The 57,671-nt window shown below is 40.3% G+C and carries 42 protein-coding genes, 1 tRNA gene, 2 rRNA genes and 1 other RNA gene; 35 read left to right on the plus strand and 11 right to left on the minus strand.

Features of this window, described 5'->3' with window-relative positions:
- Both VER_RS01355 and rrf read left to right on the plus strand, forming a co-directional pair.
- A 23S ribosomal RNA gene (locus VER_RS01355) occupies positions 1-170 on the plus strand; the annotation flags it as partial.
- A 129-nt stretch (positions 171-299) separates the two neighbouring features.
- A 5S ribosomal RNA gene (gene rrf / locus VER_RS01360) occupies positions 300-416 on the plus strand.
- A gap of 780 nt (positions 417-1,196) precedes the next feature.
- On the opposite strand, the gene VER_RS01365 is transcribed toward rrf, so the two are convergent.
- Positions 1,197-1,535 (minus strand): MazG-like protein, encoded by a 339-nt coding sequence (locus VER_RS01365; RefSeq protein ID WP_202922103.1) that lies wholly within the window; start codon positions 1,533-1,535, stop codon positions 1,197-1,199.
- 750 nt (positions 1,536-2,285) lie between these two features.
- Here VER_RS01365 and VER_RS01370 point away from each other — a divergent pair.
- The 15 genes from VER_RS01370 to VER_RS01440 all read left to right on the plus strand — a co-directional run bounded on the left by VER_RS01370 (position 2,286) and on the right by VER_RS01440 (position 17,412).
- Complete coding sequence (locus VER_RS01370; protein WP_162099101.1) at positions 2,286-3,308, plus strand: sulfate ABC transporter substrate-binding protein; 1,023 nt, start codon at positions 2,286-2,288, stop codon at positions 3,306-3,308.
- Positions 3,309-3,317: 9 nt separating this feature from the next.
- On the plus strand, positions 3,318-4,169 hold the full coding sequence (cysT, locus tag VER_RS01375; RefSeq protein WP_162099102.1) for a sulfate ABC transporter permease subunit CysT: 852 nt from the start codon (positions 3,318-3,320) through the stop codon (positions 4,167-4,169).
- Between the two features lies 1 nt (position 4,170).
- Positions 4,171-5,007, plus strand: a complete 837-nt coding sequence (locus VER_RS01380) for a sulfate ABC transporter permease (protein ID WP_162099103.1) — start codon at positions 4,171-4,173, stop codon at positions 5,005-5,007.
- 31 nt (positions 5,008-5,038) lie between these two features.
- Positions 5,039-6,118, plus strand: coding sequence for an ABC transporter ATP-binding protein (locus VER_RS01385; RefSeq protein ID WP_162099104.1), 1,080 nt, complete (start codon positions 5,039-5,041; stop codon positions 6,116-6,118).
- Between the two features lie 55 nt (positions 6,119-6,173).
- Positions 6,174-7,871: an adenylyl-sulfate reductase subunit alpha gene (locus VER_RS01390; RefSeq protein ID WP_162099105.1), complete on the plus strand. Its 1,698-nt coding sequence runs from the start codon at positions 6,174-6,176 to the stop codon at positions 7,869-7,871.
- Positions 7,855-8,169 carry a ferredoxin family protein gene (locus VER_RS01395; RefSeq protein ID WP_162099106.1) on the plus strand — a complete coding sequence of 105 codons (315 nt, stop codon included), beginning with the start codon at positions 7,855-7,857 and terminating at the stop codon, positions 8,167-8,169. The genes VER_RS01390 and VER_RS01395 overlap by 17 nt, the downstream gene beginning before the upstream one ends.
- Positions 8,170-8,331: 162 nt before the next feature.
- The gene (gene cysD, locus VER_RS01400) at positions 8,332-9,231 is read left to right on the plus strand and encodes a sulfate adenylyltransferase subunit CysD (RefSeq protein WP_162099107.1); all 900 of its coding nucleotides are present in this window, start codon (positions 8,332-8,334) and stop codon (positions 9,229-9,231) included.
- 31 nt (positions 9,232-9,262) lie between these two features.
- Positions 9,263-10,951 carry a sulfate adenylyltransferase subunit 1 gene (locus VER_RS01405; protein ID WP_162099108.1) on the plus strand — a complete coding sequence of 563 codons (1,689 nt, stop codon included), beginning with the start codon at positions 9,263-9,265 and terminating at the stop codon, positions 10,949-10,951.
- A 550-nt stretch (positions 10,952-11,501) separates the two neighbouring features.
- Positions 11,502-12,116, plus strand: coding sequence for a hypothetical protein (locus VER_RS01410; protein WP_162099109.1), 615 nt, complete (start codon positions 11,502-11,504; stop codon positions 12,114-12,116).
- Positions 12,117-12,171: 55 nt separating this feature from the next.
- Positions 12,172-12,741: a hypothetical protein gene (locus tag VER_RS01415; protein ID WP_162099110.1), complete on the plus strand. Its 570-nt coding sequence runs from the start codon at positions 12,172-12,174 to the stop codon at positions 12,739-12,741.
- A 362-nt stretch (positions 12,742-13,103) separates the two neighbouring features.
- Positions 13,104-14,384, plus strand: coding sequence for an FAD-dependent oxidoreductase (locus VER_RS01420; protein WP_162099111.1), 1,281 nt, complete (start codon positions 13,104-13,106; stop codon positions 14,382-14,384).
- A complete protein-coding gene (locus VER_RS01425; protein WP_162099112.1) occupies positions 14,381-14,662 on the plus strand; it encodes a ferredoxin family protein in 282 nt (93 codons plus the stop codon). Before VER_RS01420 ends, VER_RS01425 begins: the two co-directional genes overlap by 4 nt.
- 14 nt (positions 14,663-14,676) lie before the next feature.
- A complete protein-coding gene (locus VER_RS01430) occupies positions 14,677-15,477 on the plus strand; it encodes an electron transfer flavoprotein subunit beta/FixA family protein (protein WP_162099113.1) in 801 nt (266 codons plus the stop codon).
- A gap of 14 nt (positions 15,478-15,491) precedes the next feature.
- Complete coding sequence (locus tag VER_RS01435; protein ID WP_162099154.1) at positions 15,492-16,499, plus strand: electron transfer flavoprotein subunit alpha/FixB family protein; 1,008 nt, start codon at positions 15,492-15,494, stop codon at positions 16,497-16,499.
- A 310-nt stretch (positions 16,500-16,809) separates the two neighbouring features.
- Positions 16,810-17,412, plus strand: coding sequence for a helix-turn-helix transcriptional regulator (locus VER_RS01440; protein WP_162099114.1), 603 nt, complete (start codon positions 16,810-16,812; stop codon positions 17,410-17,412).
- A gap of 213 nt (positions 17,413-17,625) precedes the next feature.
- On the opposite strand, the gene VER_RS01445 is transcribed toward VER_RS01440, so the two are convergent.
- Positions 17,626-17,716: transfer RNA gene (locus VER_RS01445), tRNA-Ser, on the minus strand.
- Positions 17,717-17,950: 234 nt separating this feature from the next.
- Between VER_RS01445 and VER_RS01450 the strand changes: the two genes are divergently transcribed.
- Positions 17,951-18,661, plus strand: coding sequence for a DUF554 domain-containing protein (locus VER_RS01450; protein WP_162099115.1), 711 nt, complete (start codon positions 17,951-17,953; stop codon positions 18,659-18,661).
- Here the strand turns inward: VER_RS01450 and VER_RS01455 are convergent.
- The 4 genes from VER_RS01455 to VER_RS01470 form a co-directional block, all read right to left on the minus strand.
- Positions 18,644-19,162 (minus strand): folate family ECF transporter S component, encoded by a 519-nt coding sequence (locus VER_RS01455; RefSeq protein WP_162099116.1) that lies wholly within the window; start codon positions 19,160-19,162, stop codon positions 18,644-18,646. The genes VER_RS01450 and VER_RS01455 overlap by 18 nt on opposite strands.
- 393 nt (positions 19,163-19,555) lie before the next feature.
- A complete protein-coding gene (locus tag VER_RS01460) occupies positions 19,556-20,740 on the minus strand; it encodes a cyclopropane-fatty-acyl-phospholipid synthase family protein (RefSeq protein WP_162099117.1) in 1,185 nt (394 codons plus the stop codon).
- 454 nt (positions 20,741-21,194) lie between these two features.
- Positions 21,195-22,391: a methionine gamma-lyase gene (gene megL, locus VER_RS01465; protein ID WP_162099118.1), complete on the minus strand. Its 1,197-nt coding sequence runs from the start codon at positions 22,389-22,391 to the stop codon at positions 21,195-21,197.
- Between the two features lie 190 nt (positions 22,392-22,581).
- Positions 22,582-23,520, minus strand: coding sequence for a LysR family transcriptional regulator (locus VER_RS01470; RefSeq protein ID WP_162099119.1), 939 nt, complete (start codon positions 23,518-23,520; stop codon positions 22,582-22,584).
- 363 nt (positions 23,521-23,883) lie between these two features.
- On the opposite strand from VER_RS01470, the gene VER_RS01475 reads away from it, so the two are divergent.
- From VER_RS01475 to VER_RS01515, 9 genes are all read left to right on the plus strand, one after another.
- Positions 23,884-25,134, plus strand: a complete 1,251-nt coding sequence (locus tag VER_RS01475) for an aromatic amino acid transport family protein (RefSeq protein WP_162099155.1) — start codon at positions 23,884-23,886, stop codon at positions 25,132-25,134.
- 118 nt (positions 25,135-25,252) lie between these two features.
- Positions 25,253-28,804, plus strand: coding sequence for a pyruvate:ferredoxin (flavodoxin) oxidoreductase (gene nifJ, locus VER_RS01480; RefSeq protein WP_162099120.1), 3,552 nt, complete (start codon positions 25,253-25,255; stop codon positions 28,802-28,804).
- A 355-nt stretch (positions 28,805-29,159) separates the two neighbouring features.
- Positions 29,160-32,675, plus strand: coding sequence for a PD-(D/E)XK nuclease family protein (locus VER_RS01485; protein ID WP_162099121.1), 3,516 nt, complete (start codon positions 29,160-29,162; stop codon positions 32,673-32,675).
- Positions 32,635-36,525: a UvrD-helicase domain-containing protein gene (locus VER_RS01490; protein ID WP_162099122.1), complete on the plus strand. Its 3,891-nt coding sequence runs from the start codon at positions 32,635-32,637 to the stop codon at positions 36,523-36,525. Before VER_RS01485 ends, VER_RS01490 begins: the two co-directional genes overlap by 41 nt.
- 798 nt (positions 36,526-37,323) lie before the next feature.
- The gene (locus VER_RS01495; protein WP_162099123.1) at positions 37,324-39,453 is read left to right on the plus strand and encodes a TonB-dependent receptor domain-containing protein; all 2,130 of its coding nucleotides are present in this window, start codon (positions 37,324-37,326) and stop codon (positions 39,451-39,453) included.
- Positions 39,454-39,501: 48 nt separating this feature from the next.
- Positions 39,502-40,440, plus strand: a complete 939-nt coding sequence (locus VER_RS01500; protein ID WP_162099124.1) for an ABC transporter permease — start codon at positions 39,502-39,504, stop codon at positions 40,438-40,440.
- The gene (locus VER_RS01505; RefSeq protein ID WP_162099125.1) at positions 40,430-41,386 is read left to right on the plus strand and encodes an iron chelate uptake ABC transporter family permease subunit; all 957 of its coding nucleotides are present in this window, start codon (positions 40,430-40,432) and stop codon (positions 41,384-41,386) included. Before VER_RS01500 ends, VER_RS01505 begins: the two co-directional genes overlap by 11 nt.
- Positions 41,380-42,138 (plus strand): ABC transporter ATP-binding protein, encoded by a 759-nt coding sequence (locus VER_RS01510; protein WP_162099126.1) that lies wholly within the window; start codon positions 41,380-41,382, stop codon positions 42,136-42,138. The genes VER_RS01505 and VER_RS01510 overlap by 7 nt, the downstream gene beginning before the upstream one ends.
- A gap of 66 nt (positions 42,139-42,204) precedes the next feature.
- Entirely contained in the window at positions 42,205-43,167 is a 963-nt protein-coding gene (locus tag VER_RS01515; RefSeq protein ID WP_162099127.1) for a siderophore ABC transporter substrate-binding protein, read from the plus strand.
- 186 nt (positions 43,168-43,353) lie between these two features.
- On the opposite strand, the gene VER_RS01520 is transcribed toward VER_RS01515, so the two are convergent.
- From VER_RS01520 to VER_RS01530, 3 genes are all read right to left on the minus strand, one after another.
- Positions 43,354-44,145 (minus strand): basic amino acid ABC transporter substrate-binding protein, encoded by a 792-nt coding sequence (locus VER_RS01520; protein WP_162099128.1) that lies wholly within the window; start codon positions 44,143-44,145, stop codon positions 43,354-43,356.
- 295 nt (positions 44,146-44,440) lie between these two features.
- Complete coding sequence (locus VER_RS01525) at positions 44,441-45,262, minus strand: basic amino acid ABC transporter substrate-binding protein (RefSeq protein WP_238390107.1); 822 nt, start codon at positions 45,260-45,262, stop codon at positions 44,441-44,443.
- A gap of 558 nt (positions 45,263-45,820) precedes the next feature.
- Entirely contained in the window at positions 45,821-47,242 is a 1,422-nt protein-coding gene (locus VER_RS01530) for a sodium:alanine symporter family protein (RefSeq protein WP_162099129.1), read from the minus strand.
- Positions 47,243-47,430: 188 nt separating this feature from the next.
- Here VER_RS01530 and ffs point away from each other — a divergent pair.
- The 8 genes from ffs (at position 47,431) to VER_RS01570 (ending at position 55,595) form a co-directional block, all read left to right on the plus strand.
- Positions 47,431-47,530, plus strand: an RNA gene (gene ffs, locus VER_RS01535) — signal recognition particle sRNA small type.
- Positions 47,531-47,614: 84 nt separating this feature from the next.
- Complete coding sequence (gene dnaX, locus VER_RS01540; protein WP_162099130.1) at positions 47,615-49,978, plus strand: DNA polymerase III subunit gamma/tau; 2,364 nt, start codon at positions 47,615-47,617, stop codon at positions 49,976-49,978.
- A gap of 35 nt (positions 49,979-50,013) precedes the next feature.
- Positions 50,014-50,349 (plus strand): YbaB/EbfC family nucleoid-associated protein, encoded by a 336-nt coding sequence (locus VER_RS01545; RefSeq protein WP_162099131.1) that lies wholly within the window; start codon positions 50,014-50,016, stop codon positions 50,347-50,349.
- Between the two features lies 1 nt (position 50,350).
- Positions 50,351-50,941: a recombination mediator RecR gene (gene recR, locus VER_RS01550; protein ID WP_162099132.1), complete on the plus strand. Its 591-nt coding sequence runs from the start codon at positions 50,351-50,353 to the stop codon at positions 50,939-50,941.
- Positions 50,942-50,950: 9 nt separating this feature from the next.
- A complete protein-coding gene (locus tag VER_RS01555; protein ID WP_162099133.1) occupies positions 50,951-51,184 on the plus strand; it encodes a hypothetical protein in 234 nt (77 codons plus the stop codon).
- A 15-nt stretch (positions 51,185-51,199) separates the two neighbouring features.
- Positions 51,200-53,770: a 3'-5' exonuclease gene (locus VER_RS01560; RefSeq protein ID WP_162099134.1), complete on the plus strand. Its 2,571-nt coding sequence runs from the start codon at positions 51,200-51,202 to the stop codon at positions 53,768-53,770.
- 81 nt (positions 53,771-53,851) lie between these two features.
- Positions 53,852-54,778, plus strand: coding sequence for an RluA family pseudouridine synthase (locus VER_RS01565; RefSeq protein WP_162099135.1), 927 nt, complete (start codon positions 53,852-53,854; stop codon positions 54,776-54,778).
- Positions 54,779-55,058: 280 nt separating this feature from the next.
- Positions 55,059-55,595, plus strand: a complete 537-nt coding sequence (locus tag VER_RS01570; RefSeq protein WP_162099136.1) for a hypothetical protein — start codon at positions 55,059-55,061, stop codon at positions 55,593-55,595.
- 99 nt (positions 55,596-55,694) lie between these two features.
- Here the strand turns inward: VER_RS01570 and VER_RS01575 are convergent, their stop codons facing one another.
- On the minus strand, positions 55,695-56,957 hold the full coding sequence (locus tag VER_RS01575; RefSeq protein WP_162099137.1) for an SLC13 family permease: 1,263 nt from the start codon (positions 56,955-56,957) through the stop codon (positions 55,695-55,697).
- Positions 56,958-56,999: 42 nt separating this feature from the next.
- Positions 57,000-57,671: a DUF2848 family protein gene (locus VER_RS01580; RefSeq protein ID WP_162099138.1), complete on the minus strand. Its 672-nt coding sequence runs from the start codon at positions 57,669-57,671 to the stop codon at positions 57,000-57,002.

Raw genomic sequence — 57,671 nt, forward strand, 5'->3', positions numbered from 1 at the left:
CGGGACGGATAAACGCTGAAAGCATCTAAGCGTGAAACCAGCCTTGAGATGAGGTTTCTCATAACAAAAGTTAGTAAGATCCCATGTAGACGACATGGTTGATAGGCCAGGTGTGGAAGAGCTGTGAGGCTTGGAGCTGACTGGTACTAATAGATCGAGGGCTTTACTTATAAATAGTGAACCAAATTAAAATGGTAGTCACTAGACGGTAGCAACAAACTTCAATCAACGAATTATCTAATGTGTAACTTACAGCATCTACACTTCTATGTGGTTTTCAGAGTACAAGCTCTGACAGATTCAGTGGCGATAGCTACGAGGGTCCACCTGTTCCCATCTCGAACACAGTAGTTAAGCTCGTAAACGCCGAAAGTACTTGGCTGGAAGCGGCCTGGGAGGATAGGTAGTCGCTGATTAATGAAAATAAAAGGTCGTGTCGAAAGACACGGCCTTTTATTTTTGTTACTCTAACGAGTAACAATCTGTCCAGGCGCTTCCAAGAGGAGCTATTAGTAGGAGTATCTCAATAGGTAGAGGTACAATAGAAGCGGCGTGGAATAAATAGTGAACCCCATTTGAAGGAGCGCTAGCGACGCACAAATGGGTGTGAATCTTTTAGTTCGCAGCGTAAAATTCTTCGGAGAAGAATTCACAGCTGACGAACAGATAGGAAAGAATACAGTATTTTAGTTTATTCGTTTCTACCTATCCGACCAGAAGCTGGGAAAAGTAGGGCAAACAATTTGAAGGAGCAGCGCGACGCGCAAATTGTATTGCATCACTTTCTTGCGAAGCGAGTGAAACGAAGCGAAGCATGATAGGTAGTCGCAAAGAATGAAGTACACAGAGCTAGTTTCCAGTTGTTATTAGTAGGAGTATCTCAATAGGTAGAGGTACAATAGAAGCGGTCCTGGTATGCAGTGAGCATAATTTATAGGAGCAAAGCGACGCATAAATTATTGCGAATCGCATAGTTTGGGGCGTAAGATTTCTCGAAGAGAAATCCACAGCATCCGAACGGACGTATTTAAAATGTACTAGGCGCGACGCGCAAATTGTATTGCATCACTTTTTTGCGAAGCGAGTAAACGAAGCTAAGCATGATAGGTAGTCGTAAAAAGACCTAAAAACAATCACTAGCCATAATTACAATATGGTACAGCTACGTTTTTAGGTCTTTTATAGTATTTAATTAATTATGGTAAATCTCGTTCTTTTTCTTCTACGAAGTCCATAATTGCTTTTTCAAAGTCAATGCCCATACGATCGGCTAGGGCTGCTAGCCACCACACACATTCGCCTAATTTATGAGGTAAGAGAGTTTTTAAATCGCCTTCAGTATCTGCTGTAGGCCAAGTTTTTTCATAGGCCATAGCAAGGCGCCCCACTAAGGCCGCATCTGTTAAAAAGCCTAATGCATCTTCTTCAATAGTCCAACGTTTGCCATTTAGAGAGTCTTCTAATTTGTGATACGATTCGCGGATGGCTAAATTTCGTTTAATTGCTTCCTGTAATGTTATGTGTTCTTTGCTCATGAGAGTCTCCTTAATAGCTTTATCCACAGTCCACAGTCAATAATATTTGTATAGAGAATATTCGTATGTTTTCATTATATCATAGATATATGCATTTGTTTCATGGTTAACTTAGGAATTAAGTATATATAGGGATTAGGGTATTAAATGAAATAAGTTATCAATTATTGGAGATTAAGATAAAATTGATACTAGTAAGCTAAGACAAAAGCAATACTATTAAGTTGAGTGAAAAGTAATTCAAAGCATAGCGATGCTATTTAGCTAATAATAAAGGTAATGAAGATAAGGTTCAATCGATAAAATATAGGACTAATTACAGTTTTAATGACGGTTTATATAAGAGAATATATACACAACTATCCATTTATTTAGCGATGAATATGAGAAAAAATATCAATTATTAGATTGATAAAATTAGATGGAATTCTATATTGTTTCAAGATATGCTCATATCCTATTGACAATGTATGATTTAAAACGTAAAATTACAGACAGCTTTACATTTACGTGATACGTGTGCTTTAAATACCTGCTAAATTTATAGGAATTAACCTTAGTTTGTATTATATAACATATTTCGTGTTGTATTACATACTCAGTGCTGTACTACATACTTAGTGTTGTAGTACAAACTTAGTATAACGCAGTAAAGATAGGGCACTTCATGTTTGAGAAAGAAGCGAGGTAGATTAGTTCAATGGTGTGCTAATCGAAAAAGAGAGAGTTAAAAAGATTGAAGGTATGTTTATGAAACGAAGAGGTTGGTACATGCTTCTCGCCGTAGGCATAGTGGGGGCTATGATATGGGGAACACAGCAGGCTGTATCACCGCATGCGGAAGACGCGGTGACGACGCTGACGAATGTGTCCTATGATCCTACACGAGAGTTTTACGAAGCTTATAATGCTGATTTTGCAGCGTATTATAAAGCACGAACCGGTAAAGACGTAGTGATTCATCAATCTCATGGTGGCTCAGGAAACCAAGCAAGATCCGTTGTAGAAGGTTTTGATGCTGATGTGGTTACCTTAGCCTTAGCGCAAGATGTGAATTTATTACAAAAGGTTCACTTATTAGATCCGAATTGGGAGTCTGATTTACCTAATTATTCAGCGCCCTATACATCGACAATTGTATTTTTGGTGCGTAAAGGCAATCCCTTACAGATTAAGGATTGGAAGGATTTAATTAAGCCCGGTATTCGTTTAATTGCGCCCGATCCAAAGAGTAGTGGAGGTGCTTGTTGGATTTTTTTAGCGGCCTATGCCTATGGGGCAGGACCTAGTGATGATACTACGAAGGCGACTGCTTTTGTGAAACAGTTGTATGCAAATGTGGCTGTTATGGATGCTGGCGCTCGTGGAGCGACGACAACGTTTGTAGAAAACAAACAAGGCGATGTACTGCTTGCCTGGGAAAATGAAGCGAAACAGATACTAGAACATTATCCTGGTGAGTATGAACTTATAACTCCGTCAGTATCTATTGTGGCTGAACCGAGTGTAGCTGTTGTGGCTGAAATTGCAAAGAAACGAGGCACTTATGAAGTGGCTCGTCAGTATTTAAGTCATTTATATGAGCCAAATAGCCAGCGATTAATTGCTAAATATGGATTTAGACCTACGGACCCTACCATTATGGCTGAGGTGGCTAATGAATATCCTACACCACAACGTATGGTTACCATTCGTGATTTTGGTGGTTGGCCTGCTGCTTATGAGCGTTTCTTTGAAGATGGCGCCCTATTCGATACGATTCGGGATGAATAGGAGGGGCTTATGAAAAGACAAATACACACAAATGGTAAGCACCCTCGTTTATTGCCAGGCTTTGGTTTGACATTAGGTGTAACCTTAACGATTTTATCCATTATTATTATTTTACCGGTAGGCACTATTTTAGGCTATGCGGTGCAGATTCCGCCAACTGTGTTTTGGCAAACGATTGCTAAGCCCGTAGTATGGCATGCTTTTGCGACTAGTCTTATGACATCCTTTGTGGCGGCCGCCATTAATTTAGTCTTTGGTACATTGTTAGCTTGGATTTTAGTGCGCTATACGTTCCCAGGACGGCGTTTTATCGATAGCTTAATAGAATTGCCCTTTGCACTGCCTACCGCTGTGGCAGGGATTACTCTATCTAAGTTATATTCTGAGTCCGGTTTATTAGGGAGTACACTCGTGCAGTGGGGCATTTCCCTAGTATATACCAAAATAGGCATTATTATAGCCCTTGTATTTGTAGGGATTCCTTTCGTAGTACGATCGGTGGAACCTGTGCTCGCTAAATTAGATGGTTCTTATGAAGAAGCGGGCGCTGTGTTGGGGGCGAATAATTTTACTATATTCCGTCGCATTATTTTGCCTGAAATTTTACCCGCTGGCTTAGCCGGTTTTGCCTTAGCCTTTGCACGAGGTCTTGGTGAATATGGTAGTGTTATTTATATTTCCGGGAATAGTGCGAAAGCGCAAACGCAGGTCGTGTCCTATGTAATCATGCAGAAATTAAACTACATTGACTATGAAGGGGCGACGGCCATGGCATTGCTTCTATTAGTGTTGGCCTTTTTAATTTTGCTGAGCGTTAATTTATTGCAATTGCGTCAGGCAAAGCGGTTAGGAGGTCGATAAGATGAAACAGTCAAAGTTGGTAGAGTACAGCTTAATTACTTTAGGCTTCCTGTTCGTCATTTTGATGCTAGTATTTCCCTTAGTAACGGTCGTTGTCAGTTCGTTAGCACAGGGCTGGGACTTTTATATAAAAGCCATTACGACGCCTTATGTACTATCTGCATTAGGGCTTACCTTAGTGGCCGCTTTAGTGGCTGTACTAGTGAGTGGCTTATTTGGATTATGCGCGGCCTATAGCATTGGTAAATTTGATTTTAAAGGGAAACAGTTTTTAATGACCTTGATTGATGTGCCCTTTTCTATTTCCCCTGTTATTGCTGGGTTAGCCTTTATTATGGTTTTTGGTCGCATTGGTTGGGGCTATGGCATTTTAGACAGTCTTAATCAATGGTTAGGCACTAATTGGCGCGTAGTGTTTGCCTTGCCAGGTGTATTTTTAGCTACGATTTTTGTTACCTTGCCATTCGTCTTCCGTGAAGTCATTGGGGTGATGCATACACGGGGGCGTGAAGAGGAAGAGGCGGCTGTGTTAATGGGTGCTTCTGGGATGACCGTATTTTGGAAAATTACCTTTCCACAAATAAAATGGGGCTTCCTGTATGGCGTTTTACTGTGTGCCGCTAGAGCATTGGGGGAATTTGGTGCAGTAGCGGCCTTATCTAAAGCGCGTGGAAGCACCTTTACTTTGCCGTTAGAAATTGATGCATTATATATGTCGGGGTCTGCTACGGGGGTAACAGCCGCCTTTGCTGCCTCGTCAGTACTAGTTATTTTATCTATATTATTGTTAGTCTTACGAGCCTATGTGGAACATCGCGTAGGTCACGCAGGGGATTAATATAGCCAAAGAGAGAGTTTGAGGTGATGAGATGGAAGAAAGAGCCTCTCAATATGTAGCGATGGAAGGCATTTTTAAGCAGTTTGGTAATTATGAAGCTTCCAAGGATGTAAATTTTCATATCGCCGAAGGTAAAATAGTGGCTCTCTTAGGGCCTAGTGGTAGTGGTAAAACTACTATTTTACGCATGTTAGCAGGTCTAGAGCATCCAGACCAAGGGGATATTTATATTGCTGGTCAACGAGTCAATTCAATCGTGCCAGCGAAACGAGGCATTGGCTTTGTATTTCAGAATTATGCCTTATTTCGTCACATGACAGTATTCGATAATATTGCTTTTGGTCTGACTGTACAAAAAGAAGATCCTAAGGCCATAGAAAAACGCGTATTGGAGTTATTAGATTTGGTGGGTCTTGCTAATTTGCAAGATCGGTATCCTGGTGAATTATCTGGGGGCCAACGGCAACGTGTAGCCTTTGCTAGAGCCTTAGCGCCACGGCCTAATGTATTGCTTTTAGATGAACCTTTTGCAGCTATCGACGCCAAAGTTAAGCATGAGCTTCGGCAATGGTTAAAAGCGACCATTAAAAAATCTGGGATTACCAGTATTTTTGTTACGCATGATCAGGAAGAAGCGGTGGAATTAGCCGATGAGATTATTGTAACGAATAATGGTCGAATTGAGCAGATGGGGACGCCTGAAGAAATATATGGTGAACCAGCAACGCCTTTTGTAGCGGGCTTTATGGGGAAGGCTAAGGGTATAATGCATTATGAAACCTTGACCGGTTTTGAACGGGAAGAGGGCTTTGAATGGGCCATTATTCGCCCTGAATTTGTGGCTGTGTTTAAAGCGGATGCGGATCACGAAGATAGAAGTGCTGTAGAGCAAGGCGTGGTAGAAGCGGTGGCGTTTCAGGGAACGCGCCTTAGTATGCGCATTCGTATTGGTGAACATTTAATTGAAGCGGAGCAGCCGATTGAAGCCGCCTCTTTTGAAGTGGGGGAAACCGTGCAAGTTTTGATTTATCGCCTGTTCTTGTGTAGTAACACGGATGTTCATATTGTGAAAAATAAAGCCCTTGAATCGGGTCAAGTATTCTATATTTAAAAAAATATAAGAAAACAGGTGTTTTACAGACTAGGAAATTAGGTGGGATAGACGTATGAAATTTGAGAAACGAGAGCGAATCGATACCGATGTGCTTATTATTGGCGGTGGTACGGCGGGCTGTTATGCAGCGTTGACCTTACAAGCTCACAGTGAGGCCAAGGTACTCATTGTGGAAAAGGCAGCCATTCGTCGTAGTGGCTGTTTAGCGGCTGGCGTGAATGCCCTTAATGCGTATATTGTAAAAGGTCGTAAACCTCAGGATTATGTGGATTATGCGACGAAGGATGCGGCCGGCATTGTCCGTCAAGACTTGTTACTCTCCATGAGTGAGCGTTTGAATGGAGTTACCAAAGTATTAGAAGATTTAGGTCTGGTTATTTTAAAAGACGCTAATGGCGAGTATATGGCTAGAGGCAATCGGAACATTAAAATTAATGGTGAAAACATTAAACCTATTTTAGCCGATGCAGTGTTACAACTGCCAAACACCACTGTTATGGAACATGTTATCATGACAGACTATTTAGTGGAAGATGGGGAAATCAAAGGCGCTGTAGGCTTTTCCTTGCGGCATAACGTAGCCTATGAAATTTATGCACCTTATGTAATCTGTGCCACTGGTGGGGCGGCTGGTTTATATCGTCCTAATAATCCGGGGTTTTCAAGGCATAAGATGTGGTATTCCCCGTTTAATACAGGGGCTGGTTATGCTATGGGCATTCAGGCCGGCGCTGAAATGACGACCTTTGAAATGCGTTTTATAGCCTTGCGATGCAAAGACACGATTGCACCAACGGGTACGATTGCACAAGGCGTAGGGGCTAAGCAGGTCAATGCTGATGGTGAGGTATATGAAACTAAATATGGCCTCACCACCTCACAACGGGTGTATGGTACGGTAAAGGAAACGTTAGATGGTCATGGACCTTGCTATTTAGCTACGGAAGGCATTACGAGCGAACAGAATATGGACCTACTAAAAGCCTATCTGAATATGGCGCCCGGGCAGACCTTGAAATGGCTAGAATCTGGGGAAGGTCCACAACAGCAGAATGTAGAAATTGAAGGCACCGAGCCTTATATTGTAGGCGGTCACACGGCTAGTGGCTATTGGGTGGATACGAATCGTGAAACGACCATTCGCAATTTATATGCGGCTGGTGATGTAGCCGGTGGTTGTCCACAAAAATATGTAACGGGTGCGTTAGCTGAAGGGGAAATTGCGGCACTAGCTATTGCCAAACGCTATGAAGCGGGCAAGCCTAGTGGGGTTCACGTTTCACCAGCCCTAGCGGCGCAAGCTCAGACTTATTTAGATGCGTATGATAGCTATCTGACGGGCGAGGCTCCTTTATATACGACAGAACAGTTAGAAGAAGCGATGCAGCGCACTATGGATAGCTATGCAGGGGGGATTGGTTCCTACTATCGGTTTAATAGTAAACAGTTGGCTAAAGCGAAGGCCCGCATTGAAGAGTTACAAATCATGGCCAATCATTTGAAGGCGGATACTTTACATGATTTACTGTTCATTTATGAATTAAAAGAACGACTAGTTGTATGTTTAACCTTGATAGCTCATTTAGGGGCTCGGCAAGAAACGCGCTGGCATAGTTTTGCAGAAAATCTAGATTATCCTGAAACGAGTGATGAATGGCTTTGTTATGTCAATTCAGTAGCTACTGACAAGGGCATTGAAATTCGACAACGACCATTGGTGAAGGAGGATTATTATGAGCATCAGAATTGATCAGAACACCTGCGTAGGTTGTCAGCGTTGCGTTAATATTTGTCCTGGTAGCTTACCGGCTATGAATGAGAGCGGTAAAGCCTTTATGGCCTATCCTAAGGATTGCTGGGGCTGTATGGCATGCATTAAAGAGTGTCCTGTAGGAGCCATTGCCTATTTCCTAGGTCCTGATATGGGCGGTAAAGGCGGCGCCATGAAGGCGCGCCGTGAAGGGCATTTTTGGAATTGGGAATATACCTCGGCGACTGGTGAACATCAGACCATTGTGGTAAATGCGCAAGAATCCAATCAGTACTAATGGGTACTAATCGGTATTAATCAGTATTAATCGGTATAAATCAGTATTAAAAAGTTTTTTATAAACTACCTTAGTTAGGAAGTCCTAACAAGCCAGGGCTATGTAGCCCCTGACTGTTGTATTTAGGTATTAGACTACGAGTAAAAGAGAGAAGGTTGTAACATGAGTGAATACAGTCATTTAGATGAATTAGAAGCGGAAGCCATATATATAATCCGCGAAGTGGCCGCGCAATGTGAAAAGCCAGTTATGCTATATTCCATCGGGAAAGATAGCTCGGTTATGCTACATTTAGCGCGCAAAGCATTTTATCCAGAAAACCCACCCTTTCCATTTTTACATGTAAACACGACTTGGAAATTCAAAGAAATGATCAAGTTCCGCGATGAAACGGCGAAAAAATTTGGTCTTGATATGATTGAATATATCAATCAAGAAGGGGTTGCTCAAGGGATTAATCCCTTTGACCATGGAGCCGCTTATACGGATATTATGAAGACGCAAGCGTTAAAACAAGCGCTTAATAAATATGGTTTTACCGCTGCTTTTGGTGGTGGTCGACGGGATGAAGAAAAGTCGCGGGCAAAGGAACGTATTTTCTCTTTCCGTAATGCATCTCATGGCTGGGATCCTAAGAATCAGCGCCCTGAAATGTGGAAGCTATACAATGCTAAAATCAACAAAGGCGAAAGCATTCGCGTATTCCCCCTTTCCAACTGGACAGAAAAAGATATTTGGCAATATATTAAGCGGGAAAACATTGATATTGTTTCCTTATATTTTGCTAAAGAACGACCCGTTGTATACCGTGATGGCAATATTATCATGGTAGATGATGATCGTTTTAAATTACGTCCTGGTGAAAAAATTGAACAGAAAAAAGTTCGTTTCCGTACCTTAGGTTGTTACCCATTAACAGGGGGCACCGAATCTGATGCAACTACCTTAGATGAAATTATTGAAGAAACCTTATCCGCTGTTTCCTCTGAACGCACGACTCGCGTTATCGATAGTGAAGCGGCTGGCAGTATGGAACGTCGTAAACGGGAAGGTTATTTCTAAAATAGGTGTTGGGATAAGAGAGGATACAATCATGAAAGGACTTTTAAAATTTATTACTTGTGGTAGTGTAGATGATGGCAAATCCACACTCATTGGCCACATTTTATATGATGCTAAATTATTATATGCTGACCAAGCGAAAGCTTTAGAATTAGAAAGTAAAGTAGGTAGTCGCGGCGGTGCTATTGACTATTCCTTATTGCTAGATGGTTTAATGGCAGAACGGGAACAAGGGATTACCATTGATGTGGCGTATCGGTATTTTACGACGGACAATCGTAGTTTTATCGTTGCGGACACACCAGGTCATGAAGAATATACCCGTAACATGGCCGTAGGGGCGTCGTTTGCTGATTTGGCCATCATTTTGGTAGATGCGTCGCAAGGCATTTTAGTGCAAACTCGTCGTCACGCTCGCATTTGTGCCCTCATGGGGATTGAATCGTTCGTGTTTGCAGTTAATAAAATGGACTTAGTAGGCTATAAAGAAGAGGTCTTCCGCCAGATTGAAGCGGATATTGCAGACCTGGCTAAGGAAGTGGGCCTTACTAAGGTACAAGTTATCCCTGTATCGGCTACGGAAGGGGATAATATTACGACTAAGGCTACCACTATGCCTTGGTATGAAGGACCCGCTTTGTTGCCTTATTTAGAAACTGTAGATGCGTCTGGTACGGCGGAAGATGGTTTCTATATGCCTGTACAGCGCGTATGTCGACCAAACCATACTTTCCGTGGTTTCCAAGGGCAGGTAGAAGCAGGGCAAGTGGCGGTAGGAGATACCCTCACTGTATTACCAAGCGGGGAAAGCGCTAACGTAGAATCCTTGTTAGTGGGCTTCGATACGGTGCAGGAAGCCCGTTTAGGACAACCATTGACGATACAGTTAGATCGTGAAATCGACGTTTCACGGGGCAGTGTATTGGTTAAACAGACAGGGATTGGCATTGCGCAGACAGCTAGCGTAAAATTGCTCTGGATGGATGATGAACCATTAGAAGTGGGCAATGAATATTTGGTTAGCTTAGGGACTAAGCAAGTAGCCGCTACGGTGACTGACATTCAGTACCAAATTGATGTTAATAGTGGCGAACACTTGCCAGCGGCTGAGCTAGGTAAAAATAGTATTGCCCTTTGCACTTTACATTTCCAAACCCCAGTGGTTATGGATGAATTCCGCCATCACAAAACCTTAGGTGAATTGATTTTAATCAACCGTGTAAGCAATATGACGTCTGCTTGTGGGGTTGTGGAGGCCGTAGGTACAGCGGCGCAACAGCATACCTTTGAAGGGCATGGCTTAAATGCACGAGGCGATGTATTTGATGAATTCTACTACAATGTAGAAGGGCTTAAAGTGGATAAGATTCGCCCTACGCGAACGACTTTCCACGTAGGTGATAGCTTGCCAATCCATGGTGCTAGTTATGCGTATCCAAGTAACTTTGATGTGTTGGTAGTGCGTGATAAAGTGGCTATTTTAGTCCGTAATGGCCAGTTTGCAGATATTGTTGACCTGGCTGCTTACACCTATAGTGATGTGCCTGTTGTTAATGGTCGAGGCTTTGCTTTACAAGTAAATAGTGCAGTCGATGTGGCGCAGTTTATTGCGGAATCTGCTGATGATAGCTTGCAACATGATGGTGCTTGGCATGATAAATGGCTCCGTTTTGAAACGTATCGTAAAATTATTTTCCATGATTCGTTTTGGTCCATTTAATTCCTGACTCCTTTTCTTTTTAAAATAAGGACTTTTTCGAGATAGTATAACACTCAAAAAGCCCTTATTTTAGGTTTTAGGCGCACCTAAAAAAGTCTTTAATAAAGCTTTTTTAATATATTTATGTAGCTGTATTTATCTCGAATAGACGCGTTCCAAATCACCTTTTTGACTTCGGCTATCCCATAAACGTTGTAAGGTATGTTTCCGTTTACTAGAACCCTGTACAATCGGAATATGTTGTTTATTAATTTAGTTCTTTGAATACATCATAACCTAAATAAAAAGCATTTTTTAAAGATATTTAAGTGCTCTTGTAAATTATTTTATTGGGAGAATAAGTTAAGGAATATACGTCCTTTATAATGCTATGAAACATAGAATATAGAAGTATATAAATAAACACATCTTTTGTGAGAGTAAATAGACCTTTACAAAAGATGTGTTTTTCGTTATCTTAAATATAAGATGAATTCAAAAACATTTCAAAAATTTGCTTTTTTATTAAGTCTGGTTAAACGGTTAGAAATTGATTTTTAGGGGGGATTGTATGAGGAGATTTATTAAATCTATTGTTATGCTTATTTGTTTGTTTTCTTTATATATTCCCGTGAATGCATCTTTTGAATATATGGGGTCTAAGACTTTTATGAGATTTGCTTATCCTGTTAAAGAAGAATCAGGCAATTTAAAGTCTAGGGATGGGGTTATAGATGCATCTTTTATTGGAAAAGTATTAACTATAAAGATTAACAATAAGCAGGTGTTACAAAGAATATTTCCAACTTTTAGGCATGGAATGATAACTATAAGTTCTTTCTATGATACTACTACGGAAAAGAATTTTTATAAGATTTTGCTTTATTTACAAAATACAAATAATCGTGACAATTTATATTTGACTCTTGTAGGATTTGATAAGAAAGGCAATCGTTTAGTAGACTATATTAATTTATACGACTTTAAGGATCCATTTGGAACTACTGCAGCTGGATATGCTGATATAGAAATTAATTCATTGAACTCTAATCAGTTAATTTTATTTTTAAACGATTTTGAAAGTAATCAAGAGTATAGATATTATTTAGAATGGAATTCTAAAAAACAAAAATTTGATTTGGTTAAAGAAGGATATGCTATTAAAGATAGAACATATCACCATTAAAGGGGATATTATTAGTCGAGTGGTGTTTTATTAATTGTAGAAGGGACGTGTTAGTATGAAACAAATGATTGAATATGTAATGTTAGCGGTAATGGCAGTCGCTATGGTTGTATTAGCTGGTTGCGGGGCAGAACCAGAAGATAAAATTGTAGGTCAATGGATTAAAGAAGAAGTAGATTTAAATGGGGTGCGTTGGATTGATATAAAGAAAGATAAAGATAATCAATATATTATTTCTTATCATTCTTTTGGATATGAAGTAAAACAAACTAAAAATGATGAAAACCCTTTAGGAACATTTCATTTAGAATTTCATAATGTATTAAATGAATGGAAAGGTACACGATCAGCCACCTATCAAAATAATACTTTAGTAGATAATGAAAGTAGAGATAGAGATAAATATACTTTTAATGAAAAAAATGATGAGTTAATTTTAAAAAGTTTAACAGGAAGTGGTGCTTATAAAAGATTTAACAGTAAAGATATGTTAAAAGAAAAAATTGACGAATTAAAAACTGTAAAAGAAAAAGAAATTAAAAGTCGAACTGAAGGATCAACTATGTTTAGATATAAGTATGATAACTTTACTTATGATGATAGTGTATTAGATAATACTAAATAGAAATAAGAGATAAGGGACTGTAACTTAAATGACAGATAAAATCTGCATTTTGTTACAGCCCCTTCTTTGTTTAGATACCTCTTAATCAGGCATAGGCTATACCCGTGATAAGGCCTATGTCATTTGGTTATTTGAATAATATAGAATATATTTAACTATGCAAAAGAGGTATTTTAAAAATGACATTAGAATATATATAATAGTAAACACGAAGTGTAATATCTAAAATTATCAATATATTCTATAGACTTTACATCTAAAATATCTACACTCCGTGAATAGAATGTAAGTCATTAGTAGCTAACCACTGTTTGGATTTATTTTGTATTTTTAATACAGTATATTATATAAGGAGAAACAGCATGGAACGATTTGAAGCAATTGTCGTAGGTGGCGGCTTAGCAGGGGCAGCAGCGGCCTATCGTATGGCCAAAGCAGGTGTTAAGGTGCTCTTAGTGGAACGGGGGAGTTATGGGGGCGCCAAGAATATGACCGGTGGTCGTATTTATACGCATTCCTTAGAGGCGTTAATTCCTAATTTTCGTGAAACCGCACCGTTAGAGCGGAAAGTAACGAAAGAACGAATTTCCATTTTAGAAGGTGGCAAAGCGACCACCGTTGAATATGAAGCGGAGCCAGCTAAACCTGAAGATGAGTCCTATGTTGTATTGCGGAGTGTTTTTGATAAATGGTTAGTTGATCAAGCAGCAGCAGCGGGGGCTGTAGTAGTCAATCGCATTCAGGTAGATGCGCTTCTTAAAGAAGGGGAAAAAATTATAGGCATCCGTTGCGGTAAGGATACCATGCTAGCTGATGTGGTAGTCTTAGCTGATGGGGTAAACTCCTTATTAGCTGAGCGTGCTGGCCTTAGAGCGCCTATTACAGCCTCTGAAGTAGCGGTAGGGGCTAAAGAAGTATATACCTTTAATAAAGGTGTCTTAGAGGAACGGCTTGGTCTTGAGGCTAATGATGGTTTAGCCTGGCTTTGTATGGGCGATATTACCCATGGTTTAATGGGGGGCGGCTTCGTATATACCAATAAAAATAGCCTGTCCTTAGGCGTTGTCGTAGGTCTTGAACATATTGGTGAAGCGGATGCTACCATTGAAGATATGATGAATGAATTTATGAGCTATGGACCAATTGCTCGTTTATTAAAAGGTGGCAAATTGGTAGAACGTAGTGGTCATATGGTACCAGAAGCGGGCTATAAAGCCGTTACAACCTTAAGTGGTGATGGATTTATTATCGTTGGTGATGCAGCTGGTTTCTGTATTAATATGGGCTACACTGTACGAGGTATGGATTTTGCCATTGCTTCTGGCATGTATGCAGCCGATGCGATTATTAAAGCGAAGAAACTCCAAGATTTCTCAGCCGGTGCTTTACGTTATTATGACATTTTAGTAGCGGATAGTTTCATTGGTAAAGATTTGAAAACCTATCGTCACTTCCCAGAATTCCTTAATAATCCACGTATTTTCCAGAAATATCCAGCTATGGTCAATGGTATTATGGGCGATGTTTTCACTGTCAATGGCAGTGGAGCTAAGCCATTAGTACCTAAGTTGTTGAAACGAGCCACTGGTGTGGGTCTTGTGAATCTGGCTATGGATGCACTTAAAGGAGGGCGTGCCTTATGATGAATTTAGAAGAAAAATTAGGGGTTAATAAATATTATGTTAACGAAGGGCATCCTCATATTGAAATCATCCATGATTATCCAGATATGAAGGAAAAAATGAAACTAGTTAATGCGTGCCCTGCTGGTTTATACACGCTTAATGAGGATGGCACATTGGCATTTGATTATGCCGGTTGTGTAGAGTGCGGTACTTGCCGTGTATTATGTGGTAACACTATCGTGACAAAATGGGAATATCCTGATGACACGAAGGGTGTGGAATTTCGTCAAGGTTAAAAGGGAGGGCCATTATGGAATTACTCGTATGCATTAAGCAAGTGCCTGATACGTCTGAAATAAAATTAGATCCTGAAACGAATACATTGATTCGTACCGGTTTACCAAGTATTGTGAATCCCTTTGACATGAATGCCTTAGAGGCGGCGTTGAAGGTAAAAGATACCTACCCTGGCACCCGTGTATCGGTGATTACTATGGGGCCGCCACAGGCTACGATTGCCTTAAAAGAATGTATCTCTATGGGGGCCGATGAAGCCTATTTGATTACGGATAGAGCTTTTGCGGGAGCGGATACATTGGCCACTAGTTATACCATTGCACGGGCTATTGCTAAGGTGCAAGCAGACCAGGGTAAGCCCTTTGATATCATTTTCTGTGGCAAACAAGCCATTGATGGCGATACGGCACAAGTAGGGCCACAAATTGCGGAAGAATTAGGCATTCCACAAGTAACCTATGTATGCAATATTGAAGTAAATGATGGTATTGTACGAACGCAACGTGAACACGAAGAAGGGTTTGAAGTATTAGATACGCCTGTGCCTATGTTAATGACGGCGGTGAAAACCTTGAATGAACCACGGTATCCAACCTTGCATCATTCCATTCGGGCCACACAATATGATGTGAAGTTAATTACGGCTAAGGATATGGAAACGGACCCTAAACGGTTAGGTCTACAAGGGTCGCCAACGCGCGTACGTAAGGTGTATAGCCCACCAATGCGTTCAGCTGGCACAATGCTTAAAGGACCTATCAATGAGTCCGTAGAAACGATTTTAGGCGTTTTACAACAGAAAGAACTTATCTGATCGCATAAGGAGGTATTACGGTGTTTGAAGAATATACAGGTGTTTATGTCATTGCCGACTGCTTTGATGGGCAGGCACGCAAAGTAACCTATGAATTAATTGGTCAGGCCCGCCTTATTGCTGATCAGCTCAATGAAGAAGTGCATACATTGATTTTAGGAGCGCAAGTAGGGGCACAAGCGCAAAGCTTAATTGAATATGGCTCTGACCATGTTCATGTATTTGAGCATTCTTTATTAGCTCGTTATTCTACGGATGGCTATACGAAGGTAATTACTGATTTCTTTAGTCAAAATAAACCTAATGTTATTTTGATTGGTGCCACGAATGATGGTCGTGACTTAGCACCACGCATTTCAGGGCGTATGAAAAATGGGGTTGTTGCCGACTGTACGATTTTGACGGTCAGTCAATCTGATGGACTTGTAGAATGGACTCGACCTGCTTTGGGTGGCAATATTTTAGCAGAAATTATTTGTCCAGAACATCGCCCGCAAATGGGATCGGTACGACCTAATGTATTTAAAATGCCAGACCGTGTAGCAGGTCGTGCGGGGCAGATTCATCAAGAAACGGTAACCTTAGCTGACAGCGACATTCGCAATCGATTTGTTGAAATGATTAAAGTGGATATGAACGATGTGAATATTGAAGAAGCAGAAATTATTGTAGCTGGTGGTCGTGGTATGGGTTCCCCTGCTAACTTTAAAGTCTTGGAAGAATTGGCTGATGTATTAGGCGGTGTACTAGGGGTAACACGTCCTATCGTTGAAAAGGGTTGGTATCCACTAAGTCGTCAAATTGGTCAAACGGGTAAAACCATTGCGCCTAAGATTTATTTAGCTTTTGGGATTTCTGGGGCTATTCAGCATACAGCGGGGATTACTGGTTCTGAAACGATTGTAGCGATTAATACAGATCCTGAAGCGGCTATTTTTAAAGTGTGCGACTATGGTATCGTTGGTGATGCTGTAGAAGTGGCTAAGGAAATGATAGGGAAGTTTAAGTCCGCCAAGGGCTAAATTATAAGTGGATAGACAGAGAGTGCCATAGGCACGAGAAACCTACGAGTCAAGCTCTGAAGGTATTCTCTAAGCCTATGGCACTCTCTTTTACTACTACCTAATTTAGCGCCTTGACGGGACTTAAGGGAGAAGGGAAAGAAACGAGTCAAGCTCTGAAGGTATTCTCTAAGCCTATGGTACTCTTTTTTATTACTACCCAATTTAGCGCCTTGGCGGGACTTAAGGGAGGAAGACGTTTATGTCAGAGAATTAGGAATTATGATATATGAATGCTTGTATTATAATGAAGTAATAGGAGGTGTAATATATGATAATATGTAAATTAAAAGATATTTTAGAAGAAAGAAATATTGAAAAATCAGTATTCTTAAAAGACGCGGGTCTTACAAGACCATTTACAGAAAATTTATTAACAAATAGCTTCAAGGATTTAAATGTAGATAGTTTGGATAGAGTAATGTCTTATTTGAATCTTAATAGTTTAAATGATTTATTTGTTTATATTCCTTTAGATATTGAAAATCTTAAATTTGTAAAGTGGAAAGATGAAGCGGTAGATAGTGCATATTATTTGATGTTTGATATAACAGATTTAAATTCTAACATGAGTAGTAAATTTAAAATCGAATTTGAGTTAAAAAAGGCGTTGTCTCAAGCGGTTTCTTTTCCAATAATAGAAATTTCTAGTATGGAAAATAATAGTAAATGGAATGAAATTATAGCATTATATGGTGAAGAATTAAAACAATATATATTGGGGAAAATACAAAGTTATATAGAATCGAAATTTAAAACTAAATTAGTCTTGATATTAACTGAAGAAGTAAAAAAAGAGTTAGTAGACAAATTACGAAAGGAACGGGCTACTTACGGTATTAACGAAAAAACAAAAGCTCAAGATAATGAGTAACGGGTAAATAGTTATTTGAATAGTTCATTATAATTCAAAAACAAGACGGAAATTAGACGGAAAACATTGAATATTTAAGGATATTTCACCCTTAATTGAGAACGAAAAATGTCTAAAAAAGGACATAAAAAGACCCCTACTCTCTAGGTATTTCCTGGTTTTGTAGGGGTTTTGAATACTCTTGGCAATTATCAGTCAAAAGTATAATAGCTATGGCGGAGGATTAGGGATTCGAACCCTAGCGACGGTAACCCGCCCTAACGATTTAGCAAACCGTCCTCTTCAGCCTCTTGAGTAATCCTCCAAATCTAATTACTAAGATATCATATCATTTGAATTAGTATTTTGTCAAGATTATGTCTATATGAATTCTTTGAAATAATTTTGTGCTAAGGGTAAGTATTTTCAGTATTATGGATAATTACAAAAACAAACAAACTTTGATGTTATCTAGAGGATTTCTGTGCTATAATCAATTATTGCTAAATAGTTACAAAGGTTTATTTGTAGCATACTTTATGAGAAAAGGAGAGATTATATGCCTGGGTTAGGTACCTTGCTTAACATGTTAATCATTGTAGTCGGGGGGCTCATTGGGTTAACTGCACGTAATTATTTGAATCAACGGTTGCTTGAAACCTTGATGGCTGCTATGAGCGCCTGTATTTTATTTATCGGCTTTGTAGGGGCCGTCAAAGAATCCCTTGTTTTAGTAGATGGCCAATTAGTGGTGACTAATATTATGATGCTAGTCATTACGTTTATTATTGGTACTGTCATTGGTGAAATTTTAGATTTAGATAAAAAGCTAGCGCAATTCGGTACGTGGTTAAAGATTAAAAGTAAAAATGAAGGCGAAGGGGGCTTTATAGAAGCCTTTTTAACGGCGTCTTTTACCGTATGTATTGGTGCTATGGCTATTATTGGTTCTATTAAAGATGCCTCGGGGGATCCTACCATCTTATTAGCTAAAGCTATGATGGATGGGATTGTAGTTATGATTATGACCACGACGTTGGGCAAAGGGTGCATTTATTCGGCCATACCGGTTGGTATCGTGCAAGGGGTGGTTACTTTATTGGCCTTTTTCATCACGCCTTGGTTGACACCGCAAGCCCTTAGCAATATTTCCTTTACTGGTTCCATCATGATTTTCCTCGTTGGTGTTAATTTATTGTGGGATAAACGGATTCGAATTGCTAATATGCTACCTACGTTGATTGTAGCGGCGTTATGGGCGTGGCTTTAGGGCCGGAATAATACGCCCTAGTGTTTTATACACGGCAAAGAATAGGCCGATTTCAATAGGATAACAAATAATATTTTTAATTAAGCGGCCCATAAAAATAGCGGAGGCCGCTTTTTGATAGAAAATCACAAGCCACAAGGTGTTCAGACCTAGGTGAATGAAGATGGCAATGATAAGAAAGGGAATGGCTACTCGTTTTAAAGTAATGGGCTTTTGGTAGAGAAAGTGACCAAAGGTATAGCCTACGAGAAATTCTGATAGTATAAAGCCTGGAAAGAATACGCCCTGTCCAAAGAGGAGCATGCCAATAAAGCAGGCAATGGCAGCCATTATGCCTGCTCGAATAGGGCCGTGCATGACGGCAAAGATTGCGGTGGACAAGAATCCAAAGGTAATATGAATAAAGGTCGTGTGGATGGCGAATATATAAGATAATAATACGGTTAAGGCAATGAATAAGCTTGTTTGGGTGATTAGGGAATTATAGGATAATTGTTTCATAGATACCTCGTTTGTACTCGATTAGAAAATTTTAGTTAACATTAAAATGAATAAAGTTTACCTTTAAATGTATTTGAATTGTGTTTAGGTATGCGCTTTTATTATATAAAGGATAGTGAGAATAGGCAAGCTTAATTAGTAGGGCTGATAGCATGTAAGATTGATACTGAAATGTATCATAATATGAGCAATACATAGGACGATAGGCGATATATACTAAATTTTAGGCTATGTATAAGATAAAGAATGATTTTTGGTGAGATATAAAAAAAGACTGTTACCGTAGGATGGGTTACAAGCTAGTTGATAAACAACGGTTTATAACGCAGGGAGTGGTAACAGTCTTTTTTTAGAGTTATTAACTTAATTTATATAAATTGTAGAATGTATTGATTAATACCAACGAGTTATTGGTAAGTCGTTATTAATGCCTTTAGTGGCTAGAATTTGATGTAAATCCATCATGCCATTGGCAAAGGCCGCCGCACAGCCATTGAGATATAAATCCCACATACGAATAAAGCGTTCATCGAATTTTTGACGAATTGTTGGTAATTGGGTACGGAAATTTTTATCCCATTCGAGTAAGGTCATATTATAATGCATGCGAAGATTTTCTACGTCTAATACGTGGAAATTATCTTCTGTCATGTCCGTAATCATTTCACGAAGGCTTGGTAACATGCCACCAGGGAAGATGTATTTGCTCATCCATGCATCGCCTGGTTTTTCATCCATGCCACTGATGAAATGAAGGAGAAAAACGCCACCATCAACGAGTACAGAATCTACACAATCGTTGAACAGTTGATAATTTTCACGACCCACATGTTCTACCATGCCAACGCTGACAACGCGGTCAAATTGAAGTCCTGATTTAGGTAAGTCACGGTAGTCCATGAGTTTAACGGTTAGGTAATCTTCCAAGTGATTTTCCTTAATGCGCGCTTGGAATTTTTCGTATTGTTCATGACTAAGGGTAATGCCAGTACCTTTAATTTTATATTTTTTAGCTGCTTCAATGAGCAAGAAACCCCAACCACAGCCAATATCAAGGAGACGAAGACCTTCTTTTAAATATAATTTATCGAGGATGCGGTGAATTTTATTCATTTGTGCTTCGTAGAGTGTGTCATCTGGGTGTTCAAAGTAAGCACAGGAATATTGCATCGTTTCATCAAGCCAGAGGGAATAGAAATCATTGCCAATGTCGTAATGGCTCTGCACTTCTTCGGCTTGATGTTTTTTGGTTAATGGATTGTGGGTTAATTTGCTAAGAACGTCGCCGGCTGTAGAGAACTGATCCATCTGACCAAGAAAATGGTTTAGTGCGAAGTATAAATCGCCTTCAATTTCCAAATTGCCGTCCATGTATGCCTCGCCAAGAGCGATGGATGTGCTGGCTACGAGTTTGCTAGCAGGAATGGGTTCTTTCATATATACGGTGAAAAGAGGAGCCCCTTCGCCAATTATATATTCATTATCTTTAAATTTTACTTTAAATGGATTGGCATCAAATCGTTTTAAGAAACTTATCATCGCCTTCTCTTCTAATTTTTCTCCTAAGTTGCCTAACATTATAGGTGTCCTCCTTATTAAAAATTTAACTATCTTGTTTTTATATACTAAAACTATCCTTTTGAAATGTCAAACTGTTTGGCGGTTCTAATATCTTATAACAGATATTGGAAATATAAATAGATGAAAAAATTTTGACTTATGATTATTTAAAATAATTAATAATGCTTTTGCCTATAAGGACTGTTGTTACAGGTATGGATATTGATAGGTTTAGATGTATTCTATTGGTTTATGGAATATGTTTATTAGTAATTAATTATAATGAATAGAGGGCAAATCTAGTTTCACGAATTGTTAAAGGACATATTTTATAAGCAAAAGGAAACAACCGCGAACGACATGTCGATCGCGGTTGTTAGAAGTAAGTTATTCAAAGTAAGTTGTTAGTTATTAAAAATAAGCTGTTAAAAGTAAGTTATCAGAAAGGAGTCGTTAGAAGAGGTAAGGAGTGTTACGCGATGGTATTTAATGCTTGTTCTAAGTCGGCAATAATATCATCGGCATCTTCTAAGCCAACGGAAAGGCGAACTAAGCCTTCGCTAATGTTAGCGGCTGCTAATTCTTCTTTAGTATAGGTGGAATGAGTCATGGAAGCAGCATGTTCAATGAGGGTTTCTGCATCGCCTAGTGATACGGCTAAGCGACAAAGTTTTACGGAGTTCATAACTTGTGCCCCTTCTTTGACACCACCTTTTAGTTCAAAGGACACCATGCCACCAGGTAGTGCCATTTGTTGTTTAGCTAATTCATATTGAGGGAAGCTTGGGAGACCAGGATAGTTTACTGATTTAACGGCTGGATGAGCTTCTAAAAATTGAGCTACTTTTAAGGCGTTAGCACAGTGACGCTCCATGCGTAAAGCTAGTGTTTTTAGCCCACGGGCTACCAGGAAGGCATCAAATGGACTTAGTACAGCCCCTGTCATGTCTTTAATACCATAGAGACGCACTTGGGTAAGAAATTCGGTGGAGCCACATACGAAACCAGCAATTACGTCGCCATGACCGTTTAAGTATTTCGTAGCAGAGTGAACCACTACATCGGCACCTAGGCTAAGTGGTTGTTGAATATAAGGGGTGCAGAAGGTGTTGTCTACTACCACTAAGCAATCAGGTTGGGTATGAGCTATTTCACTAACCGATTTAATATCGACTACTTTTAACGTTGGATTGGCTGGTGTTTCTAAATATACTACTTTAGTATTTGGTTTCATAGCTTTTTTGACGGCTTCTAAGTCAGCCATATCAACAAAAGTTACTTCTACGCCCATGCGGGTTAAACCATGATTGAGTAAGGCAAAGGTGCAACCATATAAGGTATCGCAAGCGACTACATGATCGCCAGCACGTAGAGCTGTCCATAAAGTAGCGGAAATAGCACCCATCCCTGAAGCGGTAGCCATACAAGCTTCAGCCCCTTCAAGAAGAGCCATTTTTTCTTCTAGCTGTGTATTGGTAGGATTGCCAAGGCGAGAATAAATATAGCCCCCTTCTTCAAGGGCAAAGCGACGGCCCCCTTGTTCAGCTGAATCAAAAACGAAAGTAGATGTTTGGTAAATAGGAGCGGTTAAGGCACCAAAGGTATTAGGTGCTGCGCCACCGTGAATTGCTTTAGTAGCAAAGCCTTTGTTTTGTAATGATTGTTCCATGTTACGTACCTCCTCATAAAGCCTAGATGCACTGTGTGTTATTGATATATGGCAGTGCATGTATGACGTTAACGTTTTGTTTGAGGTCAGTGTAACATAGGGTGAAGAAACTGTATAATATCCCTTGAAGTGCGTTTAACATGCATTAAAACTATATCTAAAGTATTAAAAGTAATAGTCTTTTTATGGGTTATTTGATTCCATATTGTGGATGACTGAGGGTATCCAAGGAATCTTCTAGCATGTCCACATATTGAAGCATTTCAGGGGTCATATTAGTATTTTTAAGATGAATCCAACCAATATTAATTAGGTCGAAAGGCCCCGCTAGGGGAATGGAGAGAATACGGTCTTCTGTAATATCCGGTAATAAGCAGCCACAGCCAATGGTATAGGCATCTGTGCAAGCTAAGAGGCGCAAGATTGTTGAACGATCAGATACGACAAGCAAGCGATTATCTTGGATGCCATGAACACTGATTTCTTCGGCATATTGGTAGGAGTCACTGCCTTGGAAGTATTTAATATAAGGATAGTCTTGTAAGTCTTCGATGGTAAGCTCTTTTTTATCTCGTAGCGGATGATTATGACCTAAATATACATAAGGTGGAAATTGTCGTAACGGTGTGAATTCAATGCCTTTTTGAGCAAAGAGGCGTTTCATAAACTTATTGGTGCCACGGGATAGGAATAGAATGCCTAGTTGACTTTGACCGAGTAAGACATCTTGAATGACTTGGGAGGTGCGACATTCGTTAAAGACAATGGTATAGTTGTGTTCTTTGTTTAATTGCTTTACAAAGGTTGTGAGGGCATCAATGGAAAACATATAGTGCTGGGCAGATACGGTGAGGGATAATTTGTTACTCTTGGTTTCAGGATTGAAATAGTTTTGTAAGCCATTCACTTGTTCGAGAATACGATGGGCATAATCTAAAAACTCCATGCCTTCCACTGTAAAGGAGACCCCGTGCCGTGTTCGTTCTAAAATGGTGATATGAAATTCTTTTTCCAGCTCTTTAATCGCTTTGCTTAAACTTGGTTGAGCAATGTAGAGTCGTTGTGCGGCCACGGTGATAGATTGGCATTTAGAAACTTCTACTAAATAATGGAGTTGTTGTAAGGTCATGGTGCGTACCTCCTAAGATATAAGCAAGTTATAGGTGATATAACTTTAAACTATAGTAATGACGAAATTTTATGTATTTCACAAGTAGACATGCCCATGATATGCTGAGTGTAATAAAACTATCATTAGACGTAATGATAGTCCGTATGTAGTGGCCAGTCATATAAAGGGAGACCGATTTAATTGTAACAGGGAATATTAAAAATGTCATGCTATAATGATATATTTATTATGCAAATAGGTACTTCTGTGTCATAATAAAAAGAGGAGGTTTCAATGGAAAAAGAATTGCAAATCAGTACACCTTTGTCTACTGTTGGTGTACAGGATAGTTGTGCCGAAACAAAGGCTATGCGCGCTCATATGACAGAAGCGGAATGGAAGGAGGCCATTCGCTTCGATAGCACTGACTGGGGCTGGATTATTATGAGTATTGGTATGGCCATTGGGGCAGGGATCGTATTTTTACCAGTACAAGTAGGGATTGTTGGGATATGGGTTTATTTATTGGCAGCTGCCATTGGCTATCCTGCCTTGTATTTATTTCAGCGATTGTTTGTTAATACGTTGGCCGTATCACCGGATTGCACCGATTATCCGTCGGTTATATCTCATTACTTAGGGAAAAATTGGGGTATTTTCTTAGGGGCCATTTATTTTGTCATGATTGTCATTAGTATTTTTGTGTATTCCACAGCGATTACGAATGATAGTGCTTCATTTTTGTATTCCTTTAATGTAACCGATTCTATTTTGTCCAATAATCCATTTTATGGATTAGGGGTTATTTGCTTATTGGTTGCTATTGCGGCACAGGGGGAAAAGATTTTATTTAAGATTTCCACTGGCCTTGTGCTCACGAAATTGTGTGCTATTTTGGTATTAGGTTTGATTATGGTAAATCATTGGGACGTAAGTAATATCCCAAGCTTGCCAACTTTGAAGGATGCATTATATCAAGCGTTCACTATGTTGCCACTTACGTTGACTTCGATTTTATTTATTCAAACGTTGAGCCCTATGGTCATTTCGTATCGCTCGCATAATAAATCGATTGACGTGGCTTGGCATAAATCGTTGCGAGCTATGAATATTTCCTTTGCTGTTTTATTTATTACGATTTTCTTTTTTGCTATTTCCTTTAATTTAGCTATGAACCAAGGGCAGGCTATTATGGCAGCGGAGCAGAATATTTCTGCCTTAGCTATAGCTGCTCAAGAAATGGATGGCGATACGGTTCGCATTTTAAGTTTATTGTTAAATATTTTCTCCATTATGACAGCTTTCTTTGGCGTGTTCTTAGCTTTTAAAGAATCTTGCCAAGGGATCGCCCTTAATCTTTTGAAACGAGTTTACGATGAAAATCGTATCAATCGTAAAGCCATTGCTATGGGCACTTTAGTATTTGGTGTGCTAGTAGCCTGGGGCGCTATTATTTTAAATATCCCCGTTTTACGATTATTAACTTGGATGGGCCCTATTATGGGGATTATCGGTTGTTTTATACCTACGTATTTAGCTTATAAATTAGATTTTTTAGCACGTTTTAGAAGTCCTACCTTAATGTTTATTGTTGCAGCTGGTGTTTTATTGACAATATCACCATTTTTCTAATTAGCTTGGTAATCGTTAGAATATGAGGCTTGCGGTTAACAAGCGGTTAAGCGATGGGGGCGCTTAGCAAAATGGTGTTATGTAATTTTATATAAGTATATACTTAGGAGGCTTTACTATGCGTAAAATGAAGACGATGGACGGCAATCAGGCCGCAGCACATGTGTCCTATGGTTTTACGGAGGTGGCAGCGATTTATCCCATTACCCCTTCGTCCCCTATGCCAGAATTTGTTGATGAGTGGTCAGCGAATGGGCGAAAAAACATTTTTGGTCATCCTGTTAAAGTAGTGGAAATGCAATCTGAAGCAGGGGCAGCAGGTGCTGTTCATGGTTCCTTGCAAGCCGGTGCCTTAACAACGACCTTTACGTCCGCTCAAGGTTTGTTATTGATGATTCCTAACTTGTATAAAGTAGCAGGCGAATTATTACCAGGCGTATTCCAAGTTGCATCAAGAGCGTTAGCCACTCATGCATTATCTATCTTCGGTGATCATCAAGACGTGATGGCTGTTCGTGCTACCGGCTGTGCTATGTTGGCCGAATCATCGGTACAAGAAGTTATGGATTTAAGTGCCGTAGCCCATTTAGCAGCGATTAAAGGGCGCGTTCCTTTTATTAACTTCTTTGATGGTTTCAGAACCTCTCATGAAATCCAAAAGATTGAAATGTTAGATTATGAAGAGTTAGCACCATTAGTGGATCAAGAGGCTGTTAAGGCATTCCGCAAACGGGCCATGAATCCTGATGCACCAGTTACGCGTGGTACAGCTGAAAATCCAGATGTATATTTTACTCATCGTGAAGCGTCTAATTCATTTTACTTAAATATTCCACAAATTGTAGAAGAATACATGGCTGAAATTAGTAAACTGACAGGCCGTGAATACCATTTATTTAATTATGTAGGGGCATCTGATGCAACTGATGTAGTTGTTGTTATGGGTGCTGGTGCGCAAGTGGCTAATGAAACGGTAGAGTATCTAATGGCGCAAGGTCGTAAGGTGGGGGCTCTTAATGTACATCTATTTAGACCATTTGCGATGGACCGCTTTATTGAAGCCTTGCCTAAGACGGTGAAACGTATTGCCGTTTTAGACCGCACTAAAGAACCAGGCTCTATGGGTGAACCATTATTCCTCGATGTGCAAGCCGCCATTGCTCGGGCTAAATTAGATGTACTCGTAGTAGGTGGTCGTTATGGTTTAGGGTCTCGCGATGTGATTCCTGCTGATATTGTGGCTACCTTTGATAATTTAGTAGCTGCTGAACCTAAGGCTGAATTTACGATTGGTATCGTAGATGATGTAACGGGTTTATCCTTGCCACGGCCAGATAATGTATGGATTGATGCCTCTCATATTACAGCTTGCAAATTCTGGGGTTTTGGCTCTGATGGTACCGTAGGGGCTAATAAAACAGCTATCAAGATTATTGGTGATCATACCGATATGTATGCCCAGGCTTATTTTGACTATGATTCTAAAAAATCTGGTGGTGTCACCATGTCTCATTTGCGCTTTGGTAAACAGCCAATTAATAAGCCATATTTAGTAACACGTCCTACCTTTGTGGCTTGTCATCGTCAAGCCTATGTAAATGAATATGATATTTTACAAGGCATTGAGGAAGGGGGCACATTCCTACTTAACTGTACTTGGAGTCCTGAGGAGTTAGCGGATAAATTACCAGCTGCTATGCGCCGCACCATTGCTACTAAGAAATTAAAATTCTATATTATCAATGCCGCTCAAATCGCCCAAGATATTGGTCTTGGTGGGCGCATTAATATGATTTGCCAGGCCGCCTTTTTCAAATTAGCTAATATTATTCCTATTGAAGAAGCGGTGCAATATTTGAAAGACTCTGTTATTGCTACCTATGGTAAAAAAGGCCAAAAAGTGATTGATATGAATACGTTGGCTATCGATAAAGGGGTTAGTGCTATTATACCAGTAACAGTGCCAGCTGATTGGGCGAATGCTGTTGATTCAGTAACGCCAGTTGTAGTGGCGGTACCTGAACATGTAGCCGCGATTTGTAAGCCTATCAATGCACAACAAGGGTATAGTTTGCCTGTTAGCACTTTCTTAGGCTATGAAGATGGGACCTTGCCAAATGGTACAGCTGCTTATGAAAAACGAGGTGTGGCTTTAGCGGTGCCACATTGGCATAAAGAAAATTGTATTCAATGTAATCAATGTGCTTTCGTGTGCCCTCATGCAACGATTCGCCCCGTACTTGCAACAGCGGATGAAGTAGCGGCTGCACCCGCTGGTTTTGAAACGATTCCAGCCCTCGGAGCTGGTGATTTACAATTCCGTATTGCTGTCTCTCCATTAGATTGTTTAGGTTGTGGCAATTGTGTTAATATTTGCCCAGCACCAAAAGGTAAAGCTATTACTATGAGTCCTATTGATGAAGAATTGCATTTAGCGGATGCTTGGGCTTATGGCGTGGCCTTACCAGTAAAAGCAAATCCTATGAAGACAAATACAGTTAAAGGGAGTCAATTTGAAACACCTTTACTTGAGTTCTCTGGGGCTTGTGCAGGTTGTGGTGAAACGCCATATGCTAAATTAGTAACCCAACTTTTTGGTGATCGTATGATGATTGCGAATGCAGCCGGTTGTTCCTCTATTTGGGGTGGTTCCATGCCAACGTCTTCGTATACGACTAATCAAGCCGGTCATGGCCCAACTTGGGGCAATTCGCTCTTTGAAGATAATGCGGAATATGGCTTTGGTATGCGCATTGGTACGACAAAAATTCGGGAGCAATTAAGTCAGTATGTAGAACAAGCGATTTCAGAATGTACGACTAAAGAGCAAGAACCATTAAAAGAAGCCTTAACGCAGTGGTTAACGTACCGTGAACAAGGGGAAGGCACTAGAGAACGTTCTGATTTAGTGGTACAGTTATTAACTAAGGAAACCGATCCAACGGAGGCTATGCAGGCCATTCTTGAAGAAAAACAATATTTACCTAAACGGTCACAGTGGATTTTTGGTGGTGATGGTTGGGCCTATGACATTGGCTTTGGTGGCTTAGATCATGTACTCGCTTCCGGTGATGATATAAATATTTTAGTCTTTGATACAGAAGTATATTCAAATACGGGTGGTCAATCTTCTAAAGCCACACATACAGCGGCGGTCGCTAAATTTGCTGCTAGTGGTAAACGGACGAAGAAGAAAGACCTTGGCATGATTGCCATGTCCTATGGCTATGTGTATGTAGCCCAAGTAGCTATGGGGGCCGATAAAAATCAGCTTCTTAAAGCCGTAACGGAAGCGGAAGCCTATCCAGGACCATCACTTATTATTGCCTATGCGCCATGTATTAATCATGGTATTAAGAGTGGTATGGGCACGGCCCAAGAAGAAGCGCGTCGTGCTGTGGCTGCTGGGTATTGGGATTTGTATCGCTATAATCCAGCCTTACGTGGCACTGGTAAAAATCCATTTAGCTTAGATTCTAAAGAGCCAACTGAAAGCTTCCGAGACTTCCTCATGGGCGAAGTGCGTTATGCTTCGTTACAACAATCGTTCCCTGAAATTGCAGAAGAATTATTTGAAAAAACAGAGCAAGATGCAAAAGAACGACGAGCCTCGTATGTGCGTTTGCAAGCTGGCTTTGAACAAGAAATAGGTAAACACACTGTTAATTAATAGGTAAACAGGCTGTACATTAGTAGACCTTTTAGTATAAGGCTTAATAAGACATTCAAAGTTAAGAGCTTATTCATTGAAAGGTATTCTATGATAATTATAGGTATCTTTTTAACTCCTTAAAGGATACCGTGTAATTATAGCCTCATATAAAGCCTCATAAGGAACTGTATGGAAATGAGCCATTGCAAATTTCCGTACAGTTCCTTGCTTTGTTTTGTGATAGAATAAATACAAGCATATATTGATATGGCGAAGTACAGGAGTTATTACAAGAAGGCTTAATGTACGATCGCATCATACATGAGCAGAAGTTTTCGTGATATATATTATTTTTAGTGAAAGGAGCAATACCATGGCTATTTCCGCCTTTATAGGTCGGGCTGGGACAGGCAAGACAACGGCTTGTTTTGAACGGATCAAAGAGAATATCGCCACTTGTCCGGGAGAACCTATTATTTATATTGTGCCAGAGCCGGCGACATATACGGTTGAGCGAAGTTTAGCCGAATTTATGCCACAAGAAGGCTTTACGACAGTTCGCGTAGTGGGCTTTAATCGACTGGCCTATCAAGTATTTCAGTCGGTAGGTAAGGTGCGTGAAACGACTTTATCTGATGTGGGGCAAAAATTACTATTGCGACTCATCATGAAACGTCATAGTGGCTCGTTAGAGTTACTAGGGCAGGCAGCGCGACAACCTCATTTTGCCGATGTATTACAAGGACTTCTTAGTGAATGTAATTCGTTTAAAGTAACGGCGCAGGATTTAAGACAAGGAGCTGAACAAGTAGAGTCCATGATTTTGCAACGTAAATTGCAAGAGCTTGCTCAGTTAATGGAAGCCTATGAAACGTTACTAGGTGAAACTTGCGGGGACGTAACGGATCGTTTACAAGAGTTAATGGATGTGTTGCCCTCTAGCCCGCTTATGAAGGATGCCCATGTTATTGTGGACGGGTTTCATTGGTTTACGCCATTACAAATGGAATTGCTATATACTTTATTTGATTTGGCGAAAGAGAGCATTATTACGCTTACTTTGCCACCAGATTTAGCGAAACTTACAGTACCAGAGCATAAGTTGCGAATTTTTGGACGCCCTCATTCGGTGTATAAAGATTTATATACTACCTATGGGTCGCAGTTAATGGTTCGCCAGTTTACTAAGAATGAGCGCTTTACAGAGCCGGTTTTAAAAGAATTAGAAAGCTCATATTTTAATACCCCGTTGAAAGGGAATAGCACAGCGGGGCAAATCCCTATTACGGCGGGCTATAATCGGGAACGGGAAGCAGATGCTGTATGCCGTCAGATTTTAAGAGCTATGACAGAGCCTAAGCGCCGTTGGAAAGATATTACCATTATGTTGCGCGAGTCTGAGACGTATGGCGATGTGTTAGAAAAGGCCTTAAAGCGCTATGAAATTCCTTACTTTTCAGACCGTCGTCGCCCTATGGTGAGTCATCCTTTAGGTGAATTTTTAGTGAGCCTATTGGAAGTAGTGCGTCGGGGCTTTGATCATGATGCGCTATTTCGCTTATTAAAAACTGATTTTTGGCCCATAAGCCGTGAAGCTGTTGATGAGCTGGAAAATTATTGCCTTGAATTTGGCGTACGTGACTTTATGTGGCTTAAAGAAGAATGGCCGTATAAGCGGAAAGAGCGTTTTGCCAGTGAGGAGGACTCCACCCATCTTACGGCTGAAACTGAAGATGCACGCCCTAGTATGACTGAAGAGGTAGTAGATGTAGAAGAAGTCCGCCGTTGGCGTGTTAATGAAACGCGGGTTTTAATTATGAAGCATTTACAGCCTTTATGGGAATTTGCTAAGACGGAACACACCGGCTACGAATGGTGTGAAACACTTTTTAATATATTGACTGCCGTGGGCATTCCTGCGCAATTAGCCCAGTGGTGTGAAAGAGCCGAAGCGATGGGGGCTGCTGAAACGGTAGCCGCTCATGAGCAAATGTATAAGCGGGTCGTGGCTTTGTTTGATGAAATCATGCAACTTAATTTGCCTGACCCTATGAATGTAGGCGATATGGAATTGCTCATTCAAGAAGGGCTTGAGGAAGTATCGTATTCGTTGGTGCCACCTAGTTTAGATCACGTTATGGTGACTACCGTAGAACGTGGCTATACCCATGAAAGCGATATTGTATTTTTGATGGGTCTAAACGAAGGTGTTTTTCCCCAGCACATGGGGGACGAAGGCATTTTAAATGATAAAGAGCGACAGGATTTAAAAGCAGCTGGTATTACGTTAGCTGAAGGCGCCTTAGTACGGGCATTCAATGAAAATTTTCTCCTCTATTTAGCCTGCACTCGTGGCCGAAACGAATTATATTTGTCCTATGCGGGTGCTGATGAAGAAGGGGGCGCCTTAGAGAGTGCCTTGGCTATTAAGCGATGGCAACAATTAGGCTATAGCGGGGCGCCGCAGGTAGAGCCTTTAACTATTCCAGCAGATGCGACACCACAGTATTTATGGCGGCCTATGCAAAGTTTAGCGTTATTAGCTGGTCAGATGGGGCATGTTACGCAAGGTCAAGAGTTAAGCCCGCTTTGGCGTAGTTTATATGGTTGGAGTCTTATAGGTCCTTATCGGGAGGCGTTACGCATTGCCACCCGTGGTGTTACGGATACGAATGAAGTGCCTTTGGTGGATCGTTCGGTAGTACAAGCCCTGTTATTCCGGCAAGAGGCACTAAGTGGTTCCGTTACACGGTTAGAAAGTTATCAACGATGTCCCTTTGCATTTTATGCGAAATATGGTTTGAAATTAGAACCGCGTAAGGTGAAACAATTCGGGGCTCCTGAAATTGGTATTTTTCTCCATGAAAGTTTACGGGCTCTAGGGATGCAATTATTAGCTCAAAACAGACAGTGGCGCGATTTGAACGAGGCAGAAGAAGCTCAGTTATGTGAGCAAGTAGTGGCTGACATTAGTCAAGATTTATTGCTAGGTGAAGCGGGCGATATTTATGAAACTGTATTGCAACAGCGGTTAGAAGCTACGTTACGCCGTACGATTCGACGCCTTAGTGATTGGTCTAGTAAAAGTGCATTTAATACGCGCTACTTAGAGAAAAACTTTGGTGGTGGCCCTAGTAGTTGGCCGGCTGTACAAATTCCACTAGACGACGGTAATTACATTCGGTTACAAGGCCAGTTGGATCGGGTCGATGAGTGGACCTATGAGGGCAAAACCTATGGTCTAGTGGTGGACTATAAGTCTGGTGGGGCCAGTGTCAAAGCGTCTGATGTGTATTATGGTTTAAAATTACAGCTTGTAACTTATTTGTTGGCTTTAGAAAAAGCGCAACGGACAGATCATATTGCACCAGCTGCCTTAGTGTATACCTATGTAAAAAATCCGCGCGTTTCCAAAAGCGAGGTATTGACGGAAGAAGGGGCGGCTACGTTGATGAATACAGAACCTGCTTTGCGCAATGCTGGTTACTATTTGAATGACCCTGAATTATTGACGAAGATTGATGAAACGGTAGGTAGTAAAACGACACCTTATGTGCCAGTGCGCTTGACTAAAGCGGGCACGGTGAATGGTAATGACAAGGATAAAGTAAAGACGACGGAGCAGTTTAACATATTGACGGATTATGCACAAAAGGTGATGAAGCAGGCAGGACAACATATTTTAGCTGGTCACTTTCCCGTGAGTCCGTATAATATGGGGCGCCGCATACCTTGTAATTATTGTCAGTATCGAGCTTTATGCCGTTTTGAAAATACCCGCAATGCTTATCGATATTTGGAAGGTATGGCGGAAGAGGCCTGTTTAGAACGAATGGCGGAAGGAGGCGATGTATATGAAGTGGACCGACGCCCAACAACTAGCGATTGATTCACCACGGCAAGGGTCACTCCCTTCGCAGACTTTATTAGTAGCGGCGGCGGCTGGCTCAGGTAAGACCGCGGTTTTAGTAGAACGTATTATTCAGCGTTTACAAGCTAAGGATAGGCCCTTATCCATTCAGGAACTGTTAGTAGTTACCTTTACTAAAGCGGCCGCCGCTGAAATGAGTGCTCGTATTGGGGCCAAATTGGCGGAGGTATTTAACCGTACAGGCGATGCTAAATTAGAAGAACAGTTAAGTTTATTACCGTCCGCTCACATTTCCACCTTACATTCCTTTTGCCAATGGGTCATTAGTAGCTATTTTTATAGACTGGATATAGATCCTTCCTACCGCATTGGTAATGAAGGGGAATTAATGCTCCTTAAAACGGATGTACTGGCTAAGTTATTGGCTAAGGCCTATGAGGAGAATAGCTATCATGTATTTGCCATTGCCGATATGTTTGGTGATGACCGCTCTGATGATGGCATTATGACACAAATCTTGGCCCTTCATCGGTTTGCGGTGGCGCAAGCCGATCCAGAAGCTTGGCTATTGGCAGCTAAAACACGCTATGCAACGGCGTTAGGGCAACCTATTTTAGATACTCTGTGGGGGCAGTATTTCTGGCAGCAGCAACAAGAGCTTATTAGTGAACTTACGACGCGCTATGAAACGATGCGAGAGTTGACGAGCTTACCTGATGGGCCCGCTAAATGGGCCGAGCAGGTGGATTCGGCACAATATATTATGGAGGCCTTAACCGCTGCTACCACTTGGGATGCTATGCATGAGGCAGTGGTGCTCATAGGGCAACATAAGTTTAAATCCTTTGATACGCGTTCGTTTAAAAAAGACTTAGAAGCAGGTATTCTCAGTGATGGCTTAGTATCTCAAGTGAAAGCGCTAGGGGTGGCTAATAAAGAAACTCTTCAGGCTATGCAAACAGGGCCGTTTATTATTACAGAAGCACAGTTTCACCGTCAAATTGAACAAATGCTCCCCTATGTGCAAGGCCTCGTTGATTTAACATTAGCATTTATGGCTGAATTTACGGCGGCGAAACAAGAACTGGGCATGTTAGACTTTTCTGATTTAGAGCATCTTTGTTTAGCCCTATTGCGCACGAAACAACCTGATGGAACTTGGGCGGCATCGGAAGTAGCCCTTGAACTGCAACAGACTTTTAAAGAAGTGATGGTTGATGAATACCAAGATACGAGCGGGGTACAAGAAGCTATTGTAAATTTAGTATCGCGCAAGGATAATCGTTTCTATGTAGGTGATGTGAAGCAAAGCATTTATCGTTTCCGTATGGCGAATCCTTTGCTCTTTATGGAAAAATATCGCAGTTTTGGTCGTGATGCTGATGATGTGGAAATGCGCATTGATTTAGCGGAAAACTTTAGGTCTGATGCGAATATTTTACGATTCACCAATTTTGTGTTCCGTCAAATTATGACAGAGGCAGCGGCCGAACTGGAGTATGGCGATGCAGAAGCTTTAAATCCAGGGCGCGAAGTAAAGGAGGCCCCAGAAAATTGGGTAGGCGGTCCGGTAGAACTACATTTAGTTGATGTAGGGGAGGGCACGAAATCTACCTTTGCCGACGAACGGACAGAGGATACTACGGCCGTTAGTAAAGGACAAGGCTCTATGTGGGCTAAGGAGGCAGCTCGTGGTGCCGATGGCCCCGTTGGTGATTTGACCGATGATGACGATGCTGATTTGGAAAATGATGAGAAAGAAACGGCCTTCATTATTGAAAAATTACTAGAATTAAAAGCACAAGGTAAAGTGGTGCAGAATCCCGATGGTACGTATCGACCTATGGCGTGGCGCGATGTGGTTATTTTATTGCGCTCCGTTAAAACTAAGGCGAGTCGTATGGTGGAAGCCTTGCGACAAGCAGGAATTCCTGCGTATGCAGAAGAAAATAGTGGCTATTTTAGTGCCCTTGAAGTGAAGCTACTATTAGCCTTATTGCAAGTTATTGATAATCCAGAACAAGATCTACCGATGGCGGCCGTGTTAGGCTCTCCGTTTGTAGGCCTAGATGCTAATGAACTGGGCCATTTGCGTATGAGTGGTGAAGGCTCTTTGTGGTCGTTGTTACCTAAGTATGGTGAAACTACTGAAAAGGAAGCCGTTATACATTTTGTGGAACGGTTAGAACGGTGGCGCACCTATTCCCGGCAACATAGTGTGAGTGATTTACTATGGACTATTTACGAAGAAATGAATTACTTGGAATATGTCAGTGCTATGCCTAATGGATTAGTGCGACGGGCTAATGTGATGGCTTTGTATGAACGGGCTAAGCAGTATGAAGCTGGTAGCTTCCGCGGCATTTTCCGCTTTTTACGATTCTTAGAAAGTTTACAAGCAGCGGGCCAAGATTTAGGCATTGGTAAAACCGTCAGTGAAGCGGATGATGTGGTGCGTATTATGAGTATCCATAAAAGTAAAGGCTTGGAATTTCCTGTTGTCTTTTTAGCTTCGGCGCAAAAGGGGTTTAACTTGCGTGATATTCAGGCCCCTATGTTGCTTCATGGTGATAGTGGGGTGGCGGTTAAAGGCTATTTTGAAGAGTATCGCGTCTTGTATGGCTCTTTACCTTGGGTGCATATGCGTGAGCAACTTCGTTTAGCGGCGAAGGCCGAAGAGGAACGCATTTTGTATGTTGCCTTAACACGAGCTCGTGATAAACTCTATATTACAGGCTTTGTTAAAGATTTTAAAAGTCTTTGTCAAAAACAAGCAGGCCCAGCGCTGGTGGCTAATTCAAAACAATTGCCTACCTCTTTGATTACAGGGGCTGACTCTTATTTGGATTGGTTTATCATGAGTTTGAGCCGCCATTTGGAAGGGAATCCAATTCGCGTATACAGTGAAGTAGAAGACGTGGCTCTTATGAATTTGCCAGATAAGGATTGTAGGCTTAGCATCATTTTACATGATGGTGCGCGTTATACTAGTACGCCGAAGCATAAGACTAAAGAACCGGCTTTATTAGCCGCTGTTGAGCGTTTAGAGCCGATTCAAGCAGACCCATTAGATGAGAGGATTGTAAATCGTTTTAATTTTAGCTACCCTTACATGGGGGCGGTGCAACGGGCTGCTAAGATTTCTGTTAGCGAGTTGAAACGACGTTTTGCAGAGCCTGAAGAGGAGGCTGCTAGCATAGTAGAGGCCTCAGTTAGTTCTGACCAAGCTTCTGATCAAGCTGGGCAAGAAAGAGAGTCTAAGGAAATAAGTATTGAGGCTTCCACTGCTATGGAGGAATCTGCTGATTTAGGGCCTTTTGGGGTTAAACCATTGGCATTGATGGCTCAAGAAGAGGTGACGTCAGGGGCGCGTTGGGGGACACTTATGCATGAAGCCATGCAGTGGTTGCCGTTAGAAACGTATACGGCCCAGCATTTGCGTGATACCTTGGACCGCTTGACTTTAGAAGGGTATTTCACTGCGGAAGAACGACGAGTACTTAATGAGCGGGCTTTGCATCGTTTCTTTACGTCTGATTTAGGTAAACGGCTCTTGGCTTCGCCTCAAGTAGCTAGAGAATGGCCATTTAGTATGCTTATTGAAGGCCATGAAGTATATCCAGAGGTTGAACCTGGTGAAAAGCTATTCTTGCAAGGGATTATTGATACGGCCTTTTTAGAAGATAATCAATGGGTCTTAGTGGATTATAAAACAGACCGTGTTTCTGATGGGGAGGCCTTGATAAAGCGGTATGGTGTGCAATTGCGCATATATAGTAAAGCGTTGGAGCGATTAACTGGCTTGCCGGTAAAAGCTTGTTATATATATTCGTTCCGCTTACATGAAGCGGTGTTGATGCCCGAATAAGGTGATTAGCCAAGCATAATTCAGAAGATATGACCAATTATAATTAAGCTGTCATAAGTAATTGGTAATTAAGACGACATAAGTAATGGCAATTAAGAAGATATAACTAATTATATGTAGAACTGAATATATAGAACGGATCATAGGGAGAACCGACCCTTTACTGTTAGTTGTAAAAGTACTAATAGTAAGGTGGTCGGTTTTTATTTGCAATGAATTTCTTTTGTTCGCAATAAATTATCTTTTATTTAAAACTAATTATCAAATAGACTGAAGATGGTTATTTGATTAGTTAGGGAAAAGGAAATACAGAACTATTCAAAGACTTAGTATATTTAATGAATGTAAGCCTTGTCTGAATGGAGTTAGGCGTTAGTATGCATTTTAGTGATTATAAAATCTTCATGAAATTAAATTTGATATAACAGATTATCAAAATTATAAGAATATACAGAAAGTATAAGGGAAAATTACCTGCCGAAGAGAATTTATGTATGGTAATAATACGGTGGAAATATGAAAAACTGTATGACTAGAATATGGTTGTTTTGGGGCTGAAATCTGGATGGAGCTTGCAAAAATAGTATATGAAAATTGTATAAATATTGATGTAAAGAGGTTGAATTTGCTCCTTTAGAGGAGTATACTCACATCGTTAAATTCATGTAATCGATAATTGATTTCAATTAAGTGTTTGTTGGGAACTAGTGCACGAGTATTGATAATAGACATTTCGGCGTAATCGATACCATTGGTTTTACATGTAATCGTGTGAATTGTTTGATTGTGGAGGTTCTGATGAGTAAGAAGCAAATAGAGCAAATCATGTTAACAGCCAGTGTGTTAACGTTTCTATCATTGCCAGTCTATGCGGCTACCGCCGATACTGACAGTGCAACGAATGAGACCGCAGTGAGTGCTAAACAAAGTCAAAAAGTAGTACATATTGAGCCCATATCTGTTACGGCGGCAGGGTTTTCACAATTAGTTAAAGATGCGCCAGCCGATATTACGGTTATTTCTAAAGAAGAAATTGCTCGTAAAGGCTATACAGATTTTGCAGGTTTACTATCTGATGTAGAAGGGGTTGATGTAAGAGCTTCAACGGGACGCATGGGTGCTGCTGGTGTAAGTATCCGCGGTATGGATGAAAAATACACTTTGATTATGGTAGATGGAGTACCTGTGAATGGGGCCTCCTCACAAGATATTGGGCCTAATGGTTTCTACCAGCAAGTATATAGTTTTATTCCGCCAGCTAATAGCATTGAGCGTATTGAAGTTGTTAAAGGGCCTATGTCTACCTTATACGGTTCAGATGCTATGGGCGGAGCCATTAATATTATTACTAAGAAGATTACAAATGAAGTGCATGGGAATATTAGTGTGGACCATACGTTTGAAACCGATAAAGGCCGTGGTGATACTAATCGTATTTCAGGGAGCATTCGCGGTCCGATTCAGGCGGATAAAGTGGGCTTAGAACTTCGTGGTAGTTATATTTTTCGCCAAGCCTCAACAGATGAAAATGGTGATGTCGTACGGGGTGGCATGCGCACGCCTTCTAAATTGAAGAACTCCAGTTTGGGCGGTAAATTAGTATGGACGCCAACGCAAAATAATACTTATTCCTTAGATTTAGACTTCTCCCGTGTAGATCAAAGCATGAATGGTACGGCCAATATGGGGTATCGCTTTGACCGTGAAAAAGTGGTATTCGGTGCTGAAAATATTAAATCCTATGGGATTTGGAACACTACTTTAAGCTACAATAGCACCGTTATGCATGGGTATTCGTTAAACCAATATGACCCTTCCTCAGGGGAACGAACTATGAAAGATAGTAACTACATTGGGGAAACTAAGTTGGAAGTGACCAAGTGGAAAAATCACCATGCTAATTTCGGCCTTCGTTATTGGCATGAAGAATTAGATGATGCTTTATTAAAAACTGGGGGCCGTTATGGTAAAACGATTACGCCAAAACTAGGTGTTTTAGAAAATGACACCTGGGCATTATTTGCGGAAGATATGTGGAGCTTAATCCCTAAACTTGATTTTACATATGGTGTACGTTACGAACATCCTGATAAATTTGAAGATTATTTCACGCCTCGTGGTTATTTAGTGTATAAAGCTACTGATAAATGGACTGTTAAAGGTGGCGTAAGTACGGGCTTCCGCGTACCAACCTTAGCACAGGTGCAAAATGGCATCGTATCGTATTCTGGGGGCTATCAGACAGGGAATATTATTTCCGTTTATGGGAATCCTAATTTGAAACCAGAAAAGAGCGTGAATAAGGAAATCGGTGTATATTATAGCGATCCATCTGGCTTACGGGGGAATATTACGGTCTTCGATACTACGTATAAGAACAAAATTACAACGGAAGAGTTAGATGCGTATAGCAATATATATCAAAATATTGACGGCGGTAAGGCCCATGGTGTAGAAATGGGGATTCGCGTGCCATTAAGTGCTACCGTACATTTCAATGCGAATTACACGTACACATCCAGTAAAATTACGAGCGGTGAAAGTGAAGGCTATCCGTTGACGGCTACACCAAAACATATGGTAAATGCTAAAGTAGATTGGGATGCGAATGACCGGGCTAACGTTTGGTTTGGTATGGAATACCGCAATGGCATGGCTCGATATACAAGCAATGCGGATAATCGGGTGGTATCAGCCCTTGGCTTATATTACAAACCGTATTCTGTATTTTATTTAGGTGGTAGCTATAAATTTGATCATGGCCTTACGTTAACGGCTCAAATTAATAATATCTTTGACAAAGACTTTGATAAGACGGCGTGGGTAAATGGTACAGAATATAACTTGTATTACAGCGCTGGCAAGAGCACCAATGGTACCTACTTGTCAGGCCGTAACTATTGGGTATCCTTAAGTTATAATTTCTAGTTTTGCCATACACAGGTAGCAGCATAGAAGGATAAGGAGGTGGCGTCTATGTGGAAATATATTCTCTTATTAATCATAGCGGCCATCGTCTCTTTATTAGTAGGCGTGGCCGATATTTCGTGGCAAACGTTAACAAGTGAACAGTTACAAATCTTGGTTCAAAGCCGTATACCAAGGCTTATAGCCGTATTAATAACGGGCGCTACCATGTCTATAGCGGGTTTGATAATGCAGCAACTTTCACAAAATAAATTTGCGGCCCCTTCCACATCAGGAACGATTGAAGCAGCTAGTTTAGGCCTTTTAGTGGCTATGGTGTTTGTAGGTGCTACCGCCATTTGGGCTAAGGTAGCAATTGCCTTTGTGTTTGCCTTAGGTGGAGCGTGGTTATTTATGACTATGCTCGATCGAGTGGTGTACAAAGATGCGCTCTTTATTCCGCTACTGGGCATCATGTTTGGCCGAGTTATTTCGGCGATGACTACGTTTATTGCCTATAAATATGATTTGGTGCAAAGCTTAAATGCTTGGATTTATGGTGATTTTTCGGGGGTCTTAAAAGGTCGCTATGAACTCTTATATTTAGGGGTTGTCGTTATTATTGTTACTTATTTGTATGCGCATAAACTGACGATAGCAGGGTTTGGTGAATCCTTTGCTCATAGCTTGGGCCTTAATTATCAAGCCGTTAAGCGCTTAGGGCTTACCTTAGTGGCCATTTCCACAGCGACAGTAGTGCTGACGGTAGGTGAAATTTCCTTTATTGGTTTAATTATTCCCAATTTAGTGACTATGTGGCGCGGTGATAATATACGAGCCAATTTGCCCTATGTAGCGATTATAGGTGCTTTATTCGTTCTTGCTTGTGATATTGTAGGCCGGCTTATTATTTATCCTTATGAGGTATCGGTCAGTCTTGTTATTGGCGTTATTGGTAGTATTTTATTCTTAACATTTTTAGTAAGGAGGAAGCAACATGGCTACTAATCAAAGGCGGTTGCTTCTTTTAATAGGTCTTTTTATTCTCGCTTTAGGGGCCTATTTGATGATTAACATGTCAACTGCTCAAATGGCGTATGCCTTGCCACGACGTTTAGAAAAAGTAGTCGCTGTGCTTTTAGCGGGCTTTGGCGTGGCCGTAAGTTCTATTTTGTTTCAAACAATAACCCATAATCGTATTTTAACGCCATCTATTATAGGCTTTGACTCCCTATATTTACTCATTCAAGGTGGCGTATTGTTTATTTTTGGCAGTACGGTTACCGGCTTTTTAGATGAAAGTTATTATTTTCTGCTCAATGTAGCTTTAATGGTGGTCTTTGCGGAACTATTATTTCGGTTTCTATTTCAGCGTGAGCAATCATATATTTACTTTATTTTATTGGCTGGTGTAGTTTGTGGCATGTTATTTCGCAGTGCCTTTTCCTTTTTTATGCTTTTATTAGATCCCGATCAATTTTATGTATTGCAAAATAAAATGTTTGCTAGTTTTAATTTGATTCCTACGAATTTATTGGGCCTAGCTGCTGTATTGACGGTGGTTGCGATTATATATGGTTGGCCTTTACGGCGCGAGCTGGATGTATTTGTGCTAGGTCGTGAAAATGCACATAATTTAGGGATTGATACAGCTCGTTTACAAAAGCGTGTGCTTCGGGTAATTGCTTTGTTAGTAGCGGTGGCTACGGCTCTAGTAGGGCCCATTACTTTTTTGGGATTATTAGTCGTAAATGTAGCGTATCAGCTATTGGCTACCTATCGACATAGCATTCTTATAGTTGGCACGGTCTTAATCAGTTGGGTTGCTTTATTACTGGGGCTTGTAGTTGTAGAGCATGCGCTCGATTTTGCAACCAATTTGACGGTCATTATTAACGGCATTGGTGGTTCGTATTTCTTATATTTATTATTGAAGGAGGGTAAATCATGCTAACGTTGACACATATAACTAAAGCATATCGTGATAAGACTGTATTACAGGACGTATCTGTTACCTTCCAACCGGGACGATTGGTTTCCATTATTGGCCCTAATGGGGCTGGTAAAAGTACCTTGCTAGGCGTTATTACACAACTTTCGCCACAAACAGGGGGAGAGGTACGGCTTGATGATAGGCCGATTACGGCTTATGACCGCCAAGCATTGGCTAAGCGTATTTCCTTTTTACGGCAAAGCAATGCTGTTAATGTGCGCTTAACGGTGCGGGAATTGATAGCTTTTGGGCGATTTCCTTATTCACAAGGCCGTTTGACAAAAGAGGATGAAGCTAAGATTGAAGGGGCTATTCAATATTTACAGTTAGAAGCCATGGCGGATCGCTTTATAGATCAACTTAGTGGTGGTGAAAGACAGCGTGCTTTTATTGCTATGACGTTGGCACAAGATACAGATTATGTGCTACTAGATGAGCCGTTAAATAATTTAGATATGAAACATTCCGTGCAGATTATGAAGGCTTTACGGCAAATGGTCGATCAATTGGGGAAAACTGTTGTTATCGTTATTCATGATATTAATTTTGCCTCCTTTTACTCGGATGAAATCATTGCGATTAAGCAAGGTCAGTTGGTAGAACAGGGAGATACAGGGGTCATTATTAATGAAGACATGTTGCGTAATATTTACGATATGGATATACGAGTTACCAATATAAATGATAAGAGACTATGTGAATATTTTCAGTAATCATTTGTCCTATATGGTGATATAATAACGGTGTAATTCAAAGGTATGAAGAAAGGACGTAAGAGTATGAGTAAATTGTTGAAGTATGTGGCGTTAGCTGTTTTTACGCTGGCGTTGGGGTTATTAGCCGGTTGTGGTAATGATAGTGCCTCAAATAGTACGGCGGATTCGGGAGCGACCATAACGATTCATCATAAATCAGGCGATACTACGGTGCCTGTAAATCCTAAGCGGGTAGTCGTGCTTGATTTAGCGACCTTAGATACGATGGATCGGTTAGATTTAGAGAGCCATGTGGTGGGCATTCCTAACGATTTAATGCCTGCTTATTTAGATAAGTATAAAGATACTAAAACGTATACTAGCGTAGGTAATCTAAAAGCAGTTAATTTTGAAAAGATTAGCCAGTTAAAGCCAGATTTAATCATTATTAATGGCCGCCAAGAAGAATCCTATAAAGAGCTGGCCGCTATTGCACCAACTATTAATTTAGGGCTTGATATGGCCCATTATTGGGATTCAGTGCAACATAATGTGAAAATCATCGGTCAAATTTTTAACAAAGAAAAAGAAGCTGACGAAGCCTTACTTAGTCTACAAAATCGTATTGATAATTTGAAAAAAGATACAGCTGATAGTGACAAACAAGGGGTTGTTGTCATGGTAAGTGGCGGTAAATTGAGCGTATTTGGTCCTGGCACACGTTATGGCCTTGCCTTTGATACGGTGGGGGCTAAATCCATCTTACCAGTACCTACTGAAGGGAAAGAAACCCTTCATGGGCAACGAGCTTCCTTTGAATTTTTAGCTGAAAAAAATCCTGATTTTATGATTGTGATTGACCGAGATAATGCTATTGGCCAAGGTGGTTCGGCAAAAGATGTTATGAATACGCCTTTGATTAATCAGACAAAAGCGGCGCAAACCGAACATATTATTTATGTGGATCCAGGCCTTTGGTACTTATCTGGTGGCGGTTTAGAATCTACCGCTTTGATGCTTGATGATATTGCACAGGCCATTCAATAATAGGGAGTATGGCTGTATTTAAAATGTATAGTTGTATTATTTAGCATTATCTAGTATGTATCGTTGTATTTATATAAGAGATAAGTAAATAAGAAAAATGTAAATAAATAAGAAAAAAGGCCCCCAGGGGCCTTTTTTGTGTGGTATTCATAGTGTAAGCCACAGCTTAGATTGTCAAGGAACGTCTTATTTTTTAGCAGCGCCAAACCATTTTTCATAGATTTTGTCGTAAGTACCATCTGCTTTTAATTCTTCCAACGCTTTATCAGCCTGTTCTTTTAGCTGTTTGTCGTCTTTGCGGAAGGCCCATACGAATGGTTCTGGATCTACTGGTTCACCAATGATTTTAGCATCAGCATCGGCCCCTTGTTTTAAGTAATAAAGGGCTACTGCATTATCAAGGACAATAGCATCAGCTGTGCCAGCATTTAATTCGTTGAATAATTGAGAGTTGCTGTCTACCGATTTAATTTGTGCATTTGGAATCTTTTCAGCTACATCTAAGGCTACGCTACCAATTTGTACTACAATACGTTTACCTGCTAAATCATTCATGCTAGTAGCAGTATCACTTTTTTTAACGATAGCTACGAAGCCACCTTTGTCAAAATATGGATTACTGAATAATACTGCCTTTTCACGTTCTGGTGTAGCGCTCAAGCCAGAAGCAATCATGTCGATGTCTTTACTTTGTAAAGCTGGGATTAAGGCATCAAAGCCCATGCTCTTGAATTCCATTTTGTAGCCCATTTTCTTAGCTACGGCATCGGCTAAATCAATATCGAAGCCTACATATTTATCCCCTTCCGTAAATTCGAATGGTGGGAATGTTGTTTCAGCCCCTACTTTGAGAACTTTTTCTTGTGAATCGCTACCCGTGCTACTGCCACAACCAGCGATTAAACCGGCCGTTAAAAGGGCCGCTGTTAGTGTTACCACTACTTTTTTGCTTGCAAATTTTTTTAAACTGTTAAACATAATAGCCTCCCCTATCTACATACTAGGTGAATTCAAAATTAAGTATAAGCATATTATAGCCCTTTTTTGTATAAATATCAATAAAATAAAAATATTTTTGTATATCTATTCAATGTCTTATGTAATGTCTATTTAATGCCTATTCAATATCTATTGAATAGGTGAAAGGTAGAATGTAGAAAAAATGAGCCTAGCCCATGTATATTTACATAAGCTAGACTCATTTATTGTAAGCTCTGATTTCCTTTAAGTTTTGTTTTTCTGGTTAGAATCTAGTAGGTTAGGGTAATCGATATTAGTTTTCTGAAGGGCCAAACCATTTTTCGTAAATGGTTTTATAGGTACCGTCTGCTTTTAATTCATCTAAGGCTTGGTTGATTTTGTCACGTAAAGCCGTATCGTTTTGACGGAATGCCCATACAGTGCCACGTGCATCGGTAGGTTCACCGGCTAAGCGAAGATCTTGATAGGCATCTTGTTTTAAGTAATACATAGCGACTACTGTATCGATGATAACGGCGTCAGCATCACCTTGTTGTAAGGCTTTGAAGGCATCTTCGTTATTTTTCATTTCTTGTACGGTAGCGCCAGGAATATGTTTAGCCATGTCTGTTGAAATAGTGCCACTTTGAGTGATGACTTTTTTGTCTGCTAAATCATGCATATTATGGATGCTATCGTCTTCTTTGCGGACAACAGTGATGAAACCATTATCTTTGAAATAAGGTTCTGAAAAGATGACAATTTTAGAACGTTCGTCGGTAGGATTAATACCGGCAGCAATCATATCAATATCATTATTTTCTAGGGATGGAATGAGTTCATCAAAATCTACGCTCTTTAATTCCATTTTATAGCCAATTTTCTTAGCAATCGCTTCCATCAAATCGATGTCAAAGCCTACATATTTTTTCCCGTCTTTAAATTCGTAAGGTGCAAACGTTGTTTCTGTACCTACGCGTAATACTTTTTCAGTAGAGGCTGTATTGGTTGACGTAGAGGTACTAGCGCTACTACTACAACCTGTTAGTAAACCGGCGATTAATAGACTCGCCGTAAGACCTAGCACCATTCTTTTACTGGCCATATTTTTAATGCACTTCATAAGATTCATCATAATAAGCTCCTCCTCACTGCAAAGCGTATCCTCAGTTGTACGCTTTAGTTACTTCCTCTGCTTCTCATTGTTCCTTGCAATTATTGCAAATGAATTATCTTATGGGCTCATTATAGCCCTGTAAGCAGTAAATAGCAATAGGGGGAGGAGCTGACAAAGTGAGTGTTCATCATGGTTTTAGGGCGATATATAATTTTTGCTTACCAATTATTTTTATTAATTTCTAATACTGATAAATTGATTTTTAAGAACAATTATGATTTGCTAGCTTGAATAATATACTTGTATATAAAATTATTTTATACTGGGTATAAGATATATTTTGATTAAATTTCGGATAATTTAAAGAAATATCGGAAAATTATAAAAAAGGGCCTAAAAACAAATATCAATAAATTAAATGATAGATATAAAAAAGTGCGTATAATAAAATGCGGAAATAGAGCGCTACTGCTTCTGTACGACCTTCTCTTTCTACCCTCATAAAGTTGTATAGTTAATAAGCTGGAAATAAAAAAAGAGTGACTATCTTTTAATTCTAACTATACGCTTTTACACTCACGCATCTTCATGTTTAGCATCTTTATGCCACCACACGATACCGTCCTGATTAGGCAAGGTACTGCGATCAAAAGTAGGTTCAACAATACCTGCTTTTTTCTGTTTAAAGTAGTCCACCATAGCCACTTTGCTTTGTTTCGCTAATAAGAGGATAGCTGTTAGATTGGTAAGTACCATGAAAGCCATGAATAAATCAGCTAGATTCCATACTAGGTTTAAGGAAGCAATGGAACCAAAGTAGACCATAATAACTACGAAAATACGGAAAATATTGAGATATAACGAGTTTTTTGTCAAATGAGCAATATTAATTTCGCCATAGTAGTAATTCCCTACGATGGAAGAAAAGGCGAACATGAAAATGAAGATAGCCATCACACCAGGGGCCCAATCGCCCAATTGCATAGCCAAATCATGTTGCACAAGGGCAATACCAGTTAGGCCAGAGCCTTCATAATTGCCCGATACAAGTACGATAAAAGCGGACGCTGTACAAACTAAGAACGTATCAACGAATACCCCAAAGCTTTGAATAAGGCCTTGTTTTACTGGGTGGCTTACATCAGCGGTAGCCGCTGCATTTGGTACAGACCCTTCACCGGCTTCGTTGGAGAATAAGCCACGTTTAATACCATTCATGATAGCGGCTCCGAAGAAACCACCAGAAGCAGCATCAAAGGTAAAGGCTTTTGTGAAAATAGCATAGAATACATTTGGTAATTCGGTAATATTTACAAGCACAATGTAGAGGGCTGTTAAAATATATACACCCGCCATAAGAGGGACAAGCCATTCGCTAAGACGTGCTACGCGAGCAATACCACCGAAGATAACAAGGGCTGTTAAAACAGTAACGGCGATGGCTGTATGTTGTGGGTCAATTTGTACGGTTTGCAGAGCATTAGCTAAAGTGTTAGCTTGTACGGAGTTGTAAATAAGACCATAGGTAACACTGATTAATACGGCAAAGATAAAGGCGAATACAGGGCTTTTAAGGCCTAGTTTGATATAATAGGCAGGCCCACCGTGGAAACCACCTTTTTTAGAAGGTACTTTATAGATTTGGGCTAACGTACTTTCCACAAAGCCGGTAGCAGCGCCTAAAAAGGCAATAAACCACATCCAGAAAACAGCCCCTGGGCCACCTAGCACAACGGCGATGGCAATACCGGCAATATTACCAACCCCTACACGGGAGGCAGAGCTAACGCAGAAGGCCTGGAAAGAGGAAATACGATTACCATTAGTTTTAGTACCAACCCCTTCACCTAATAGGCGAACCATTTCTTTAAGATAGCGAATTTGAATAAATCCAGTGGAGAAGGAGAACCAAAAACCAGCGGCTACTAGGTAGATGATGATAATATAATCCCAGAGAAAGCCGGTTACGGTCCCGATGAGAGAGTTGAACGCGTCCATACTACATTCCTTTCATAACATAACGAAAAATAATATCTATAGAATATAAATCTATAGACATTATACTATATAGAAAGAGTGACGTATATACATTTTGTATGTATACATTATTCGCAAACTTGTCTTTTCCCCTTTATTAGTATATAATAATATAGCTAGCCGTAATGCAGGACTGGATTATGGCAGTCTTGTGGGGCTCGTGCAATGGAAGCCTGTGAATCGTGTCAGGATCGAGAGATAGCAGCACTAAGCGGTTACTTTCATGTGCCACGAGGGAACCTATGAGGCTGTCATAATCGAGTGTTGCAGCGGCTTTTTTTGCTAGCTGGAGCAATGGATTGGATAGGAAATAAGCAAGAAAGGAGGTCCGTGATGAGTTATGTAGCTTTGTATCGGAAATGGCGCCCCCAGACGTTTACTGATGTGGTAGGACAAAAGCAAGTGAGTGAAACCTTGATGCGCGCAATTCGTGAAGATAAAGTAGCTCATGCTTATCTTTTTTCAGGGCCCCGAGGAACGGGCAAAACCAGTGTGGCTAAGATTTTTGCAAGGGCTATTAACTGTGAAAAAGGACCTACGGATCATCCTTGTAATGAATGTACTTCTTGTAAGCAGATCTTAAGCGGTCAGTCGATGGACGTGTTAGAGATTGACGCAGCCTCTAATCGTGGGATTGATGAAATTCGCTCTTTGCGTGAAAGTGTTAAATTTTTGCCTGTCGAAGGGCGTAAGAAGATTTTCATCATTGACGAAGCGCATATGTTGACGAATGAAGCGTGGAATGCCTTACTTAAGACGATTGAAGAACCACCACCTCATATTATGTTTATCTTTGCCACTACTGAAGTGGATAAATTGCCGGTAACGATTTTATCGCGTTGTCAGCGCTATACATTCCGTCGTATTACGGCGGATGACATTGCGGAACATTTACTGCATGTGGCGGCGGAAAGTCAGATTTCCTTAGCGCCTGAAGCAGCGCAATTAATCGCCATTCATGCAGATGGTGGTCTCCGTGATGCGCTGAGTATTCTTGATCAATGCTCAGGCATGGCTACAGATATGATTACGTCTGAAACGGTAGAATCCATGATTGGTCTAGTTGGTAAAGAATGGATTATGACATTTTTAGATTATTTGCGACAAGGTGATGGCGCATCGGTGTTAGTGGCTTGTAAAAAAGCCCTTAGTGAAGGTCGCGATAGCAAACAAATTATTGAAGCCCTCATTCAACATGTAAGAGCGTTAGTGATTGAAAAAGTATTGCCTACAGCGGAAGAATTAGCCTTATATGCTCCGTTTAAAGCACAATTTAGTGCACAAGCGGCCGCTTTTTCGGTGGATGATTTAAATTATTATGTTAAAGAATTGCAGCAGATTTTAAATGATGCGAAACGAGTCGATAATCCACGCATTGTTATTGAAATGGGTTTACTTGGCATTTGCGCGCGCGTACAAGTAAGCGAAGAAGATGTGATTGAGCGCTTGGCTGCTGTAGAAAGTCGATTAGATTCGGCCGATAATCAGTGGAGTGCTCGGTTAGCGCAATTGGAAAGTCAACCGCCGGTTATGATGGCTGCCCCTGTATCCCCTATGGCAGGTGGTGTAGTAGAACCGAGTATAACGGCTAGTCTTAATGGTGCCAGTGCGGCGACGGGTATGGCCGTAGGCATGAAGCCCCCAGGTAGTGGAGCCGTAGGCGCTGTGCCACCTAGTAGTACTAGGCCGGGTATGACTCCGCCAGGGGCTAGGCCGCCAAAACGAGGAGCTAGTTCAAGTACGTCTAGTTCCGCTTTGTCGGCTATTGAAACAGCCAAGGTGGGAGTTCAATCAGGCATGGCTACGCAAAAACATGGTCATGAGCCTATGTCTTCGGTAGAAGATAAAGACGTAGTTTTAGGAGAACGTATCATAAATCCTAAAACATATGGTAAAATAAAATCGGATATGTTAAATTATGCATCTAGTCGTTCCTGGAATTTAGTGAGTGGCTTTTATAAAAATGCAGAACTTATCTATGCTGATGAAAGTCGAATTGTATTTTTGTTTTCTCAGGCCCCTTTGGTAGCGATTGCAGGCCATCCTGAGCGACTATATGAAGTTGAACAAAGTGTGCATCAAGCGTTAGGATATCCAGCGCGGGTGCAGTTATTTAGTAAGACGGAACCAGAGGCAAAAGAGTATTGGCAGGCTGCGAAGAATGTGGCTACTGGCGTAGCCAATCAAAGTGTTACTCAGGAACCGCCTCTTCAGCAGAGTATCGCGCCACAACCGGTGACTCAACAGAGTACAATGCCTAAGGTGACGCCACCAAAGGCTATGTCAGATAGTATTGATGATTTTGGCGCTACGCCAGCGGTGACGGGGCCTACCTCTACGGTACAACCTGTTGAGGGGACTAAGGCGGCGACGCCTGTAGTTGACGATTTTGGTGCTGGTGATTTTGAAACACCACCGCCACCAATCGATGAATATGAATCGGCAGAGCTTGCTGTGGATGACTTTGGAGCTACGCAGGCAACACCTATGGTTGATGATGCGCAAATGGCATCAGGTGAAAAAAAAAAGACCCTAACAGCCACGGACTTACAGAAACTCCCTAAATGGGATCCTAATCATTGTCGTCCTGAAGAACTGGAAAATCCTTTGTTACTAGGGGCATTAGCACATGCCGCGGCTGAAGGTAATGATATTTATGTAGAAGTTGTGCCTGATGATGAAGATGACGATATGTAATCGATTAATGTGTATGAATTGAAGGAGGAACAATAATGTTCGGTAAAGGTATGCCAAATATGGGCAATATGCAAGGTATGATGAAAAAAGTACAGAAAATGCAAGCAGACATGCAGAAAATGCAGGAAGAATTAAAAACTAAGACGGTAGATGCCTCTGTTGGTGGCGGTGCCGTTACTATCGTAATGAATGGTGAAAAAATCGTACAATCTGTTAAAATCGATCCATCTGTAGTAGATACAGAGGATATGGAAATGTTAGAAGACTTAGTATTATCCGCCGTTAATGCAGCTGGTCAAAAAGTTGACGACATGATGGCTCAAGAAATGAGTAAAGTAACTGGCGGCATGAAATTACCAGGGTTGTTCTAAAATGGCCAATCCGTTAGAACGGTTAGTAGAAGAATTGCGCCGTTTGCCTGGCATTGGCGCTAAATCGGCGCGACGCTTAGCGTATCATTTAGTGGAGCTTCCGAAGGAAGACGTGGATGCGCTCGTAGATACCATTGTACAAGCTAAAGAGGCCACTAAGCGTTGTTCCATTTGTTTTAACTTATCGGCTCAAGATCCTTGTGAATACTGTGCCAATGAGAATCGTGACCACAGCATAATTTGTGTAGTGGAAACGTCGCGAGATGTGATTGCTATTGAGCGCAGTGGTGATTATAAAGGGGTATATCATGTGCTCGAAGGGGCCCTATCGCCACTGGAAGGTATTGGCGTAGAAGATATTCGCATTAAAGAATTATTAGACCGCTTGCGGGATGAAACGGTGACTGAAGTCATTTTAGCGACTGATCCTGACCCTGAAGGGGAAGCAACGGCGTTGTATTTGGCACGGTTGCTGAAGCCTATTGGTATAAAAGTGACGCGCATTGCTCGTGGTGTACCGGTAGGTGGAGACATTGAATATGCAGATGAGTTAACTATCGGCGGAGCTGTTATGAACCGCCGAGAAATGTGAGGCTTTTAGATGGATTTAATAGTAACAGCCGTCGTTGCTGTCGTCGTTATTTATACGATTTTTAAAGTGGCATTTTATACCGTAAAAAAGGTAGGCTTAAATTTAATTTTAGGCTATGCTGCGTTTTATATTTGTAATAATTTCTTCCATATCCCTGTGGATATGACAGTGCTCATGTGGTTTTTAACAGCAGTATTAGGGCCAATCCCTGTCATTGTGGTGGCTCTTATGCATAGTATGTAAGGAGGCTAAGAGACCATGTCGCAGTTAAACGAAGCCCAACAGCGTGTAGTGACAACGTTGGACAAGAATATACTGTTATTGGCCTCAGCTGGCACTGGAAAAACGAATACCTTGGCTCACCGGGTAGCTCACATTTTACAAAGTGGAGCGGCAAAAGGCGATGAAATTCTCTGCATGACCTTTACGAATAAGGCGTGCCGTGAAATGAAAGAACGCATTTTAACCATGGCGGGGTCAGTGGCTAAAGCTGTGGAGGTTAGTACCTTTCACAGCTTTTGTTATAAAGTGCTACAAGAGGAAAGTAAGCGCAATGACACGCTGTATATGGATATGTCTATTTATGACGAAGTCGATTGTCAGGAATTATTAGCCCCTTGGCTCCCCATAGGCATGCGGGAACCGGTGTTTATGAATCTAATTAGCCATGTGAAGGAATATCGGTCATTATGGGGTATGTATACAGATACACCAGCTGACGATTATCGCCATACCATTGATCGTTTGTTCTTAGAGCAACGGGACACGATGGAACGATTTTTTAATGGCCTTACGATGAGTACGTTGGCCGATTTTCGTGAAACGGGCTATAAAACGTTAATAGCCTATGAAGAAGCGTTAGCTAATGTGCATGGTGTAGATTTCACGGATCTAATTACACAGGTTCATCGTTTATTTCAAGAAGAATCGATTCGTGAACGGTGGCGCAGTCGCTATTCGTATATTTCTGTTGACGAAATGCAAGATACTAGTGATTTAGAAGCAGAAGTGATGAAACTGCTTTGGCAGGGCAATCACATTTTGCTTTGTGGTGATTATTTTCAAACGATTTACGAGTGGCGCGGGTCTAATCCAGAGCGCTTATTGGCTGCCTATAAACAAGAATTTCAGCCAGAAGTCATTGTGTTTTATGAAAATTATAGAGCCAATCGACAGCTTTTTGATGTTTCTTTTGCCGTATTGCAACGCATGTTTCCTCGCTTGATTAATGAGTTTTATGAAAAGCCACCTTTTGCAGCGACTAAAGAAGAAGGGGAACCCATTATCGTCCATAAGGCACCTACGGAGTGGAAAGAAGGGGCTTATATTTTCGATATGATTCAAACCTTACCTAAAGAGGCAAATATTGGTGTCTTGGTGCGTAGTAATAAACAAGCTCAGTATTTGAGTGCTTTATTTAGTCGTTGTAATGATAATTTGCCCCCTGCGGAGCAACGACAATTTATGATTATCGATGAATATAAATTCTTCCGACGTCAAGAAATCAAAGATGTGATGGCCTATTTTAAATTGCTTTTAAACCCTCATGATGCCCTAAGTGCTAAGCGTTTAATCAAGCGCTATGTAAAAGGGATTGGGGAGGCTCGGATTCAGCAGATTGAAAGCGAAACAGTGCGCACTATGGGCCTTCGATTGACTGACTTTTTAGATATGCAGATTTTTGAAAGCGAGCCTTACGATGGACTTATAAAAGGTTTAGCAGCGGGTAATATTATTGTGTATGATGTGGAAAGCACGGGCACAGATACGACTAAGGACGAAATTATTCAGATTGCAGCCTTTAAATTGAAGCCTGATGGCTCAGAAGGAGCCGTCTTTGAACGCTTTATTCGGCCTAGTAAGCCCGTTGGTGATTCGGAGTTGGTTCATGGATTTAGCGATGCCTATTTAGCTGACCATGGTGAAGACGCAGCCACTGTGTTAGCTGAGTTTAAAGAATTTACCAAGGGTGCTATTATTGTGGGGCATAATGTAAACTATGATATTAGCATTTTTACGAGTGAACTACATCGTCACAATTTAGGAGACCCGCAATTTGCAGGCGTCTATGATACCTTAGATATATATCGCCGGTTTTATCCGCGCTTAGCCAATCATAAATTAGGATTTTTAAGTGAAACGTTTCCTATTAACTACACGCCTACGCACAATGCTATGGATGATATTCGCGCTACAGCACGATTATTGTTGTATGCGATTGAAAAGAATATTGAGCCCACCGCTGATCAACGTAGAGCCTTGATTAGTAATTTTAAAAATGCTTTTGCTACTATGGCTTCACAAATGGCTACGTTGCGGCGTAAAATTGTAACGGATAAACCGTCAGCCCTATTGGCTTATATTATGAAAGATATGGGCGTTTTGGCGTATTATACTGAGCGACGAGAACATGAGCGCGTTGAGTATATTCGTGATTTATATCGCCTTATGGTAGAGTTAGAAGGGCAAGATAGCCACTTAGCTGGTCGTGAATATTTACAACGCATGTTGGAACAAGCCGCTTTGACGGCTGGTGAACCGGATCAACGGTTGAAAAATAATGACCGCATTCCTATCATTACGGTACATCAAGCTAAGGGCAGTGAATTTGATTACGTCTTTTTAGCTGGTCTGCGGGAAGGCGTATTCCCTAGCTTTTTAGCGCTAAAAGAAGGGAAACGTTCAGAAGAACAACGATTATTTTATGTAGCGATTACGCGCGCTAAACAGCGTTTATTTATTTCCTATGCATCGACCAATGATCGTGGGAAGCCTTGTAAAGCAAGTGAGTTTTTACAATATTTACCGAATAGTGTTGTATGGGAATAAGCGTATAGTTTAGGCGTTACCTTCATTCGTTGAAGGGACGCACTATTATATAAAAGAAGCTACGGGACGAGGAGGTGTTGTATGGCACGTAAAACTTGGCGCTCTGATGATGTAAATTTTTTATTAATGCCGGAAGAAGTGGCTGCTGGTATTACAACGGTAGGCGAATGGTTAGATGCAAAACATATGTCGCGGTCTGTGATGAAGCAGTTGTTTCAGGAAAAATTAGTCTTGTTAAATGGTAAAAAAACAAATCCAAAGGCGGCAGTGGCTTTGAGTGACGAACTTCGGTTACAGATGCCAAAAGAAAAACTAGACTATGAGCCTATAGAAGTGGCGTTGACTATTTTATATGAAGATGAGGATTTACTTATTTTAGATAAGCCCGTAGGCATTACGGTGAACTCTAAAGGGCAAGTATCTTTGGCTAATGGGGTGGCACAGTATTTTAAAGCTAATGGTATTAAGCGTAAAGTACGCTTTTTAAATCGTTTGGATCGCGATACCTCAGGTTGTATTATTGTAGCGAAGAGTGGTTTAGCGCAGAGCTTTTATCAGAAGCAGATTGAAGAGCAACGCTTTGAAAAATGGTATACGACAACCGTGCAAGGCCGTTTAGAAGGGGTCAATATCGTGGAACTTCCTATGGGACGGAGTGAAGACGGTATTCATTATGAAGTGCGTGAGGATGGTAAAATGACACGGACCGCTTATAATGCTTTGGGGCTCTATATAGATGAGGGGGCAACATTAAGACGAGTGAATAGTGAAGAATTAGCCCAATTATCAGCGGTTGATGCTGATAAGTTAGTGACTAAAGTGGATGTGCGGTTGTATACGGGTAAAACCCATCAAATTCGCGTTGCCATGGCTCATTTGGGGCATCCTTTAGTAGGTGATGCGCTGTATGGCTGTGAACGACCAGGACGAACGTATCAGTTGCGGGCAAAACGAGTCGTCTTTACTTCTTTGCGGACGGGTCAAATGGTGACCGTAGAAGCTGATTAAAAGCATAAGAAATATATGTCAAGATGGGGTTATAGGACAAAATGTGTTGCTCAAAAGGTCGATGAAACTAGTATTTAATTGGTTTCATCGGCCTTTTAATTTTATGTAAGGACCTAGTTTTGATATAGGGGCTGACATAGCAAAAAGTCGTAAAAAATACAAGTTTGTTCCATTGATAGCATAAACTTGTAAAAATAAAAAGGTTTTGCTATGATGGGCGTAAAATTTGGATTATTAAAATATATAAAGAGAGTGTATTAAATAAGGGAGTGAAGCAATAGTGGATATTATGGCTATAGTGTATATAATTCTTCCCGCTTTAGTTGGAAGTGTATGTGCAATAGGTGTTAATTGGGTAAGAGATTTCTATAGTGTTAGTAAAAAGATTGAAGAAAATAGAAAAGTGGCAGTTTTTAATATGATAAATAGAGTAAGGGAGTTTAGATTTTTAACAAAAATATTATATATGGATCATAATGATGCTATATCATCAGCTCAACGAGGTGAAGATGGTAGATTTTTTTGTTTTAATGGAAGGTTTTTAAGAGCGGAAGATATTATTTTATTGAATACTGAAATTCAACGAATTGAATTGATTAATCAAGAAATTATATTTAAATATTTGGCATTAGCAAGAAAAGCAATATATTTAAAGAGTGGTATAAAAAGTATGTATAATGTATTGGATGAAGATATAGCGTTTAAAGAGATAAAGAAAGAGTTATTAAAGGTATTGGAAGATGCACTAGAAGTAGAGAAGTGTATACAAAAAGAATATAAGATAAAACTTATTGATGAAGTTTGGGAAAATCATTAAACAAAAAGGATGTAGGTCTTATTGTAATTAAAGAGACCTGCATCCTTTTTAGTTAGTTGAAAAATGTAGTTGAAAGAGTATTACAAATTTTTAATACCATTAAACAATAAAAGATAATATAAAACTTACCCCAATACCTACTAATAGAGCAGGACGTTCCCACTTATTAGCTAGTTTTTGGTTAGTTCCAGGAATTACACCAGCAACAACTGGTAAAGCGGTTAGAGCACCACCAGTAAGGAATAATTGCATAATAGCAGCACCCATGATCGCGGCAAAACTTATGGACATTGGATCTAAATTCATGCCTATTAAAATTTGAACGAATGGGAGAATAATAGCTGCTGAAGCTGCATTGGATTGTGTGATTAGCCCTGCGACTGTAGAAATAATAAAGAGTATTTGAATAGGAGCGATAGCTAAGAAAGGTTTTAAGTATTCTGATAAGACACTTACTAATCCAATTTTATTAATTACTACAGACATAAACATCAAACTAATGATAGCTACTATAGGAATTGCAATTTGAGCAACGCCTGATATCATAGCTTTTTCTCCATCTGCTAAAGAGTATTTAGCCATGATAATAACAAGAATACTACATACAAAACCAACAATAAATACAGGTACACCCATAAAGAAAGCAATACATAAGGCTAAAAATGGTAAAACTGCTTTTGTAAAACTTGGAGCATCATCTGGTAATATAAAATCTTTATTTGAATTTGCATTTTCTATATCAGGAATATGATGTCCTTCTGTTTTCATTTCTTTTTTAGCACGCCAATAAGCAAAAATATAAATGCCTATACTACCTACAAGCCCCCAAACATTAATTAGGCCGAAAGAGATTCCTGTTAACCCTAGTATTGCTAGCATTGTAGGATGTGTAAAACCACAAGAGTTTGCTACTGTATTAGCCATAGAAATAATGGCTGCTGTTTTATTAGGATGTAAACCGAGTCTGGTAGCAGCAGGTCCTGCTATAGTAGCAGTGATTACAGGTTGAGTAAATGCGGTTAAAGCGCCAAGTAAAGCCGCCGCTAAGCCCGCAGCTGTTGCGATTCCTGGGGCACCACCTTTTTGTTTACCGACTTCCATAATTTTATAAATAATAACATTTAGAAAACCACTTTTTTGCATAATGCCAATGAATAATAGAACTCCTAGCATATCGATTAGGACCGGGTTCATTGCAGCAATAAGTAATTTGCCTACGGAATTAGGATCTTTACCAATAAGAGGAAAACCAGCGGCAATAGCGGCTAAAGTACTACCGATAGTCGCTGTAATATAGAGTGGCGCACGACCGAGTATCATAACTAATAAGGTAAGAAGCATAATTATTTGGGCGGCTATCATGGGGAACCTCCTTTATAAAATTTTATAGTGAATTACTATTAATTAGTGTTCGTTGATGATTTGAATTTTATAATTTAGGTTAATAGTACGATTTAGTTTTTCATCAATTAATTGGCAAGAGAAAGCTTCTCCATATTGGAAGCCGTTCTTTAGAGGTACTGTACCAGTAAAAATTAGGCTATTTTCAATATCTATTTCTTTTTTTAGAGTGTTGATTATTGTATCTAAAGATAGTAGATCTGAAGTTAAGCCTTGTTGATAATCTATAGTTTGGCCATTTAAAATCTGTGTTGATTTTAGCTTAATGTTATCAAAATGATTTTTTATCTCTTCATAAGGCCAGAACGTTGTCGCAAAGGGTTTTAAGCAAAGTTGCTTTGATTTATGGATACTTACTGCTTCTAATTCGCGATCGGTATGGTCGCTACCTACGCCTATATAATAATTACCCTCATGAACTAGAATAAGGTATTCTACTTCACCGCTTGTTTTATTACCAATCACTTCAATATTGTCTGAAGTGGTTAATAATTCTTTTGAACATTGATAAAGAACAGGGACTGATTTTGGACATTTTATTCCTTCTTCTTCTAATTCACGGATATGTTCCATAGTTTTATCTATATCTTTACCTGCAAATCCAACAACTAATAAATGATTTAATTGTAGATCAAGAGATTTAGTGCTATTTAAAGTTTCGATAGTAATATTCAT

It is taken from the genome of Veillonella sp. R32 (assembly GCF_010093125.1).
Taxonomy (GTDB): Bacteria; Bacillota; Negativicutes; order Veillonellales; family Veillonellaceae; genus Veillonella_A.

What these genes read in the sequence shown, in the direction of transcription:
- VER_RS01380 (WP_162099103.1), top strand. Translation starts at nt 4,171, where the DNA reads ATGAAACAGTCAAAGTTGGTAGAGTACAGCTTAATTACTTTAGGCTTC.
- VER_RS01450 (WP_162099115.1), top strand. Translation starts at nt 17,951, where the DNA reads ATGCCTGGGTTAGGTACCTTGCTTAACATGTTAATCATTGTAGTCGGG.
- VER_RS01515 (WP_162099127.1), top strand. Translation starts at nt 42,205, where the DNA reads ATGAGTAAATTGTTGAAGTATGTGGCGTTAGCTGTTTTTACGCTGGCG.
- VER_RS01430 (WP_162099113.1), top strand. Translation starts at nt 14,677, where the DNA reads ATGGAATTACTCGTATGCATTAAGCAAGTGCCTGATACGTCTGAAATA.
- VER_RS01560 (WP_162099134.1), top strand. Translation starts at nt 51,200, where the DNA reads ATGTCGCAGTTAAACGAAGCCCAACAGCGTGTAGTGACAACGTTGGAC.
- VER_RS01510 (WP_162099126.1), top strand. Translation starts at nt 41,380, where the DNA reads ATGCTAACGTTGACACATATAACTAAAGCATATCGTGATAAGACTGTA.
- VER_RS01500 (WP_162099124.1), top strand. Translation starts at nt 39,502, where the DNA reads ATGTGGAAATATATTCTCTTATTAATCATAGCGGCCATCGTCTCTTTA.
- recR (WP_162099132.1), top strand. Translation starts at nt 50,351, where the DNA reads ATGGCCAATCCGTTAGAACGGTTAGTAGAAGAATTGCGCCGTTTGCCT.
- VER_RS01390 (WP_162099105.1), top strand. Translation starts at nt 6,174, where the DNA reads ATGAAATTTGAGAAACGAGAGCGAATCGATACCGATGTGCTTATTATT.
- VER_RS01415 (WP_162099110.1), top strand. Translation starts at nt 12,172, where the DNA reads ATGAAACAAATGATTGAATATGTAATGTTAGCGGTAATGGCAGTCGCT.
- nifJ (WP_162099120.1), top strand. Translation starts at nt 25,253, where the DNA reads ATGCGTAAAATGAAGACGATGGACGGCAATCAGGCCGCAGCACATGTG.
- VER_RS01395 (WP_162099106.1), top strand. Translation starts at nt 7,855, where the DNA reads ATGAGCATCAGAATTGATCAGAACACCTGCGTAGGTTGTCAGCGTTGC.
- VER_RS01385 (WP_162099104.1), top strand. Translation starts at nt 5,039, where the DNA reads ATGGAAGAAAGAGCCTCTCAATATGTAGCGATGGAAGGCATTTTTAAG.
- cysT (WP_162099102.1), top strand. Translation starts at nt 3,318, where the DNA reads ATGAAAAGACAAATACACACAAATGGTAAGCACCCTCGTTTATTGCCA.
- VER_RS01455 (WP_162099116.1), bottom strand. Translation starts at nt 19,162, where the DNA reads ATGAAACAATTATCCTATAATTCCCTAATCACCCAAACAAGCTTATTC.
- VER_RS01530 (WP_162099129.1), bottom strand. Translation starts at nt 47,242, where the DNA reads ATGGACGCGTTCAACTCTCTCATCGGGACCGTAACCGGCTTTCTCTGG.
- VER_RS01365 (WP_202922103.1), bottom strand. Translation starts at nt 1,535, where the DNA reads ATGAGCAAAGAACACATAACATTACAGGAAGCAATTAAACGAAATTTA.
- VER_RS01520 (WP_162099128.1), bottom strand. Translation starts at nt 44,145, where the DNA reads ATGTTTAACAGTTTAAAAAAATTTGCAAGCAAAAAAGTAGTGGTAACA.
- VER_RS01575 (WP_162099137.1), bottom strand. Translation starts at nt 56,957, where the DNA reads ATGATAGCCGCCCAAATAATTATGCTTCTTACCTTATTAGTTATGATA.
- VER_RS01565 (WP_162099135.1), top strand. Translation starts at nt 53,852, where the DNA reads ATGGCACGTAAAACTTGGCGCTCTGATGATGTAAATTTTTTATTAATG.
- VER_RS01370 (WP_162099101.1), top strand. Translation starts at nt 2,286, where the DNA reads ATGAAACGAAGAGGTTGGTACATGCTTCTCGCCGTAGGCATAGTGGGG.
- dnaX (WP_162099130.1), top strand. Translation starts at nt 47,615, where the DNA reads ATGAGTTATGTAGCTTTGTATCGGAAATGGCGCCCCCAGACGTTTACT.
- VER_RS01485 (WP_162099121.1), top strand. Translation starts at nt 29,160, where the DNA reads ATGGCTATTTCCGCCTTTATAGGTCGGGCTGGGACAGGCAAGACAACG.
- VER_RS01405 (WP_162099108.1), top strand. Translation starts at nt 9,263, where the DNA reads ATGAAAGGACTTTTAAAATTTATTACTTGTGGTAGTGTAGATGATGGC.
- VER_RS01440 (WP_162099114.1), top strand. Translation starts at nt 16,810, where the DNA reads ATGATAATATGTAAATTAAAAGATATTTTAGAAGAAAGAAATATTGAA.
- VER_RS01505 (WP_162099125.1), top strand. Translation starts at nt 40,430, where the DNA reads ATGGCTACTAATCAAAGGCGGTTGCTTCTTTTAATAGGTCTTTTTATT.
- cysD (WP_162099107.1), top strand. Translation starts at nt 8,332, where the DNA reads ATGAGTGAATACAGTCATTTAGATGAATTAGAAGCGGAAGCCATATAT.
- VER_RS01470 (WP_162099119.1), bottom strand. Translation starts at nt 23,520, where the DNA reads ATGACCTTACAACAACTCCATTATTTAGTAGAAGTTTCTAAATGCCAA.
- VER_RS01545 (WP_162099131.1), top strand. Translation starts at nt 50,014, where the DNA reads ATGTTCGGTAAAGGTATGCCAAATATGGGCAATATGCAAGGTATGATG.
- VER_RS01555 (WP_162099133.1), top strand. Translation starts at nt 50,951, where the DNA reads ATGGATTTAATAGTAACAGCCGTCGTTGCTGTCGTCGTTATTTATACG.
- VER_RS01460 (WP_162099117.1), bottom strand. Translation starts at nt 20,740, where the DNA reads ATGTTAGGCAACTTAGGAGAAAAATTAGAAGAGAAGGCGATGATAAGT.
- VER_RS01425 (WP_162099112.1), top strand. Translation starts at nt 14,381, where the DNA reads ATGATGAATTTAGAAGAAAAATTAGGGGTTAATAAATATTATGTTAAC.
- VER_RS01475 (WP_162099155.1), top strand. Translation starts at nt 23,884, where the DNA reads ATGACAGAAGCGGAATGGAAGGAGGCCATTCGCTTCGATAGCACTGAC.
- megL (WP_162099118.1), bottom strand. Translation starts at nt 22,391, where the DNA reads ATGGAACAATCATTACAAAACAAAGGCTTTGCTACTAAAGCAATTCAC.
- VER_RS01410 (WP_162099109.1), top strand. Translation starts at nt 11,502, where the DNA reads ATGAGGAGATTTATTAAATCTATTGTTATGCTTATTTGTTTGTTTTCT.
- VER_RS01495 (WP_162099123.1), top strand. Translation starts at nt 37,324, where the DNA reads ATGAGTAAGAAGCAAATAGAGCAAATCATGTTAACAGCCAGTGTGTTA.
- VER_RS01580 (WP_162099138.1), bottom strand. Translation starts at nt 57,671, where the DNA reads ATGAATATTACTATCGAAACTTTAAATAGCACTAAATCTCTTGATCTA.
- VER_RS01420 (WP_162099111.1), top strand. Translation starts at nt 13,104, where the DNA reads ATGGAACGATTTGAAGCAATTGTCGTAGGTGGCGGCTTAGCAGGGGCA.
- VER_RS01525 (WP_238390107.1), bottom strand. Translation starts at nt 45,262, where the DNA reads ATGATGAATCTTATGAAGTGCATTAAAAATATGGCCAGTAAAAGAATG.
- VER_RS01490 (WP_162099122.1), top strand. Translation starts at nt 32,635, where the DNA reads ATGTATATGAAGTGGACCGACGCCCAACAACTAGCGATTGATTCACCA.